At 70.2% G+C, this 56,005-nt stretch carries 52 protein-coding genes (2 of these 52 only partly in view); 18 read left to right on the top strand and 34 right to left on the bottom strand.

Features of this window, described 5'->3' with window-relative positions; all coding sequences use genetic code 11:
• The 6 genes from ACZ4TR_RS02340 to ACZ4TR_RS02365 form a co-directional block, all read left to right on the top strand.
• Nucleotides 1–220: the end of an ABC transporter permease gene (locus ACZ4TR_RS02340; RefSeq protein ID WP_364510539.1), read on the top strand. The gene continues 782 nt to the left of window position 1, outside the view; 220 of the gene's 1,002 nt are visible here — the last part of the coding sequence; the start codon falls outside the window, past its left edge; the stop codon is at nt 218–220.
• Nucleotides 217–1,026, top strand: coding sequence for an ATP-binding cassette domain-containing protein (locus ACZ4TR_RS02345; protein ID WP_465285420.1), 810 nt, complete (start codon nt 217–219; stop codon nt 1,024–1,026). Before ACZ4TR_RS02340 ends, ACZ4TR_RS02345 begins: the two co-directional genes overlap by 4 nt.
• On the top strand, nt 1,023–1,883 hold the full coding sequence (locus ACZ4TR_RS02350) for a PfkB family carbohydrate kinase (RefSeq protein ID WP_465285421.1): 861 nt from the start codon (nt 1,023–1,025) through the stop codon (nt 1,881–1,883). Before ACZ4TR_RS02345 ends, ACZ4TR_RS02350 begins: the two co-directional genes overlap by 4 nt.
• A complete protein-coding gene (locus ACZ4TR_RS02355) occupies nt 1,880–2,515 on the top strand; it encodes a nucleoside/nucleotide kinase family protein (protein WP_465285422.1) in 636 nt (211 codons plus the stop codon). The genes ACZ4TR_RS02350 and ACZ4TR_RS02355 overlap by 4 nt, the downstream gene beginning before the upstream one ends.
• Before the next feature lie 2 nt (nt 2,516–2,517).
• Nucleotides 2,518–3,258: an SDR family oxidoreductase gene (locus tag ACZ4TR_RS02360; RefSeq protein ID WP_465285423.1), complete on the top strand. Its 741-nt coding sequence runs from the start codon at nt 2,518–2,520 to the stop codon at nt 3,256–3,258.
• A 176-nt stretch (nt 3,259–3,434) separates the two neighbouring features.
• The gene (locus ACZ4TR_RS02365; protein ID WP_465285424.1) at nt 3,435–3,848 is read left to right on the top strand and encodes a VOC family protein; all 414 of its coding nucleotides are present in this window, start codon (nt 3,435–3,437) and stop codon (nt 3,846–3,848) included.
• Between the two features lies 1 nt (nt 3,849).
• Here ACZ4TR_RS02365 and ACZ4TR_RS02370 read toward each other — a convergent pair whose 3' ends face one another.
• From ACZ4TR_RS02370 to ACZ4TR_RS02385, 4 genes are all read right to left on the bottom strand, one after another.
• The gene (locus ACZ4TR_RS02370; protein WP_465285425.1) at nt 3,850–4,518 is read right to left on the bottom strand and encodes a DedA family protein; all 669 of its coding nucleotides are present in this window, start codon (nt 4,516–4,518) and stop codon (nt 3,850–3,852) included.
• Nucleotides 4,519–4,649: 131 nt separating this feature from the next.
• Nucleotides 4,650–5,471, bottom strand: a complete 822-nt coding sequence (locus ACZ4TR_RS02375; protein ID WP_284749868.1) for a YceI family protein — start codon at nt 5,469–5,471, stop codon at nt 4,650–4,652.
• Nucleotides 5,468–8,080 (bottom strand): MFS transporter, encoded by a 2,613-nt coding sequence (locus tag ACZ4TR_RS02380; RefSeq protein WP_364510558.1) that lies wholly within the window; start codon nt 8,078–8,080, stop codon nt 5,468–5,470. The genes ACZ4TR_RS02375 and ACZ4TR_RS02380 overlap by 4 nt, the downstream gene beginning before the upstream one ends.
• Complete coding sequence (locus ACZ4TR_RS02385) at nt 8,077–8,607, bottom strand: MarR family winged helix-turn-helix transcriptional regulator (RefSeq protein ID WP_364510561.1); 531 nt, start codon at nt 8,605–8,607, stop codon at nt 8,077–8,079. Before ACZ4TR_RS02385 ends, ACZ4TR_RS02380 begins: the two co-directional genes overlap by 4 nt.
• Before the next feature lie 188 nt (nt 8,608–8,795).
• Between ACZ4TR_RS02385 and ACZ4TR_RS02390 the strand changes: the two genes are divergently transcribed.
• Both ACZ4TR_RS02390 and ACZ4TR_RS02395 read left to right on the top strand, forming a co-directional pair.
• Nucleotides 8,796–9,221 (top strand): PPOX class F420-dependent oxidoreductase, encoded by a 426-nt coding sequence (locus ACZ4TR_RS02390; RefSeq protein ID WP_465285426.1) that lies wholly within the window; start codon nt 8,796–8,798, stop codon nt 9,219–9,221.
• A gap of 88 nt (nt 9,222–9,309) precedes the next feature.
• Complete coding sequence (locus ACZ4TR_RS02395; RefSeq protein WP_465285427.1) at nt 9,310–10,701, top strand: FAD-binding oxidoreductase; 1,392 nt, start codon at nt 9,310–9,312, stop codon at nt 10,699–10,701.
• Between the two features lie 122 nt (nt 10,702–10,823).
• On the opposite strand, the gene ACZ4TR_RS02400 is transcribed toward ACZ4TR_RS02395, so the two are convergent.
• The 4 genes from ACZ4TR_RS02400 to ACZ4TR_RS02415 all read right to left on the bottom strand — a co-directional run bounded on the left by ACZ4TR_RS02400 (nt 10,824) and on the right by ACZ4TR_RS02415 (nt 13,831).
• Nucleotides 10,824–11,531, bottom strand: coding sequence for a DedA family protein (locus ACZ4TR_RS02400; protein ID WP_364510570.1), 708 nt, complete (start codon nt 11,529–11,531; stop codon nt 10,824–10,826).
• Between the two features lie 45 nt (nt 11,532–11,576).
• Nucleotides 11,577–11,987 (bottom strand): hypothetical protein, encoded by a 411-nt coding sequence (locus tag ACZ4TR_RS02405; RefSeq protein WP_465285428.1) that lies wholly within the window; start codon nt 11,985–11,987, stop codon nt 11,577–11,579.
• 25 nt (nt 11,988–12,012) lie between these two features.
• Nucleotides 12,013–13,164 (bottom strand): N-acetylglucosamine-6-phosphate deacetylase, encoded by a 1,152-nt coding sequence (gene nagA, locus ACZ4TR_RS02410; RefSeq protein ID WP_364510821.1) that lies wholly within the window; start codon nt 13,162–13,164, stop codon nt 12,013–12,015.
• Between the two features lie 91 nt (nt 13,165–13,255).
• Nucleotides 13,256–13,831 carry a SigE family RNA polymerase sigma factor gene (locus tag ACZ4TR_RS02415; protein WP_465286267.1) on the bottom strand — a complete coding sequence of 192 codons (576 nt, stop codon included), beginning with the start codon at nt 13,829–13,831 and terminating at the stop codon, nt 13,256–13,258.
• A 209-nt stretch (nt 13,832–14,040) separates the two neighbouring features.
• On the opposite strand from ACZ4TR_RS02415, the gene ACZ4TR_RS02420 reads away from it, so the two are divergent.
• Nucleotides 14,041–14,325, top strand: coding sequence for a YciI family protein (locus ACZ4TR_RS02420; RefSeq protein ID WP_465286268.1), 285 nt, complete (start codon nt 14,041–14,043; stop codon nt 14,323–14,325).
• Here ACZ4TR_RS02420 and ACZ4TR_RS02425 read toward each other — a convergent pair.
• The 6 genes from ACZ4TR_RS02425 to ACZ4TR_RS02450 all read right to left on the bottom strand — a co-directional run bounded on the left by ACZ4TR_RS02425 (nt 14,320) and on the right by ACZ4TR_RS02450 (nt 20,219).
• Nucleotides 14,320–15,258 carry a PDR/VanB family oxidoreductase gene (locus tag ACZ4TR_RS02425; RefSeq protein ID WP_465285429.1) on the bottom strand — a complete coding sequence of 313 codons (939 nt, stop codon included), beginning with the start codon at nt 15,256–15,258 and terminating at the stop codon, nt 14,320–14,322. The genes ACZ4TR_RS02420 and ACZ4TR_RS02425 overlap by 6 nt on opposite strands.
• 119 nt (nt 15,259–15,377) lie before the next feature.
• Nucleotides 15,378–16,244: a metal-dependent hydrolase gene (locus ACZ4TR_RS02430; protein ID WP_465285430.1), complete on the bottom strand. Its 867-nt coding sequence runs from the start codon at nt 16,242–16,244 to the stop codon at nt 15,378–15,380.
• Nucleotides 16,241–17,713 carry a flavin-containing monooxygenase gene (locus ACZ4TR_RS02435; protein WP_465285431.1) on the bottom strand — a complete coding sequence of 491 codons (1,473 nt, stop codon included), beginning with the start codon at nt 17,711–17,713 and terminating at the stop codon, nt 16,241–16,243. The genes ACZ4TR_RS02430 and ACZ4TR_RS02435 overlap by 4 nt, the downstream gene beginning before the upstream one ends.
• 81 nt (nt 17,714–17,794) lie before the next feature.
• Nucleotides 17,795–18,268 (bottom strand): pyridoxamine 5'-phosphate oxidase family protein, encoded by a 474-nt coding sequence (locus ACZ4TR_RS02440; protein ID WP_465285432.1) that lies wholly within the window; start codon nt 18,266–18,268, stop codon nt 17,795–17,797.
• A gap of 2 nt (nt 18,269–18,270) precedes the next feature.
• A complete protein-coding gene (locus ACZ4TR_RS02445) occupies nt 18,271–19,182 on the bottom strand; it encodes an SDR family oxidoreductase (RefSeq protein WP_465286269.1) in 912 nt (303 codons plus the stop codon).
• A gap of 131 nt (nt 19,183–19,313) precedes the next feature.
• Nucleotides 19,314–20,219 (bottom strand): aldo/keto reductase, encoded by a 906-nt coding sequence (locus tag ACZ4TR_RS02450; RefSeq protein ID WP_465285433.1) that lies wholly within the window; start codon nt 20,217–20,219, stop codon nt 19,314–19,316.
• A gap of 63 nt (nt 20,220–20,282) precedes the next feature.
• On the opposite strand from ACZ4TR_RS02450, the gene ACZ4TR_RS02455 reads away from it, so the two are divergent.
• Both ACZ4TR_RS02455 and fbaA read left to right on the top strand, forming a co-directional pair.
• Complete coding sequence (locus ACZ4TR_RS02455; RefSeq protein WP_465285435.1) at nt 20,283–21,107, top strand: LLM class F420-dependent oxidoreductase; 825 nt, start codon at nt 20,283–20,285, stop codon at nt 21,105–21,107.
• A 154-nt stretch (nt 21,108–21,261) separates the two neighbouring features.
• The gene (gene fbaA, locus ACZ4TR_RS02460; protein WP_364510592.1) at nt 21,262–22,293 is read left to right on the top strand and encodes a class II fructose-bisphosphate aldolase; all 1,032 of its coding nucleotides are present in this window, start codon (nt 21,262–21,264) and stop codon (nt 22,291–22,293) included.
• A gap of 75 nt (nt 22,294–22,368) precedes the next feature.
• On the opposite strand, the gene ACZ4TR_RS02465 is transcribed toward fbaA, so the two are convergent.
• Complete coding sequence (locus ACZ4TR_RS02465) at nt 22,369–23,556, bottom strand: hypothetical protein (RefSeq protein WP_465285436.1); 1,188 nt, start codon at nt 23,554–23,556, stop codon at nt 22,369–22,371.
• Nucleotides 23,557–23,853: 297 nt separating this feature from the next.
• Between ACZ4TR_RS02465 and ACZ4TR_RS02470 the strand changes: the two genes are divergently transcribed.
• Entirely contained in the window at nt 23,854–24,264 is a 411-nt protein-coding gene (locus ACZ4TR_RS02470) for a DUF3151 domain-containing protein (protein WP_364510597.1), read from the top strand.
• A 71-nt stretch (nt 24,265–24,335) separates the two neighbouring features.
• On the opposite strand, the gene ACZ4TR_RS02475 is transcribed toward ACZ4TR_RS02470, so the two are convergent.
• A complete protein-coding gene (locus ACZ4TR_RS02475; protein WP_465285437.1) occupies nt 24,336–25,559 on the bottom strand; it encodes an alpha/beta fold hydrolase in 1,224 nt (407 codons plus the stop codon).
• 89 nt (nt 25,560–25,648) lie between these two features.
• Here ACZ4TR_RS02475 and ACZ4TR_RS02480 point away from each other — a divergent pair, with 89 nt between their 5' ends.
• Nucleotides 25,649–26,293 carry a TetR/AcrR family transcriptional regulator gene (locus ACZ4TR_RS02480; RefSeq protein ID WP_465285438.1) on the top strand — a complete coding sequence of 215 codons (645 nt, stop codon included), beginning with the start codon at nt 25,649–25,651 and terminating at the stop codon, nt 26,291–26,293.
• Nucleotides 26,294–26,298: 5 nt separating this feature from the next.
• On the opposite strand, the gene ACZ4TR_RS02485 is transcribed toward ACZ4TR_RS02480, so the two are convergent.
• The 4 genes from ACZ4TR_RS02485 to ACZ4TR_RS02500 all read right to left on the bottom strand — a co-directional run bounded on the left by ACZ4TR_RS02485 (nt 26,299) and on the right by ACZ4TR_RS02500 (nt 30,878).
• Nucleotides 26,299–27,465: a GGDEF domain-containing protein gene (locus ACZ4TR_RS02485; protein ID WP_465285439.1), complete on the bottom strand. Its 1,167-nt coding sequence runs from the start codon at nt 27,463–27,465 to the stop codon at nt 26,299–26,301.
• Nucleotides 27,466–27,783: 318 nt separating this feature from the next.
• Nucleotides 27,784–29,043, bottom strand: coding sequence for an MFS transporter (locus ACZ4TR_RS02490; RefSeq protein ID WP_364510606.1), 1,260 nt, complete (start codon nt 29,041–29,043; stop codon nt 27,784–27,786).
• Between the two features lie 317 nt (nt 29,044–29,360).
• Nucleotides 29,361–30,506, bottom strand: coding sequence for an LLM class flavin-dependent oxidoreductase (locus tag ACZ4TR_RS02495; protein ID WP_465285440.1), 1,146 nt, complete (start codon nt 30,504–30,506; stop codon nt 29,361–29,363).
• Nucleotides 30,507–30,587: 81 nt separating this feature from the next.
• A complete protein-coding gene (locus tag ACZ4TR_RS02500; RefSeq protein ID WP_465285441.1) occupies nt 30,588–30,878 on the bottom strand; it encodes a hypothetical protein in 291 nt (96 codons plus the stop codon).
• Between the two features lie 185 nt (nt 30,879–31,063).
• Here ACZ4TR_RS02500 and ACZ4TR_RS02505 point away from each other — a divergent pair, with 185 nt between their 5' ends.
• Entirely contained in the window at nt 31,064–32,941 is a 1,878-nt protein-coding gene (locus ACZ4TR_RS02505; protein ID WP_465285442.1) for an FAD/NAD(P)-binding protein, read from the top strand.
• Here ACZ4TR_RS02505 and ACZ4TR_RS02510 read toward each other — a convergent pair.
• From ACZ4TR_RS02510 to ACZ4TR_RS02545, 8 genes are all read right to left on the bottom strand, one after another.
• Entirely contained in the window at nt 32,925–34,031 is a 1,107-nt protein-coding gene (locus ACZ4TR_RS02510) for a glycosyltransferase (protein WP_465285443.1), read from the bottom strand. The two genes, ACZ4TR_RS02505 and ACZ4TR_RS02510, sit on opposite strands and share 17 nt — an antisense overlap.
• Nucleotides 34,032–34,048: 17 nt before the next feature.
• The gene (locus ACZ4TR_RS02515) at nt 34,049–34,942 is read right to left on the bottom strand and encodes a glycosyl hydrolase family 18 protein (protein ID WP_465285444.1); all 894 of its coding nucleotides are present in this window, start codon (nt 34,940–34,942) and stop codon (nt 34,049–34,051) included.
• Between the two features lie 69 nt (nt 34,943–35,011).
• Nucleotides 35,012–36,574: a dipeptide ABC transporter ATP-binding protein gene (locus ACZ4TR_RS02520; protein WP_465285445.1), complete on the bottom strand. Its 1,563-nt coding sequence runs from the start codon at nt 36,572–36,574 to the stop codon at nt 35,012–35,014.
• Entirely contained in the window at nt 36,571–37,344 is a 774-nt protein-coding gene (locus tag ACZ4TR_RS02525; protein ID WP_465286270.1) for an ABC transporter permease, read from the bottom strand. The genes ACZ4TR_RS02520 and ACZ4TR_RS02525 overlap by 4 nt, the downstream gene beginning before the upstream one ends.
• Before the next feature lie 49 nt (nt 37,345–37,393).
• A complete protein-coding gene (locus ACZ4TR_RS02530) occupies nt 37,394–38,347 on the bottom strand; it encodes an ABC transporter permease (protein WP_465286271.1) in 954 nt (317 codons plus the stop codon).
• On the bottom strand, nt 38,344–39,954 hold the full coding sequence (locus ACZ4TR_RS02535) for an ABC transporter substrate-binding protein (protein WP_465285446.1): 1,611 nt from the start codon (nt 39,952–39,954) through the stop codon (nt 38,344–38,346). The genes ACZ4TR_RS02530 and ACZ4TR_RS02535 overlap by 4 nt, the downstream gene beginning before the upstream one ends.
• 188 nt (nt 39,955–40,142) lie before the next feature.
• A complete protein-coding gene (locus ACZ4TR_RS02540; RefSeq protein ID WP_465285447.1) occupies nt 40,143–40,781 on the bottom strand; it encodes an HNH endonuclease family protein in 639 nt (212 codons plus the stop codon).
• Between the two features lie 140 nt (nt 40,782–40,921).
• Nucleotides 40,922–41,602, bottom strand: coding sequence for a hypothetical protein (locus ACZ4TR_RS02545; protein WP_465285448.1), 681 nt, complete (start codon nt 41,600–41,602; stop codon nt 40,922–40,924).
• Nucleotides 41,603–41,680: 78 nt separating this feature from the next.
• Here ACZ4TR_RS02545 and ACZ4TR_RS02550 point away from each other — a divergent pair, with 78 nt between their 5' ends.
• On the top strand, nt 41,681–42,967 hold the full coding sequence (locus ACZ4TR_RS02550) for an adenylosuccinate synthase (protein WP_364510634.1): 1,287 nt from the start codon (nt 41,681–41,683) through the stop codon (nt 42,965–42,967).
• Here ACZ4TR_RS02550 and ACZ4TR_RS02555 read toward each other — a convergent pair.
• Together ACZ4TR_RS02555 and ACZ4TR_RS02560 are read right to left on the bottom strand one after the other, a co-directional pair.
• Nucleotides 42,964–43,461, bottom strand: coding sequence for an OsmC family protein (locus ACZ4TR_RS02555; protein WP_465285449.1), 498 nt, complete (start codon nt 43,459–43,461; stop codon nt 42,964–42,966). The genes ACZ4TR_RS02550 and ACZ4TR_RS02555 overlap by 4 nt on opposite strands.
• Before the next feature lie 135 nt (nt 43,462–43,596).
• Entirely contained in the window at nt 43,597–46,545 is a 2,949-nt protein-coding gene (locus ACZ4TR_RS02560) for an AfsR/SARP family transcriptional regulator (protein ID WP_465285450.1), read from the bottom strand.
• 208 nt (nt 46,546–46,753) lie between these two features.
• Between ACZ4TR_RS02560 and ACZ4TR_RS02565 the strand changes: the two genes are divergently transcribed.
• Nucleotides 46,754–47,653 (top strand): TIGR03564 family F420-dependent LLM class oxidoreductase, encoded by a 900-nt coding sequence (locus ACZ4TR_RS02565; RefSeq protein WP_465285451.1) that lies wholly within the window; start codon nt 46,754–46,756, stop codon nt 47,651–47,653.
• Here the strand turns inward: ACZ4TR_RS02565 and ACZ4TR_RS02570 are convergent.
• Entirely contained in the window at nt 47,634–49,268 is a 1,635-nt protein-coding gene (locus tag ACZ4TR_RS02570) for a Na+/H+ antiporter (RefSeq protein WP_465285452.1), read from the bottom strand. The genes ACZ4TR_RS02565 and ACZ4TR_RS02570 overlap by 20 nt on opposite strands.
• A 148-nt stretch (nt 49,269–49,416) precedes the next feature.
• Between ACZ4TR_RS02570 and ACZ4TR_RS02575 the strand changes: the two genes are divergently transcribed.
• Nucleotides 49,417–50,655 carry an MFS transporter gene (locus tag ACZ4TR_RS02575; RefSeq protein WP_465285453.1) on the top strand — a complete coding sequence of 413 codons (1,239 nt, stop codon included), beginning with the start codon at nt 49,417–49,419 and terminating at the stop codon, nt 50,653–50,655.
• Between the two features lie 57 nt (nt 50,656–50,712).
• Here the strand turns inward: ACZ4TR_RS02575 and ACZ4TR_RS02580 are convergent, their stop codons facing one another.
• From ACZ4TR_RS02580 to ACZ4TR_RS02590, 3 genes are all read right to left on the bottom strand, one after another.
• Complete coding sequence (locus ACZ4TR_RS02580; protein ID WP_465285454.1) at nt 50,713–52,254, bottom strand: amino acid permease; 1,542 nt, start codon at nt 52,252–52,254, stop codon at nt 50,713–50,715.
• 70 nt (nt 52,255–52,324) lie between these two features.
• Nucleotides 52,325–53,263: a serine hydrolase domain-containing protein gene (locus ACZ4TR_RS02585; RefSeq protein ID WP_465285456.1), complete on the bottom strand. Its 939-nt coding sequence runs from the start codon at nt 53,261–53,263 to the stop codon at nt 52,325–52,327.
• A 40-nt stretch (nt 53,264–53,303) separates the two neighbouring features.
• Nucleotides 53,304–54,455, bottom strand: a complete 1,152-nt coding sequence (locus ACZ4TR_RS02590; protein ID WP_465285457.1) for a glycerophosphodiester phosphodiesterase — start codon at nt 54,453–54,455, stop codon at nt 53,304–53,306.
• 301 nt (nt 54,456–54,756) lie between these two features.
• Between ACZ4TR_RS02590 and purD the strand changes: the two genes are divergently transcribed.
• Nucleotides 54,757–56,005, top strand: partial view of a phosphoribosylamine--glycine ligase gene (purD, locus tag ACZ4TR_RS02595; RefSeq protein ID WP_465285458.1) — the 5' portion only. The gene runs 26 nt beyond the window's last position; only the first 1,249 of its 1,275 coding nucleotides appear in the window; its start codon is at nt 54,757–54,759; its stop codon lies off the right edge, out of view.

Consider the following 56,005-nt stretch of genomic DNA (forward strand, 5'->3'; position numbering starts at 1 on the left):
CCTCGACTCGATCACCGCCGTCGTCCTCGGCGGGACGAGCCTCTTCGGCGGCCGCGGCTCGGTGCTCGGGACGCTGATGGGCGCGCTGGTCGTGGCGGTGCTGCGGTCGGGCCTCACGCAGATGAACGTCGACGGCAACTACCAGGACCTCGCCACCGGGGCCCTGCTGATCGCCGCCGTCGTGGTGGACCGGATCGCGAGGAGGCAGCAGCAGTCATGACCGAACCGATCCTGCAGGCCCGTGGCCTGGTGAAACGCTACGGCCGCGTCACCGCGATCGACGGCGCCGACTTCGACCTGCTGCCCGGCGAGGTGCTCGCCGTGGTCGGCGACAACGGCGCCGGGAAGTCGTCGCTCATCAAAACCCTGTCCGGGGCGGTGATCCCGGACGAAGGGGAGATCAAAGTGGACGGCAAGACCGTCCACTTCAAGTCCCCTTTGGACGCTCGCCACTACGGGATCGAGACGGTGTACCAGGACCTCGCCGTCGCGCCCGCGCTCGACATCGCGTCGAACATGTTCCTGGGCCGGGAAAAGCGGCTCAAGGGACCGTTCGGGCTGTTCCGCAAGCTCGACACCGCGACCATGCGGTCGGAGGCGCAGCGGATCCTCGACGAGCTGGGCATCAACATCAAGTCGATCTCCCAGCCGGTCGAGACGCTCTCCGGTGGCCAGCGCCAGGGTGTCGCCGTGGCCCGCGCGGCCGCGTTCGGCACCAAGGCCGTGATCATGGACGAGCCCACCGCCGCGCTCGGCGTCGCCGAGTCCGGCAAGGTGCTCGACCTGATCGGCCGGATCCGCGACCGCGGCCTGCCGGTGGTGCTGATCAGCCACAACATGCCGCACGTGTTCGACATCGCCGACCGTATCCACGTGCACCGCCTCGGCAAGCGCGTCGCGGTCGTCTCGCCGAAGACGCACTCGATGAACCAGGTCGTCGGCCTGCTCACGGGGGCGTTGCGGCTCAACGAGAACGGCGAGATCGAAGAGGCGGCAGCCGCGACCCACGTGGCCGGCCTGAAATGAAGGTGCTGCTGGCGGGCTTGTGCACCGTGGACGTCGTCCAGCGGGTCGAGGAGCTTCCGGCACCGGGCGAGAAGGTGCAGTCATTGCGGGTGGACGTCGCGGCCGGGGGGCCCGCGACGAACGCCGCGGTGACGGCCGCCGCGCTCGGCGCCGAGGCGACCCTGCTGACCGTCCTCGGTGTACACCCGCTGGCGGCCCTCGCCCGCGCCGACCTCGAAACCTGCGGCGTCCAGGTGGTCGACCTGGCCCCCGAACGCACCGACCCGCCTCCCGTGAGCGCGGTGTCGGTCCGCGACCGCGACGGCGAGCGCACCGTCGTCTCCCGCAACGCCCAAGACCGCACTTTCCTAGAGAAAGCTCCGTTTTTTGGGGCAGAGGAGGCTGGTGGGGCTGATGTGGTGCTGCTGGACGGGCATCTTCCGGAACTTGCGCTGGCCGTGGCGAAGGCGGCGAAAGCGCAGGGGGTGCCGGTCGTGCTCGACGCCGGGAGCTGGAAACCCGTGCTCGACGAACTCCTCCCGCTGGTCGACGTCGCCGCCTGCTCCGCCCACTTCCGGGCGCCGGAGCCGGGGCTGCACGAGCGCGGCGTCCCGACCGTCATCACCACCGCGGGGCCCGCCCCGGTGCGGTGGTCCACTGCGGACGGCGGCTCGGGTGAGGTGCCTGTCGCGGACGTGGAAGCGCGAGACACACTAGGTGCGGGAGACGTCTGGCACGGCGCGCTCGCCGTGGCCATGACGCGCGAACGGACGGTGACGGACCGGATCCGCTTCGCCAACGAGGTGGCCGCCGAACGGGTGCGGCAGGTGGGACCGCGGTCGTGGACGACCGCGATCGCAGGAAGGAACAGGACATGACGGCGTTCGACGACCTGCTGGCCCGGGCCGAGGGCCTGACCGTGCGCGGGCAGCGCAACGTGCTGGGCATCATCGGCGCGCCCGCGTCCGGCAAGACCACGCTGGCCTGGGCGCTGGCCAACGCGCTCGGTTCGCGGGCCGCGGTGGTCGGCATGGACGGCTTCCACCTCGCGCAGGTCGAGCTGCGCCGGCTGGAGCGAACCGAGCGCAAGGGCGCGCCGGACACGTTCGACGCGGCCGGCTACTTCCACATGATCAAGCGGCTCGCCGAAGGCCGCGAGACGGTGTACGCGCCGGAGTTCCGCCGCGAGATCGAGGAGCCGATCGCCGGGGCCGTCGCGGTGCCGCCGGAGGTCCAGCTGGTGATCACCGAGGGTAACTACCTTCTGTTGCCGGACGACCCGTGGAGCGGCATCCGGCCGCTGCTCACGGAGGCCTGGTTCCTCGCGCCGGACGAGCCCGAGCGGATCGAACGGCTGGTGTCGCGCCACCGCCGCTACGGCCGATCGCTGGTCGAGGCCCGGCGGCGCGCGCTCGGCTCGGACCAGCGCAACGCCGACCTCATCTCGCAGACGCGCGACCGCGCGGACCTGGTGCTCGAGAACCTGCCGCTGGCCAACTTCACGATCTGACGATGACGCTCATCGTCACCGGCGGCAGCCGGGGGATCGGCGCGGCGATCTGCGCGCTGGCGGCTCGGCGCGGGCACGACGTCGTGGTCAACTTCTCGGGCGATCCCGGGCCGGCCGAGGAGGTCGCCTCGCTGGTTCGTTCGCACGGCCGTGCCGCCATGACGGTCCGCGCGGACGTCGCGAGCGAGGACGACGTCCGCGCGCTGTTCGACGCGGCCGCCGAGCTGGGGTCGGTGAAAGCGCTGGTCAACAACGCCGCGATCGTCGGCAACACGCCCGGGCGGCTCGACTCCTACGCCGTCGAGGTCGTCCGGCGCACGCTCGACGTCAACGTCACCGGGGTGTTCCTGTGCTGCCGCGAGGCGGTCCGCCGGATGTCGACGCGGTACGGCGGCGACGGCGGCGCGATCGTCAACATCTCCTCGACGGCCGCGCGCACGGGCTCGGCCGGGGAGTGGGTGCACTACGCGGCGTCGAAGGCCGCCGTCGACACGTTGACGTTCGGGCTCGCCCAGGAGGTCGCGGGCGAGGGCGTGCGGGTCAACGCGGTCGCGCCCGGGATGATCCACACCGGCCTGCACGAAGCCGCCGGCCTGCCGGACCGGATGGCGAAGTACGCGCCGCAGATCCCGATGGGCCGCGCCGGGCAGCCGGCCGAAATCGCCGAGGCGGTGCTGTTCCTGCTGTCGCCGGCGTCGTCGTTCACCACGGGCGCGGTGCTCGACGTCGGTGGCGGCCGGTGACCGTCCGAATACCTACCGGTATACCTGAATGACTTTCGGTAACCGGCGTCCGCCTGCTGAGACGCCCGGAGACGGCGAGATCACGATCGGACGGGGAACTTGGTCACCCTCGTTTCGGCCGGCGAACGCTGTGCAACTCTGGGGAGCCGCCACGCGAAAGGACGGCTTCCCAAGCCATGGCAAAACTCATGTCCGTGCACCACCTCGCGCTCACCGTGACCGATGTGGACCGCAGCGTGCCCTGGTACGTCCGCGTCCTCGACCTCGAGGAGGTCACCCGGCGCGAAGAGCCGGACACGGGACTGCGCAAGGTCGTGCTCCGGTCCGCCGGGGACGAGTTCTCCGTGGTGCTGGTCCAGCACGCGGACACCGGAAGACGCGGGTTCGACGAACGCAGAACCGGGCTCGACCACGTCGCGTTCCGCGTGCGCTCGGCCGCCGAACTGACCGAATGGGAGTGCCGGCTCGCCGAGTTCGGTGTCTCGTACCTGCCGGCCGCGCCTTCGCGGACGTTCGAAGGCTCGAAGGTCGTGGTGTTCCGCGACCCGGACGGCATCCAGCTCGAAATCTGGGCCGACCCGGAGCTGTGAGTCAGGCGCGGGCGTCGTCCGTCTCTTCGACGGGGCGCCGCATCTCCTGGCGGTAGCGCAGCACGCCGTACCCGGTCCCGACGACGAAGAACGCGATGCTGATCCACAGTGCCGCCGTCTTCAGCCACGGCAGCGCATCCAGCAGGCCGGCGCCGTAGTAGCCGAGCAGCACCAGGGTCGGCACCCACAGCAGGCCGCCCAGGGCCGTCGCCGCCATGAACCGGCGCGGGTCCATCCGGGCGGCTCCCGCGATCAGCGGGGCCAGCGTGCGGATCCACGGGATCCACCGGGCCGCCACGATCGCGAAGAAGCCCCGCTTGTCCAGGAACCGCTGCGCGCGGTCGAGGGCCTGTCGGTTCAGCACCTTGCCGTCGCGGCGCGCGATGAACTTGGTACCGCCGGTCCGGCCGATGTAGTAGCCGATCTGGTTCCCGAGCACGGCGACGATCAGCGCGGCCCCCGAGAGGAACCACGCGTTCGCGTCCGAACCGTGCTGGGCCAGCACCACGCCGGCCCCGAACAGCAGCGAGTCGCCGGGCAGGAACAGCCCGATGATCAGCGCGCATTCGACCAGCACGAAGCTCAGCACGATGACCCAGACGAGCAGCGGGCCGGCGGTGTCCAGCCAGCTCACGCCGACGCCCGCGGCCTCGATGCTCACGACTTTCACACCGGAAGCCTACGTGGCCGAGGTGAACACCCCGCGGCGAACGGTCGAATCCGGCTGTCCGGAATATTCAGTTCTACGAACGGTGAAGGCCCCCTCACCAGCGGTGAGAGGGCCTTCGGCAAACCGGGAACTCAGAACTGCGGCAGCGACTCGCCCTGGACCGCTTCGACGTCCAGCTCGATCTTCACCGTCGTGCCGACCGCGGCGACGCCGGCCCGGACCATCGCGCTGTAGTTGATCGCGAAGTCGTTCCGGTGCAGCGTCGTCTCGGCGTGGAACGCCACGCGCACGCCGCCCCACGGGTCCGGGCCCCAGCCGCCGTAGGTCAGCTCCAGCTCGATCTCGCGGCGCTCGCCGTGCAGCGTCAGGTCACCCAGCAGCGTCCACGAGTCCACGCCGCGCTGGCGCATCCCGGTGCTCGCGAACGTGATCACCGGGTGGACGTCGACGTCGAGGAAGTCCGGCGACCGCAGGTGGTCGTCGCGCATCCGGATGTTCGTGTCGATGCTCGCCGCCTTGATCTCGGCGTGCACGGACGACCGCTCGGCCGGGCGGCCGATCTCGATCCGGCCGGACACGTCCGGGAACCGCGCCTTGATGCTGGCGATGCCCAGGTGCCGGGCGGTCGCGACCACCGACGAGTGCATCGGGTCGATCACCCACGGCCCGGCGGGCGGCAGGTCGATCGCCTCGGCGACCGGGGCCAGCACGACGTCGCCGAGCGAACCCGAGCCGTCCGAAGCGACCTGCGCCATCCGGGCGACCGGCGTGTACCCGGCCGCCGTGACAACCGCGGTGTAGGTGCCCGGCGCGAGCGCGTCGGTGACCACGTCGCCGCGGACGTCGGCCGCCTGCCGGGCCACCTGCCGCCCGGCCGGGTCGGTCACGGTGAGCACCGCGTGCTCCACCGCCCAGCCCTCGGCCGTGCGGAAGGTGGCGCGCAAGCCGGTCATGACCGGTCGACCAGCTCGTCGAGGGCCTGGTCGTAGCTCAGCCGGACGTCGTGGCCGGCTTCGCCGCCGGTCAGCTCCACCTGGCTGGTCGCCGGCGGGTAGCCGCTCGCGACCACGGTGTACGCGCCCGCGGGCAGGTCGCTCACCAGGTACCGGCCTTCGCCGTCCGTCCGGGCCACGGCCGCGACGTTGCCTTCGGCGTCGAGCACGGTGATCCGCGCGTCCGGGACGACCCGGTCGCCCTCGGTGCGCGCGACCCCGCTCAGCTGCACCGAGCTGGACAGCTCGACGTCGTGGCGCAGCACGCCGCTGTCCGGCACGGTCAGCGTCACCGCGACGGGCCGGTGACCCGCGCCGCTGGCGACCAGGGTGTAGGCCCCGGCGCCGACCCCGACGAAGGCGTAGGTGCCGTCCGTGGTCGTGATGAACGCGCCGTTGACCTCGCCGCGGCTGTCGGTCAGCGTCACCGTGACGTTCGCCAGCGGGGAGCCGGTGGCGGCCGCCCGCACGGTCCCGGTCAGCTCGCCGGACCCGGTGAGCGTGACGTCGACCGTCGCCGGCCCGTTGCCGATCACGACGCTGGAGGCCTGCGGCTGGTGGCCGTGGGCCGACACGATGAGGACGTACGCGCCCGGACCCTGGCTCGGGACCGAGTAGCTGCCGTCCGGGGCGCCGGTGGCCCGTGCGACCTGGCGGCCGCGCTGGTCGATCAGGGTCAGCGCCGCGCCCGAGACGTGGCTGCCGTCCTGACGGCGCACGTGCCCGACGACCGGCACGCCACCCGTACCGACCGGGGCGTCCAGCTCCGAGTCGGCGATCGAGTTCGTGATCGGCATCGGCAGCGCGCCCGACACGGCCTGGTAGTCGCCGTGCCCGTTGGTGCTCAACGCGTGCTTCCCGCCGCCGACCAGGGCCGGCTCCCGGTCGAGCGGCTTGACCGGCTCGACGATCTCGGTGGGCTCGTCGGTGAAGTCGTGCTCGTGCTCGTCCGCCTCGAGCAGCGCCTCGCCGCCCTCCATGGCCGCCGCGGCCGGGGCCGCGTTGGTCAGCGGGATCTCCTTCATGAACAGCAGCACCACCGTGGCCAGCAGCGCCACCGCGCCCGCGATGTAGAACACCGTGGTGATCGACTCGGTGAAGCCGACCAGGATCGGCGTCTTGATCGCGTCCGGCAGCGTCTGGATCACGCTCGTGTTCTCGGACAGGTTGCCGATGCCCGCGCCGGCACCGGCCGGCAGCTGACCGCCGAACGCCTTCGTGATGTTCGGCATCAGGGTGTTGAACAGGACCGTCAGGAAGATCGCGACACCCGCGGTACCACCGATCTGGCGGAAGAACGTCGCCGACGCGGTCGAGACGCCCATGTCGCTGCGCGGGCCCGCGTTCTGCACCGCGATGATCAGCGTCTGCATGCACTGGCCGAGGCCGAGGCCGATGATGGCGGCCGCGACCAGCGGGTGCCACAGCGGCGAGTCGTACTCGACCTGCGCGAAGAAGAACGCGCCACCGGCGATCAGGATGGTGCCGATGATCGGGAAGATCTTGTAGCGCCCGGTCTTCCCGGTGAGCCGGCCCGAGACGATCGAGCTGGTCATGATGCCCGCCATCAGCGGCAGCATCAGCAGCCCGGACTCGGTCGGTGTGTAGCCCTGCACGACCTGCATGAACTGCGGGATCATCGTGATCGCGCCGAACATCGCGACACCGACGATGACACCGCCGATGATCGCCACGGTGAACGTCGAGTTCTTGAACAGCCGCAGCGGGATCAGCGCGGCGTCCTTCATCCACCGTTCGATCGCGATGAACGCGATCACGCCGACACCACCGACGACGTAGCAGAGGATCGCCTTGCCGTCTCCCCAGCCCCACTTCTGGCCCTGCTCGGCGACGACCAGGAACGGCACCACCGCGACGACGAGTGCGAGCGCGCCCCACCAGTCGATCTTGTGCTCGTGGCGTTCGTGCGGGACGTTCAGCACCCGGGCGACGACGAACAGCGCGAGGATGCCGATCGGGACGTTGATCAGGAAGACCCAGCGCCACCCGTGGATGTCGTAGCCGAAGATGCTGCCGGCGTGCTCGATGCCGGCGAAGAAGCCGCCCAGCACCGGGCCCAGCACGGTGGACAGGCCGAACACGGCGAGGATGTAGCCCTGGTACTTCGCCCGTTCCCGTGGCGGCACGATGTCGCCGAGGATCGTCATGGCCAGCGACATCAGGCCACCGGCGCCGAGGCCCTGCACCGCGCGGAACGCGGCCAGCTCGTACATGGACTGCGAGAAGGCCGAGGCCAGCGAGCCGATCACGAAGATCGTGATCGCGGCCAGGTAGAACGGCTTGCGGCCGTAGATGTCGGAGAGCTTGCCGTAGATCGGCGTGACGATCGTCGAGGTGATCAGGTACGCCGTGGTCGCCCAGGCCTGCAGGTCGAAGCCGTGCAGGTCGTTGGCGATCTTGACGATCGACGTGCCGACGATCGTCTGGTCGAGCGCGGCGAGGAACATGCCGCACATCAGGCCGCTCAGGATCGTGACGATCTGGCGGTGGCTCAGCCGGGGTGGTTGACCCACCTCGGGCAGGGCCGGCGTTTCGGTGGTGGAACTCATGCGTTGGCCCCCTTGGCCGGTGCACCGGCGGACGCGTTCGCGTCGGCCAGTTGTGGAGAGTGGTTCTCGATACCTGTGTTGAGTCGGCCGAACAGCTTGTTCAGGGTCTGGATCTCCCCTTCGGTCCAGTCCCCGAGTACGTCGGCCAGCCATTGGTTGCGCTGCTTGCGGTTCTCTTCGAACACCCGCATGCCCTCGCTGGTCGGCGCGAGCAGGCAGGCCCGGCCGTCTTCGGGGTCCGCCTGGCGCTCGACCAGGCCGTGCTGGACGAGGGAGCTCGACTGCCTGCTGATCGTGGAGATCTCGGAGTGGAGCGACTCGGCGAGCCGGCTGGTGCGCTGCGGGCCCTCGTGGATGAGGGTGAAGAGGATCGCGTAGGCCGCCCGCTCGATGCCGTCCGGTCCCTGCTTGGACACCTGGGACTTCGCCTTGTTGATCAGGCGGACCAGGCGGACGAGCTCGTGCCCGAGCTGGTCGGCGAGGTCCAGTTCGGCCTTGGGCCGGATGGCGGAGCTGTTCGGTGCCATGAGGAATCCTTCAACGGCGTTGGTTGGCGGCTGCAACTAGTTGCCTCAGGCAAGGATGTGCCTTCACTAGCGGTTATGCAAGCGGAGCTGTGGTCGATGTGTCGGAACACACTTTAGTTGCCGTATGCAAGCAGATTTCCTCCGGGCTGCTCCTGGAACAACGGAGCCGGGGACCGGTTGGAAGAGGTATGACCGACGACACAGCGTTGAAGGACTTCCTGGGTGCGCACCGCCACGGCGTCCTGGCCACGATCCGCCGCGACGGACGGCCCCAGCTGTCCACGATCACGCACCTGTATGACCCCGAAACGGCGACGATAACCGCGTCGATCACCGAAACCCGGGCCAAGACGAAGAACATGCGCCGCGACCCGCGGGTGACCTACCACGTGGGCAGCGAGGATGGCTGGAGCTACGTCGTCGCCGAGGGACGCGCTTCGCTCACGCCGCCGGCCGCGTCCCGGGACGACGAGACCGTCGAGGCGCTCGTCGACTACTACCGCCGCGCGGCGGGCGAGCATCCCGACTGGGACGAGTACCGCGCCGCGATGGTCAGCGACCAGCGGGTCCTGCTGCGGGTGCACGTCGACAAGCTGCTGGGCGTGGTGCGCTGAGGCTGACGGTCCGCGCTGCGCTGCGCTGAACCGGCGGTTTTGAAATAGAAGTTCCGCAGTGCGGACTGAGCGGGCTTACGATGAGGCCATGAGCGACGAAGCTTTGGTCACCCGGCTCCGCGACCTGCTCGGCAAGAGCGCCGTGCTCACCGACTCCGACGTCACCGCGTCGTACGCGCGCGACATGATGCCGCTGGCGCCCTCCGGCCGGCCGCTCGCCGTCGTGCTGCCCGCGAACGTCGAGGAGGTGCAGGCCGTCGTCAAGGCGTGCGCCGAAGCGAAGGTGCCGATCGTGCCGCGCGGGGCGGGCAGCGGCCTGTCCGGCGCCGCGAACGCCATCGACGGCTGCGTCATGCTGGCGCTGACCAAGCTGGACCAGATCGTCGAGATCGACCCGGGCAACCGGCTCGCCGTGGTGCAGCCGGGTGTGGTCAACCTGGACTTCCGCAACGCCGTCGAGAAGCACGGGCTGTTCTACCCGCCGGACCCCTCCAGCTACGACTGGTGCACGATCGGCGGCAACCTCTCGACCAACGCCGGCGGCCTCTGCTGCGTGAAGTACGGCGTGACGACGGACTCGGTGCTGGGCCTGGAAGTCGTCCTGGCCGACGGGTCCCTGCTCAAGACCGGACGGCGGACGGTCAAGGGCGTCGCCGGGTACGACCTGGCCCGCCTGTTCGTCGGCAGCGAAGGCACGCTCGGCGTCATCACGCAGGCGACGGTCCAGCTCAAGCCCCTGCCCCAGGCCCCGGCGACGCTCGTCGCGGGCTTCACGACGACCGAAGCCGCCGGGGAGGCCGTCGCCCGGATCGTGCGCGAAGGGCTCGTGCCGTCCCTGCTGGAGATCATGGACGCGTCGTCGATCAAGGCGTCCGAGACGTATTTGAAGACCGACCTCGGCGCGGGCTCGGACTGCCAGGCGCTGCTGCTGGGCCAGTCGGACGCGGGCGGCGAGGTGGCCCGCCGCGAGCTGGCGGCGATCGAGCAGATCTGCACGGACTGCGGCGCGGACCTCGCGTACACGACCGAAGACCTCGAAGAGGGCCGGATGCTGCTGCAGGCCCGCCGGGTGGTGCTGACGGCCCTGGAGACGTACGGGCAGTGGCTGACGGACGACGTGTGCGTCCCGCGCACGCGCATCGCCGAGCTGATCCAGGGCTGCGAGAAGATCAGCTCCGAGGTGGGGCTGCGGATCGCCGTGGTCGGCCACGCGGGCGACGGCAACATGCACCCGACGATCGTCTACCAGCCCGACGACGCGGACGAGTTCGCCCGGGCCAAGCGCGCGTTCGACGCGATCCTCGAGGTCGGGTTGTCGCTCGGCGGCACGGTGACCGGTGAGCACGGGATCGGGAAGATCAAGCGCGAGTGGCTGGCGCGGGAGATCGGGCCGGTGGGAATCCGGGTGCACCGGCAGATCAAGGCGGCGCTGGACCCGGAGAACCTGTTCAACCCGGGCTCGATGTTCTCGATGAGCTGACCTGCACCTGACCTGCGCCGACAGGGGTCCCCTCCCGGGGGACCCCTGTTTTCACGTTACCGCGGGGGCACGACAAAAAGGGCCCCACCGCCGACCGGTGGGGCCCTCTCGTCCGGAAAGGATCAGTCCCGCACCCGCGGGATCCGCTGCGTGACCTCGGGGTCGGTCTCGGCGACCGGCCCGGCCTTCTTCTCGCGGCGGGCCTTCAGGTACTCGAGCAGGATCGGCACCACCGACACCAGCACGATCAGCACGAAGATCGCGTCGACGTTGTTCGCGATGAACGACACGCCGCCGAGCAGCGACCCCAGCACCGTGATGCCCGCGGCCCACAGGATGCCGCCGATCACCGTGTACGTGAAGTAGCGCTTCGGGTCCATGCGGCCGATGCCCGCGATCCACGTGATGAACGTCCGGACGAACGGCACGAACCGGGCCAGCACGACCGCCTTGGGGCCGTGCTTCTCCAGGAACTCGTGCGTCTTGTGGACGTACTCCTGTTTGAAGATCTTCGAGTCCGGCCGGTTGAACAGCTTGGGCCCCGCGAAGTAGCCGATGTAGTAACCGACCACGTTGCCGAGCAGGGCCGCGACCGTGACCAGCACGCAGACCAGCCACAACGGCGCGTCGAGGGTGCCGTTCGCGATGAACAGGCCGGCCGTGAACAGCAGGGAGTCACCGGGCAGCACCGGGAAGACACTGCTCTCGATGAAGATGATGAGGCAGAGCACCGCGATGACCGGCGTGGTCAGGCCGCTCAGCAGGTGCTGCGGGTCGAGCCATGACGGCAGCAGGGACATCGTGTTGACCGTGCTCTGGGCGAGAATCACCCCAAAAACGGTACAGGGTCACCCTGAGTCGTTACTGAGACCCGGTCAGACCAGCGTGAGCAGGCCCACCACGGACCCCGCGGCGAGGCCCAGCAGCACCGCCAGCAGCAAGATCCAGTACGCGGGGAGCTGCGCGCCCTGCCGAGGTGGTTCCGGGGGACGCGGGGTGTACGCCGTGGGTGCCTCGGCCACCGGGTCGAGCGCCGCCCGCTCGCGCTCCAGCGAGTCGGCGCTCGCGCCGGACAGCAGCCCGTACGCCGACGGCAGCTCGTTGATCGCGCTGGTCGGGACCGCGTCCGTCCCCGGTTCCGGCGGCGAAGACGGCGAAGCCTGCGAAGGCGCCGCCGACGGCGGAGGCGACGAAGGCGCAGCCGGTGGTGAGGCCTGCGGGGCGAAGACGGCTTGCGCGCGAAGGGCGTCCGCCAGCAGCTGCTCGGGGTCCTTCGGCTCGCTCATCTCCGCCCGTCTCGCTCGCAGGATCTCAGGTACTCAAGGTAGCCGTACCCACCTCGGCGACCCATTCACCCCGGCGCAGCACCTTCGCGGGCCGCAGGTCCTGGTCGAGGACGACGATGTCGGCCACGTACCCCGTGCACAGCATCCCGGTGCGGTCGGCGATGCCGAGCAGCTCGGCGGGTCGTTGCGACGTCGCGTGCACCGCGTCGAGGATGCCGAGTTTCGCACCCTGGACGAGATTGCGGAAGGCGGTGTCCATCGTCAGGGTGCTGCCGGCGAGCGAGCCGTTGTCGGCCAGGGTGGCGACGCCGTCGTGGACGTCGACCTCGAGGCGGCCCAGCGTGTAGCGGCCGTCGGCGGCGTCGGTGGCCGACATCGCGTCGGTGATCAGCACCGTCCGGTTGCGGCCCGCGTGCTTCGCGGCCAGCCGCACCACCGTCGGGTGCAGGTGCACCAGGTCGCAGATGAGCTCGATCGTGATGCGCTCGTCATCGAGCAGTGCCCCGACCGGGCCGGGTTCGCGGTGGTGGAGCGGGCGCATGCCGTTGAACAGGTGGGTCGCGACGGTCGCGCCCGCGTCGATGGCCGGCAGCAGCTGCTCCTCGACGCCGTCGGTGTGCCCGATGGCGGCGATGACGCCCGATTCGGCCAGCTGCCGGACGGCCTTGACGCCGCCGTGGAGCTCGGGGGCGATGGTGACCATCCGGATCGCGCCCTGGCCGGCGCGCAGGAGCTTGTCCACCGTGCCGGTGTCCGGCTCGAGCAGCGTCTCCGGGTCGTGCGCCCCGCAGCGGGCCTTCGAGATGAACGGGCCCTCCAGGTGGATGCCCGCGACCTCGCCGTCCTGGACGATCTCACGCAGCGCGGCGACCTGCTCACGCAGGATGTCCACCGGGTCGGACACCAGGCTGGCGAGCATGGTCGTGGTGCCGTGACGGCGGTGCGCGCGCACCGCCGTCAGGAGTTCCTCGGGATCGAGGGAGGTGAACGAAGCACCTCCCCCGCCGTGGCAGTGGGTGTCGACGAACCCGGGCACGACCAGTGCCCCGCCGACGTCGACGTGCTCGCCCGACGGCGGGGTCCCGGAACCCACGCCGGCGATCCGCCCGTCGGAGACGGCTACCCAGCCGTCATCGAGTACACGGTCCGGGGCAGCGACCCGGCCGCCCATGATCACGAAATCTCCGGCGCCTCTCACGCACCCCAGCATATATTGGTCTGGACCAAGCATGGTGATACGACTCAGTGATCGGAATGGTCCACCCGGGTCACTGTGGGGCCTGCATGGCCTTCTGGAGTGCCTCGAGCGCCCGGCTGGCGGTCGACTTAACGGTACCCTTGGAAATGCCTGCGGCCTCAGAGATTTCGGCCTCGCTCAGCCCGCCGTAGTAACGCAGCACCAGCACTTCGCGCTGGCGGGGCGGCAGCTTGGACAGCGCGCTGACCACGGCCTGGTGCTCGCTGGAGAGCATCGCGAGGCTCTCGGCGGACCGCGCGTTGACCGCGTGCGGCGGCACGTACTCGCGGGCGGTCTTGCGCCGGCGCAGCACGCTGCGCGACCCGTTGACCACGGCGGTGCGCAGGTAGCCGACGGCGGCCGCGGCGTCCCGGAGCCGGCTCCAGTTGCGGTGCAGGCCGGTGAAGGCCTCCTGGACGACGTCTTCCGCCGTCGCGGGCTCGTCCACCAGCAGAATCGCCAGCCGGACCAGCCGCATGCGGTGCTGGCGGTAGAGGTCTTCGAGGGTCAGCGGTGCCGGCGCCTGCGCCGGGGCCGCCGGACCATCCATGACCCGCAGGTGGCCGAGGGTTGCCTCGACGCTGCGTTCAGCATTGCCCTCGAGCATGAACCCCTGCCTGTCCTCGACCCCGGTTTGCACGGTGTGTCGCGTCAGCAGGCTCACGGTATTCACAGCGCTCACACAGGTACTGACGCACGCCCAGCCTATCGGGTCGGGTTCCCGGTGCCACACAGCCACAGATCGGATGCTGGGACACGGTGACGACCCGGGTAGCGTCGGTCCCGACCCGCCCCCGCCCGACCCCGGAGATCCACATGGCCTGGTACCTCGTCGAAATCACCTACGTCCAGGAGAAGATGCCGGAGGTCCGGCCCCGGCACCGCGAGTTCCTGGGCAAGCTGGCCGCTGAGGGGCGCGTCGCGGTCGCCGGGCCGCTCGGCGACGGTTCCGGCGGCATCACGCTGTACCAGGCCGACGACGAAGCGCACCTGAAGGCGACGATCGACCAGGACCCGTACTTCCTGGAAGGCGTCGTCGCGGAGCGGACGATCCGGGAGTTCAAGCCGGTCATCGGCGCCTGGGTCCCCCAGGAGTCATAGGTCGAGCACGGTGGTGGCGCGGTCGACGCAGATCCGCATCGACCCGCCGCCGGCCGCCGGCACCGCACACGTCCCGCAGAAGCCCTGGCGGCACGAATACGGCGTACCGGGCCGCGCCTCCAGGAGGACGTCGAGGGCGGTTCGCCCCGCCGGGACGTCCAGGACCTGTCCTGACCTGCGGAGAATCAGCTGGAACGGCTCGCCGTCGACGATCGGCGGTGGAGCGAACCGCTCGAAGTGGACCGCTTTCGCGCCGGTCAGCGCCAGGTCGACGCGGACACCGGTGATCATCGGCACCGGGCCGCAGCAGTACACCGAGGCGCCGTCCGGGACGTCTTCGAGGAGCTCGGCGCCGGACGCGGGAACGCCGTACTCCGTGTCCGGGCGGATCCGGACGCGGTCGTCGTCCGGCAGTTCGTCCAGGAACGGCATCGACGCGCGGCTGCGGCCGGTGTAGACGAGCCGCCAGTCCGCTTGGGCAGCGGTCGCGCGGTGGACCATCGGCAGGATCGGCGTGATCCCGATGCCGCCCGCGACGAACAGGAACGGCCCGTCGCCGACGAACGGGAACGCGGACCGCGGACCGCGCACCGTGACCCGCGTGCCCGGCGTGAGGGCGTGGACCTCGGCCGACGCGACGCCGACCTTCCGCACGGCAATGCGGTAATGGTCCTTTTCGGACGGATCGCCGCACAGCGAGTACTGCCTCACGAGCCCACTCGGCAACACGAGGTCGATGTGCGCGCCCGGCCGCCAGCCCGGCAGCGGCCCGCCGTTCGCCAGGCGCAGGCTCACGACGTCCTCGGCTTCGTGTTCGACGCCTTCGACCACCAACGGCAGGTTCCGGTCCACCGCGCGCACGGGAGGCCGCCGTTTCCCGCTGAATCGCGACAACCGGCGGTAAACACCCACGACACCGACCAAAGCGGACATCAGGTGGTCGGTCCGGTCACTGCCGTCGAGCCGGGTGGGCCGGCCCAGACCCGCACTTTCACGTGAAAGTGCGGGTCCCAGGTGGGCACTTTCACGTGAAAGTGCCGGTTCCGGAGCCGTCACCGAGGTGCGTCCGCCGCCCGGGCGGCCGGGGAACTCGCCAGGTACGCCACCGCCTGCTCGGTGCTCCCGGTTTCCGTCGGGTGGTACGACTTCCGGAAGTACGGCCGGATTTCCCGCAGCAGCTGACGCCCGGTCGGCAGCAACCCCCGCTTGGCGGCCCGGCGGTATCCCCGCAGCGACGCCCTGCCCGGGCGCGTCGGATCGTTATGCATCAGATATCGCGTGCCGCGGAAGAACACCCACGCCAGCACCGGCGTCACCGCCGCCATGCTGCGCACGCGACGCGTGTAGCGCCCGTCCAGGTGCATGAACAGGTCGAACGCGACGGCCCGGTGCTCGACCTCTTCGGCGCCGTGCCAGCGCAGCAGGTCGAGCATCACCGGGTCGGCGCCCGCGCGCCCCAGAGGCGCGTCGAGCACCCACTGGCCGAGGAACGCCGTGTAGTGCTCGATCGCGGCGACGATCCCGAGCCGTTCGATCAGCCACTCCTCGGCGGCCCGGCCGGTCAGGGCGCGGTCGCCGAGCAGCTTGCGGAACAGCCACTCCATCTGCGCGACGAACGGCCGCACGCGCAGGCCCGCGGCCTCGAGGTGCGCCGCCGCGCCGTCGTGCGCCTCGGCGTGCACCGCCTCCTGGCCGATGAAGCCGAGGACGTCGGCCTTGAGCCGCTCGTCGCGGATCAGCGGGACCGCCTGCTTGAACACCTCGACGAACCAGCGTTCGCCTTCGGGCAGCGCCAGGTGCAGGACGTTGATGGTGTGCGTGGCCTGCGGCTCGCCGGGGATCCAGTGCATCGGCAGCGCGGCCCAGTCGAACTCGACGTCCCGGGCGTGCAGGACGAGCTGCTCGTCCTGCGAAGTCACGACGCGCGGCCGGACAGCTCGTAGTCGGCCGGGTCGACCTTCCGCGTCTCCAGCCAGTAGCGCCAGGTGAAGCCGGGCCAGATCGTCCGGTTCACACCCTTGGCGTCGAGGTACCAGCTCTTGCAGCCGCCCTGCGTCCAGACGCCCTTGACCAGCTTGTCCTGGATGTCCTGCTGGAACTTGTCCTGCACGCCCGGCCGGACGTCGAGGGCGGCGGCGTCGCGGGAGTCGGCGAGCTTGATGGCGTCGACGACGTACCGCGACTGCGACTCGATCATGAACACCACGGAGTTGTGGCCGAGCGCGGTGTTCGGGCCGAGCAGGAAGAAGAGGTTCGGGAAGCCGGAGACGGTGATGCCCTTGTGCGTCCGCATCCCTTCGACCGCCCACTCCTTGGCGAGGTCGCGGCCGTCGACGCCGGTGATGTCGAGGTACTCCAGCGCGTCGGTGACCTTGAAGCCGGTGCCGTAGATGATCGCGTCGACCTCGTGCTCGACCCCGGCGGAGTCGACGATCGAGTGCGCCTTGACCTCCTTGATCCCGGCCGTGTTCACCTCGACGTTCGGCCGGCTCAGCGCCGGGTAGTAGTCGTTGGAGATCAGGACGCGCTTGCAGCCCATGGTGTAGTCCGGCGTGACCTTCTTGCGCAGCGCGGGGTCCTTGATGCCCTTCGCGATGTTGCGCTTCGCGATCAGCTCGCCGGCCTTCATGATCGCCGGGTGGCCGTTGAAGCCGATGGCCCGCGCTTCGAGCAGCCAGTACAGCGCGTTGCGGTAGAGGCGCTGGGTGCCGGGCACGCGCTTGAACAGCGTCCGTGCCCACGACGGCATCGCGTGGTCGGGCTTCGGCATGATCCACGGCGGCGTCCGCTGGAACAGCGTCAGCTCGGCGACGTCGGGGGCGATCTTCGGGACGAACTGGACCGCGCTGGCACCGGTGCCGACGACGGCGACCTTCTTGCCGCGCAGGTCGTATTCGTGGTTCCACTGCGCGGAGTGCCAGGTCTGGCCCTTGAACTCCGTGATCCCGGGCAGCTCGGGGACCTGCGGGATGTGCAGGCCGCCGACACCGGAGACGAGGAACTGCGTGACGAACTCGCGGCCGTCCTCGGTCGTCGCGGTCCAGCGGCGCGCGCGCTCGTCCCAGTGGGCGCCCGTGAGCTCGACGCCGAACCGGATCTTCTCGCGCAGCCGGTACTTGTCCGCGACGCCCTTGAGGTACTCGAAGATCTCCGGCTGCGCCGAGAACGACCGCGACCAGTCCGGGTTCTGCTCGTACGAGAACGAGTACATGTGCGACTGCACGTCGCACGCGCACCCGGGGTAGGAGTTGTCGCGCCAGGTGCCCCCCACCTCGCCGGCCTTCTCCAGGATCACGTAGTCCCGGATGCCGGCCTTTTCGAGCTGGATCGCCTGGCCGAGCCCGGAGAACCCGGTGCCCACGATCACGACCTTGAACCGCTCGGACATCTGTCGGCCTCCGCTGCTTCGAGGATTCTGCCGAGATGACGTTACCTCAAGTAACAGTTACTTGGAAGTACTCCCTACTGGTTAGTACGTCCCGCCGAGCTTGGTGTGGTCCCAGCTGACGATCTTCGTCGGGCGGAAGACCAGCCCGACACGCTTGGGGGCCTGACCTGCAATGAAGGCCTTGAGCTCGTCCGGTGCGGGGTCGCCCGGCTTGGCGCCCGCGTACCGCTGCATGAGTGTGATCCCCATCCGGGTGACTTCGGCGGTGTCCTCGATGATCTCGACGTCGGCCTCGAGCGAGATGCCGCGCAGCTTCTCGTAGCTGTCGCCGTCCTCGATGAGGACCGTCGCCTCGGGCAGGCGCCGGAAGTTCTTCGCCTTCTGCGAGGTCCCGTACGTCCACGTCGCGACGCCGTCCTCGTGCGGGTAGTACCAGAGCGGCGCGAGGTGCGGGCGGCCGTTCGGGCCGACGCTGGCGACGTTGATGACCTTCTGCTCGGCGAAGTACGCGCGCACTTCGTCCTCGGTCATCCGGATCTGGTCCCGACGCGACATGGTCACCCCTTGGTGGCGGCCCGGCCGCCGTGGCCGGTGACCGCCGACTCGAACGCGCCGCGGGCCTCGATGTCGGCCAGCGCGGCCTTGTCCGCCGAAGGTACCCGGCTGCGGGAGCCGATTTCGATGATCGGCGGGAGGAACGCGCGGAGCAGCTTGAGGCCGCCGACCCAGCGCGGCACGTGGATGGTGCGGGCGCGCTTGAGGATGCCCGCTTCGAGGTCGTCCAGCGCCGTGTCGAGCGGGTAGGTCTTGCCGATCAGGCCGGGCATCGACGCGCGGAGCTTGCCGAACACCGGGTGTGCGTCGGCGCTTTCGACCAGGTCGGTGCGGATCCACGTCGGGTGCGCGACACCGACCTTGACGCCCAGGTGCGCGACCTCGGCGCGGAGGCTGTTGGAGAACGCCTCGACGCCGGCCTTCGCGGCGGAGTAGTTCGCCATGCCCGGCGCGTGCGTGATCGCGGCGAGGCTCGAGATGGCCAGCAGGTAGCCCTTGCGCTCGATGACGTGCGGGAGCGTGACGCGGAACGTGCGCCAGACGCCGAGCAGGTCGACCTCGATGACCTTCTCGAACGCGGCCCGGTCGACCGAGCGGACGAAGCCCGCGGTCGCGATGCCGGCGTTCGCGATGACGATGTCGATGCCGCCGAAGTGCTCGACAACGCCCTTCGTCGCCTGCTCGAGCGCGTCCCAGCTGGTGACGTCGGCTTCCCAGGACTTCGCGTTGGCGCCGATGCGGTCGGCGACCTTCTTCTGTTCGTCGGCCTCGAGGCCGACGAGGGCCACCTTCGCACCGCGTGCGGCGAGGCGCTCGGCCAGCCCGGCCCCGATGCCGCGGGCGGCCCCGGTGATCAGGACGACCTTGCCGTCGACCTTCTTGGTGCCGCTCAGCAGCGAAAACGGGTTGGCCACGGTGCCCTCCTGGACGTCGCACGTCGCTATCTGGAGGGCACCGTACCCCACCTTACCCGCAGTAAGCTACCCAGGAGTAGGCGCCACTTTCGTCGGGAAAGTTGCGTCGTCAGGGCCTCGGGACGCATCTTTCATAGGGAAAGTGACGCTACTTCTTCTGGAGTCAGCTCGAGGGTCACCGAGGCGATCAGGTCGGTGAGCTGCTCGGGCGTCCGGGCGCTGGCGATCGGCGCGGCGACCGTCGGCTGCTGCCGCAGCCACGCGAGCGAGACCGTGGCGACGGAGACGCCGTGTGCCTCGGCGACCTTGTCCAGCGCGGCGAGGACGCGCTCGCCGCCGGCGTCCAAATAGGACGAAGCACGGGCGGCGCGCGGGCTGTCGACCGTGGCCTCCTTCGTGCGGTACTTGCCGGTGAGGAAACCCTTGGCGAGGGCGAAGTACGGCAGCGTGGCTAGGCCTTCGCGCTCGACGAGCGGCGCGAGGTCGCGCTCGTAGTCCCGCTCGACCAGGTTGTAGTGCGGCTGCAGCACGGCGTACCGGGCCAGGCCGTTCTTGTCCGAAATGGACAGTGCTTCGGCGAGGCGCTCGGCGCTGTAGTTGGACGCGCCGAGGTAGCGGACCTTGCCCGCGCGGACCAGCGCGTCGAAGGCCGTCAGCGTCTCTTCGAGCGGGGTGTCCGGGTCGTCCCGGTGTGCGTAGTAGAGGTCGATGTGGTCGGTCTTGAGACGGCGCAGCGAGTCCTCGGCCGCGGCCTGGATGTTCTTCGCCGAGAGGCCGGGCCGGCCGTCCCACATGCCGACCTTGGTGGCGACGACGACGTCGTCCCGGTTGCCGCGCGCGGCGAGCCAGTTGCCGAGGATTTCCTCGGAGCCGCCGCCCCCGCCGTAGAGGTCCGCGGAGTCCACGAAGTTGCCCCCGGCCGCGGTGTAGGCGTCGAGCACGGCGAAGGACTGCGGCTCGTCCGCCGTCCAGCCGAAGACGTTGCCGCCGAGGTTGAGGCCGTACACGTCGAGGTCGGTGTTGCCCAGCTTGGTCATACCTTCGACGTTAGTTCGCGGATCCCGGGAGGAAAATCGCCGTCCCACGCGTTGGAGTGTTCCATGGCTATCGAACTGGGCAAGCTCGGAATCTGGCGGTACCACGCGAACGTCGACGCGAAGTTCGCGGCGGAGGCGGAGAAGCTCGGCTACGGCGCGATCTGGCTGGGCGGCTCACCCAGCGGCGACGACCTCGCGTCGGTGGACGGCCTCCTGGAAGCGACGGACTCGCTGGTCATCGCGACCGGCATCGTGAACATCTGGCAGGACGACCCGGCGTCGATCGCGAAGGTGTACGAGCGCATCGCGGCGAAGTACCCGGACCGCTTCCTGCTGGGCGTCGGCGCGGGTCACCGCGAAGCGACGAAGGAGTACAAGAAGCCGTACGCGGCGCTGGTCGAGTACCTGGACGGCCTGGACGAGGCGGGCGTCCCGGCCGGCGGGCGCGCACTGGCGGCGCTGGGTCCGAAGGTGGTGGCGTTGTCGGGCGAGCGCACGGCCGGCGCGCACCCGTACCTGACGACGCCGGAGCACACCCGCAGCACGCGCGAGATCCTCGGCGCGGGCAAGCTGCTGGCCCCGGAGCACAAGGTGGTCCTCTCGACCGACCCCGCCGAGGCCCGCGCGATCGGCCGCAACACCGTCAAGTACTACCTCGGGCTGTCGAACTACGTCGCCAACCTGCGCAAACTCGGCTTCACCGACGCCGATCTGGAAGGTGAGGGCAGTGACCGCCTGATCGACGAGCTGGCCCTGCACGGCGACGCGGCGACGGTGGCGCGCGGGCTGTCGGCCCACTGGGAGGCGGGGGCGGACCAGGTGATCGTCCAGGTGCTCAACGAGGACCCGTGGCCGGCCTACCGCGCGCTGGCTTCCGAACTGCTGTGATCTCCGTCCGGCCGCCGGTTCGCCCGGCGGCCGGACGTACCGCCTTCTGAACCGATTCGACGTGCGGAGAAGTTTCTGTGCGGGGACCGGTGTGCGCCGGCGGTACACCTCGTACGATGCGGTCGGGACCCATCCCTGCCAAGGAGGAATACCGATGCCCATCGCCACCCCCGAGGTCTACGCGGAGATGCTCGACCGGGCCAAGGCGAACGAGTTCGCCTACCCGGCCATCAACGTGACCTCGTCCGAGACCGTGAACGCCGCCATCCGCGGGTTCGCCGAGGCGGAGAGCGACGGGATCATCCAGTTCTCCACCGGCGGTGCCGAGTTCGCGTCGGGCCAGAAGGTCAAGGACATGGTGACCGGCGCGGCCGCGCTCGCGGAGTTCGCGCAGGTCGTGGCGGCGAAGTACGACGTCAACGTCGCGCTGCACACCGACCACTGCCCGAAGGACAAGCTGGACGGCTTCGTCCGCCCGCTGATCGAGATCTCGGCGGAGCGCGTCAAGAACGGCCAGAACCCGCTGTTCCAGTCCCACATGTGGGACGGCTCGGCGATCGACCTCGACGAGAACCTCGAGATCGCCGCGGAGCTGCTCGCCAAGACGGCGGCCGCGAAGATCATCCTCGAGGTCGAGATCGGCGTCGTCGGCGGCGAAGAGGACGGCGTCGAGGCGGAGATCAACGAGAAGCTGTACACCGCCGAGGGCGACTTCCTGAAGACGATCGACGCGCTGGGCGCGGGCGAGAAGGGCCGCTACCTGCTGGCGGCGACGTTCGGCAACGTCCACGGCGTGTACAAGCCGGGCAACGTGAAGCTGCGCCCGGACGTCCTGAAGGGCGGCCAGGAGGCGGCGGCGAAGAAGCTCGGCCTGGACGCCGGCGCGAAGCCGTTCGAGCTGGTCTTCCACGGCGGCTCTGGTTCACTCCCGGAGGAGATCCGCGAGGCGGTGTCGTACGGCGTGGTGAAGATGAACGTCGACACGGACACGCAGTACGCGTTCACGCGCCCGATCGTGGACCACTTCTTCAAGAACTACGACGGAGTGCTCAAGATCGACGGCGAGGTCGGCAACAAGAAGGTCTACGACCCGCGGTCGTACCTGAAGGCCGCTGAGGCCGGGATGGCTCAGCGTGTGGTCGAGGCCTGCCAGGCTCTCGGCTCGGCCGGCACGAAGGTCAAGTAAGCCTAGGACCAAAGCCTCTGAAGGCCACCATGAGGGAACTAGATGCCCTCATGGTGGCCTTCAGCGCGTCTGGGGTCAGGAAACCGGGGTGACGCTTCGGCGTGCGGCGAGTCGCCGGGTCAGCGGGCCCGCCGCCGCCCAGAGGGCGAAGACCCCGCCCAGCACCACCGCCGCCGTCCAGTAAGCCACCGGCGGGGCCGACTCCGTGTGCGCGTCACCCAGCACCCACGGCCGGAACTGGGACTGCACCCACAACGCCCCGTACCCGAACGCCGTCACCAGCAACGCCCCCACGCCGGCCGTCAACAGCCCGTGATCACGTCCGATCGCGAACGCCAGGTCCACTGCCAGCCCCACGAAAAGCAGGTAGAACGGGATCGTCGACGCCGGGAAACCCATCCCGACCAGCAGCGGCCACATCACGCCGCGGTAGGCGATGTACGCGATCGCCACCGCCGAAGCCGCCCAGCGGAACCCCAAGGTCTTCCGGGCCAGGACCAGGATCAGCGCCATCACGCCGATGCCCCACAGCGGGTACACCCACTCCGGGATCGGCATCGTGAAGTGCATGACCGCGGTCCGGTCGACCGGGTGCCCGATCTGGTTGGCCGCGAAGTCCAGCAGCGACGGCTCGGCCTCCGGCGCGCCGCGCTCCCACGCGCGCAGTCCCAGGATCCCGTACTCCTGCTGGCCGTTCGGGAAGAACGTGTTCTCCAGGAAGAACGCCCACAAGGCGAGCAGCACGCCCGTCCGGAACCGGCCCGGCGGCGAGAGCCGCAGCCAGCCCAGGAGCACGCCCGCCTGCATGATGCCCGTGCCGAGGTAGAGCATCATGTGCGACGGGCTCCACGCGGTCAGGTCGAGGCCGTTGACGCGGTGGTTGATGACGTCCAGCGGCGCCGCGATCAAGAACGTCAGCAGCCCGACCTGCATCAGGCGCAGCGACGTCTTGTCGGCGCCAAGGCCGGTGTAGCTGTGGATCGCCACCAGCACGACGATGATCACCGTGCCCACGGTGTTGATCAGGTGCGGCGGCGCCAGGTCGTCGCGCAGCCACATGAAGTGCCACGACATGTCCCACGAAGAGCCGACCAGCTTGAACGCGAACGCCGCCAGCCACATCCCGTAGCAGAACCGGAGCACCCAGTCCGGCGTCGGCTGCCCGGGGGCGCCGCGGTGCCAGTGCCGCGTGAAGAACAGCTTCGTCTTGCCGACGGGGCTGCGCGGGATCACGTCCACGGGGACGTCGACTGCCTTGGCCATGTCGGACATCATGGCCGGTCATGGTCACGAGCGGAGCAAGACCGTGGCGAAAGACGCGAAAATCGGGGATTCCCCCGACCTTCTTCCCCGCCACCACCGGCAACGGAGACGCTTCGCCCCGCTGTCACCCTTAAGGGTGGACGACTTGCTTTCGGTGTGCGTGGCTTGGCAGGGTGTGCCGCCATGATGCCGAAACGAGTTGTGGCCGCCGTCCTGGTCGGCGCTCTGATCCTGGCCGGCGGCGGGGTTCTCGCGGGCCTGTTCTTCTGACCGGCGGGCGTGGGCAGAATGGGCGGCATGACGCACAACCTGCTCGGCCCCGAGCCGACGCTGCTGCCCGAGCACACCGCCGCCCAGGCCGCGCTCGACGCCGGAACTGACCCGGCCGCCGTCGCCGCCGAACACCCCGACTACAGCGAGGCGTGGGCTTCGCTGGCCGAGAAGGCCTTCGAGGCGGGCGAGACCGTCGCCGCGTACGCGTACGCCCGCACCGGCTACCACCGGGGCCTCGACCAGCTGCGCCGCGCGGGCTGGAAGGGCTTCGGTCCGGTGCCGTGGTCCCACCGTCCCAACCAGGGGTTCCTGCGCGCCCTCGCCGTGCTGGGGAAGGCCGCCGGGAAGATCGGCGAGACCGAGGAGTACGACCGCTGCCGGACGTTCCTCGCCGACTCCGACCCCGCCGCGTCCGAGGCCACCGGCCTGAAGTGACCCAAGTCCGTGAATGTCGCATTGAGGGACTTCAAGTCCCTCAATGCGACATTCACGGCTTTCGGTGACCGTTAGAACAGGCCGCAGTTGCTCACGGCCGGGAGGCCGGCGAAGCGGGCCTCGAGCCACGCGAACGCCTCCGGGTACGCCCGCACCGCGCCGAGCACGTGCGTCGGCACCAGCGACGTGCTGAACCGCACCTGCACGCCCTTGCCGCACCACGTCCGGCCCAGGTCACGGTCCTGCGCGTAGGGCACGATGTCATCGAGGGCGCTGTGGACGATCAGCACCGGCGCCGTCGGCTTCAACGTCCCGATCTTCTGCTCGGCCACCCGCGTCCGGTACGGCTCCTCGCCGAGGTACGCGGTGAGCGAGCGGCCGTCGTTCGTCAGCGTCGACGACTGCGTGAACGCGTGCGCGGCGATCGCCTCCACCGTGCACTCGGTGCGGACCTGCTCGAACAGCTGCTTGCCGCGCGCGTTGAGCAGCGCCGGGATGTTCAGCTCCGGGTACGCGTAGTTCATGCTCACCAGCGCGAAGCCGAGGAAGCCGACCGCGTAGTGGCCGTCGAGGTTCTTGGCCACCTCGCCGAGGTCCGCCGGCACCGCGCCCGCGTACGCGCCCTTCAGCTTCAGCTCCGGCGCGTAGCCCGGCTGCAGCTCCGCCGCCGCGGCCGACGCGCCGCCGCCCTGGGAGTAGCCCGCGATCGCGACCGGGCCGTCGTCCGGCAGCCCGGCCTCCGGCAGCCGCTGCGCCGCGCGGATCGCGTCGAGCACCGCGTGCCCTTCGGAAGCGCGGTTGACGTAGGTGTGGTCGCCCGGCGTCCCGAGTCCCTCGTAGTCGGTCACGACGACGCCGTAACCCCGCGCCAGCAGCCCGGCGATGAACGGCCCCTCGTACTCGAAGCCGGCGGCAAGCGCTTTCGACGGCGCGCAGTCGTCGCCCTCGCCCTGCGTGCCGACGGCGTAGGAGACGATCGGGCGCACGCCCGATCCGTGCCAGGCGGACCTGGGCGTCAGCACGGTCCCGGTGACCGCGATCGGCGAACCGTGGGTGTCGGTGCTGCGGTACATGATCCGCTCGACGCCGGCGTCGGCCTTGATCAGCTTGACCGGGTCGATGTAGAACGTCGACGCCTCGTGCCGGATGACGTCGCCGTCGCGGCCGGCCGGCAGGGGCGAAGGCGGGTCGTAGAACGACGTGGCGGAGGCCTGCGGCGGGCCGAGTGCCACCAGCGCCAGGACGGAAACCGTGGCGACCACCGCGGAGAGGGCGCGGCGAGGGAAGATACGCATGCTTGCTCCTCGTTGAGCAGGACTAGTGCGCGGGGAGACACCTTTTTAGACAGAGGTGTCGGAAAAAGAATCACGTGAGGTGGACCACCATGTCAAGCCCGGCGCCGCGCGGACGGCCGCGCAAGCTCCCGGTCGGGGAGCAGCGCGCCCGCGTGCTGAACGCCACGGCGAAGGTCGTGGCGCAGCACGGGATGCAGGGCGCGACGATCGAGCAGATCGCGCGCGAGGCCGGCGTCTCGCGCCAGTCCGTCTACGAGCAGTTCGGCCAGCGGGAGACGCTGTTCGCCGAGGTCGTGGCCGCAACCGAGGAGCGCGCGTTCGCGGCGATCGCGGGCCCGACGGTGACCGATCCGCAGCCCGGCCTGCGGGCCTGGGCGCGCGCCAACTACGCCAACATGGTCACCTTCGTCGCCGACAGTCCGGAGGCCTACGGCGTGCTCCGCGCGGCCGAGCGCGCGGGCGACCCCGCTCTCACCCGGTTGAGGGAGAGATTGGCCGTCGTCTACGCCGACGCGAGCCGCAGGCGGTGGGCCGAGCACGGCATCGACTCCGGCCGTGCGGACCGCGCGCTCGTCACGCTCTTCTTCGCGATGACCGAATCACTGGTGCAGGCGACCTGGGACGGCGAGCCGCCGGACCAGGAGGCCCTGATCGACCTGCTCACCGAATTCACGGTAGGCGGAGTCGCTCGCCTCCAAACGAAGGCGAGCGACGTCATCGACCGGCTGCGGTAAGGGCGCTAAGCCGCGGTCAACGCGACTTCGGGGGACCCCACCACCCGGTTCCGCCCGCCGTGCTTGGCCGCGTACACGGCCGCGTCGGCGCACGCCATCACTTCCTCGATCGACGACCCGTCGAGCGGGTAGGCGGCGACGCCGATGGACGCCGTCTGCCGTTCGATGTCGACGGCGGCGCCTTCGTTGGTCCTCGTGCTGATGATCAGCTCGCTGACCCGTTGCCGGATCCGTTCCGCCGTGACGATCGCGTCTGCCTTGGACGTCGAGGGCAGCAACGCGACGAACTCCTCGCCGCCGAACCGGCCGACCAGGTCGTGCGCCCGGGTCTCCTGCTTGACCACGGCGGCCACCGCCTTGAGCACGTCGTCCCCCGCGAGGTGCCCGTAGGTGTCGTTGATCCGCTTGAAGTGGTCGAGGTCGATCATCATGGCGCCGAAGCTGCCGTTGTCCCGCTCGGCGCGGGAGATCTCCCGCTGGGCGCCGTCCTGCCACGTGGTGGCGTTGAGCAGCTGCGTCTTCTGGTCGGTGGTGGCGAGCTCCTCGAGCCGCTTGATCAGCACGGACCGCTGCAGCACGTACAGCGGCAGGATGACCAGCACGGACAGCAGCGGCTCGGTCGTCAGGACCATCACGAGCAGGCCGCCGACGCACAGGGTGGCCAGCTCCAGCAGGTTGTCGTCCATGTTCCCCAGGCAACCCTCGACGGTCGCCTTCTCCGGTGCGGCCAGGTACAGGCCGAGCCCGGTGAGCGCGGTGTTCGTGGTGAAGAAGGCGATGGCGGCGAGCGCCACGGCGGTCATGCCGTGCCCGTGGAGCAGTTCCGCGACGAGGCCGGCGGCGAAGCCCGAGAGGATCATCGTCGTCGCGTTGGCCGCGACGCGGTGGAACTCGCCCGGCCGGAAGCCGGACCAGCTGCGGAACGCGAGGTAGATGTAGAGCACGGTGCCGAGCACGGCGACCAGCTGGGGCGGCACGAGCAGCCCGGCGGGCAGCAGCCAGACCGACGTCATGTTGACGTGCGGCCCGTTGCTCAGGATCCGGCGCTGGCGCTCGATGCGCCTGCTGACTTCGGTCTGGGCCACCGCGAGGCCGGTGAGCAGCGCGAACGTCCCCACGTTCGCGAGCGTGACCGGAATCGACAACGTGGCGGCCGTGGTCCAGGCGAGCATGACGGCGATCGCGGTGAGGGTGACCGCGACCCAGGCGCGTGGCCTCGACCACAGCGCCCAGGCCGCAACACCACGACCCGAGGCTTGTCCAGACCGTTCCCCCGATGTGACCATTTTTCCCCCAGCCCCTTGCGCAGGTGATCAGTGACAATCTACTCACGGACAGTTTCAGACCGTTTGCCAGCTGTCCACAAGGGCTTTCGGTGTGTACTTTTTCTTTGACACCGGAACGAGAGGTGGCCAGCGATGCGCGGCAAAGATCAGTGACCGCACAGCGCACCGCAAGGTCGCGCAGGTCAGGCCCACGCGCGGGGCATGTCAAGCATGTTCGGCGCGTGCGGCTTCTTTGCCGTGCCCTCTTCCGGGCTCCAGCGATAACGATCGTGCCCACAGCGCCGCCAGCGGCAGGGTGAGCACGATCCCGGCGATGCCGAAGATCCCGACCGTGCCGTGCGGGCTCAGCTGATCCGCGAGCACGCCCCCGATCAGCGGGCTGATGCCCATCATCGTGGTCAGCCCGGTGTTGGACAGGCCCATCACCTGCGCGCGCTGCGCGTCGGGCACGGCCAGCGTCAGTGACGCGGTCGCCTGCAGCAGGCAGACCGTGCCGAGGCCGCCGGACACGATGAACAGCACGATCGACGCGACCGGCCCGGGGTTGAGGAAGCAGAACACCAGCGGGACGGCGCAGAACCCCGAGAGCGGGCCGATCAGCTTCGGCCGCACCCCGGCGGGCACCCAGCGCGTGTAGACGAACGTCGCGATGACGCTGCCGATCGGGTCGGCCGCGAGCAGCAGGCCGATCGCTTCGGGGCCGCCGCCGGCCGCGGACACGTACGGCGCGGCGATGCCTTCGTAGACCGGCAGGAGTCCCATCAGCCAGGTGAACAGCACGAGGGTGCGCAGCGGCGAGCTCGCGAACGCCGTCCGGCTGCCGCCGCCGAGCGTCGCGAAGAAGGACTTGCGCTCCTCGCCGCTCGCCGCGGCCGGCCGGGCCCGCACGCCGAGGCGGATGAACAGGGCCGAGAGCACGAAGGTGGCGGCGTCGATGGCCAGGGCCACGTGCGGGTCGAGGGCGATCAGCAGCGCGCCGCCGCCGGCGAACCCGAGCAGCTGCGCACTCTGCACGGTCATGCTCCGGATGCCCATCCCGACGACGAACCGGTCGCCTTCGAGCACCTGCGGCAGGAGGGCCAGCTGGGACGCCTTGAACGGCGGGTTGACCAGGGACACCCCGCCGACCAGCACGCACATCAGCCAGAACGGCACGCCGGGCAGGGCGACGAGCAGGATCAGCGCGGCGCGCAGCAGGTCGACGAGCACCATCACGGTGCGGCGGGGGAACCGGTCGGCGAAGCCGGTCAGGAAGACGCCGCCCAGCAGCGAGGGGGCGTAGGTCAGCGCGTACGTGAGGCCGGTCAGCGTGGCCGAGTTGGTCCCGGTGAAGACCAGGATGGACAGCGCGACTCTGGCCAGCTGGTCGCCGGCGATCGACAGCAGTTCCCCGAACCACAGCGCGCGGAACTCGGCGATTCCGAACACCTCGCGGAACGTGACGCGATCCCGCGGAGCTGCCATGCGCTTTCTCCCGACCTCTTGTGCAGACCGTGCCCTTCGCATAACCGCTGGTGACGAAGACGGCTATCGGTCATGAGGTAGTCACGGTACGTGAGTTACCTCAGCCAGTGTCCCGTGACTGTTGGTAAATCTCTAGGTTCTTTCGCCGGTATCCAAGGTGTCACGGAGCTTTCCTGAACGGGTCAGACGATAGCCCGCAGTGTCTGGCCGGTCGCCCAGGAGTCACCAATGGATCATTCCGTACCCGATGGCCGGAGGGCCAGAGGCAAAAGTAGCCACCTCGCGTTCGCGAGGTGGCTACTTGGGGGAAGGGAGACTCAGCCGTCGACGGCCAGGGCGTCCTCCGCGGGGGTCCGCGTCGTGCCGGACGCGCGCTCGGCGTCCCGCTTGGCCACCTCTTCCCGGACGATGGGGATGACGTACCGGCCGAAGTCGATCGTGTCGCCGAGCATGTCGTAGCCCCGCGCCGACAGGATCTCGACGCCGAGGTCGTAGTAGTCCAGCAGCGCCTGCGCGACCGTCTCCGGTGTGCCGACCAGCGCGTTCGAGTTGCCCGCGCCACCCGTCGCGGCCGCCGTCGGGGTCCACAGCGCGCGGTCGAAGCGTTCGCCCCGCGCCGCGACCGACAGCAGCCGCTGGGAGCCCGTGTTCTCCGGCTCGGTGAGCTTGTGCCGGCGAGTCAGAGGCCGGCCGCCCTTCGTGCGGTCCTTGATCGCGCCCACCGTCGCGTGGGCCTTCTCCCAGGCCAGCTCCTCGGTCGGCGCGATGATCGGCCGGAACGCGACCTGGATCCGCGGCACGTCCGTGCGGCCGGCCGCTTTCGCGGCGGCTTTGACGGACTCGATCTGCTCCGCGGTCTGGGCCAGCGGCTCGCCCCAGAGGCAGTAGATGTCCGCTTCGGCCCCTCCGGCGGCGTACGCGGTGGGCGACGAGCCGCCGAAGGAGACGCCCGGCCGCGGCTTCTGCACGGGCTTGACGTCGCTGACGTAGTCCTTGAAGCGGTAGTACTCGCCCTCGAAGCCGAAGGGCTCGTCCGACGTCCAGGCCTTCTTGATGATCTGGATCGCTTCGCGCGTGCGCCCGTAGCGCTGGTCCTTCGTGAGGTAGTCGCCTTCGCGCTGCTGCTCGTGGTCGTTGCCGCCGGTGATGAAGTGCACGGTCAGGCGGCCGTCGGAGATCTGGTCGAGCGTCGCGAACGTCTTCGCCGCGAACGTCGGGTACGAGACGTTCGGGCGGTGCGCGAGCAGGATCTGCAGCTTCTCGAGCTTCGTGGCGACGTACGCGGCCGCCTGCGCGGGGTCCGGCGAGCCGGACCCGTACGCGAACAGCACCCGGTCCCAGCCGAAGTCCTCGTGCGCGCGGGCCAGGCGCAGCGTGTACTCCTTGTCGAACACCCCGCCCGAGCGGGCGTGCGTCTCCGACCCGTCGTGCGTGCCTCCGATGCCCAGGAACTCCACCGGCATTCCGTCACCTTCTTTCGCGTCGCTACCGCCAGAGCTACGCCCGGCGCGCGGTGCGCGGCAACGAAGTCCGCAGGGTGGAACTCAGGCCCGGTTCCGCTCGATCACCTCGATCGACGCGCGAACCTGCTCGAAGGTGGGCGGGGCCGCCCGGTTGAACACGACGGTCAGGGACCGGCGCGGGACCACCACGAACTCGACGTCGATCCCGGCCGCCTCCGAAGCGGCCTCGACGACGTCTCGCCAGTGCTTCGGGTCGATCCCCTCCGGATCGGCCCATTCGTGCGCGAAGATCGCCCAGTTGCCCCTGAGCAGGGTGCCGACCACGTCCTGCGCGGTGTGGACGCGGCGCGGCGGACTGATCTCGTCAGTCACGTCTTCGCAGGTGCGGTCTACTCGCGAAGGCCCGGGCGCCTGGGTGGACGAAGGACAAATCCGCTCCTATCACCGGTGTGCCCCGGGGATTCGGCGCCGGTCGCCGGAGTGTTTGGTCTTATTCCCGGAATTCCGGAGTATGGGAAGGACGCCCTGGTCGGGAGCCCCGGCGTAGCTTCGGCTTCATGGCCGAGCGCGCGCCGTTCACCCTCGCTGTCGTGGGCGCCGGACCCCGGGGGGTCGGCGTCCTCGAACGGCTCGGCGCGAACTCCGGGCTGCTGCGCGACCGCCGGCTCGAGGTGCACCTGATCGACCCGTTCCCGCCGGGACCCGGCCGGGTGTGGCGCTACGACCAGTCGCCGCTGCTGCGGATGAACTCCATGCCCGAGGACGTCACGATGTTCACCGACGACTCGGTGAAGATGGCGGGCCCGGTGCGACCGGGGCCGACGCTGCTGGAGTGGGCGCGGAAGGTGCGTGACGGCGCGCTCGACGCCGAAGTGCCCGCCGACGTCGTCGCCGAGCTGACCGCGCTCGACAGCTTCGACTTCCCGACCCGGCGGCTGCAGAGCGCCTACCTGACCTGGGTCTACCGCAAGATCGTCGGCGATCTCCCCGAAGGCATCGACGTCGTCGAGCACGCCGCGCGGGCCGTCGGCGTCGACGGGCTTGCCGTCAGCCTGTCCGACGGGACGACGGTGCGCGCGGACGCCGTCGTGTTCACCGTCGGGCACCTCGACGCGGAACCGGACGACCGGGAGCGCGAGCTCGTCACCTTCGCCGCACGTCACGGCCTCGCCTACTACCCGGCCGGCTACACCGCCGACGTCGACTACTCCGGCATCGCACCGGGCGAAACCGTGCTGGTCCGCGGGTTCGGGCTGGCGTTCGTCGACCTGATGCTGCTGCTGACCGAGGGCCGCGGCGGCCGCTTCGAGGAGCTGCCGTGCGGTGGCCTGCGCTACCACCCCAGCGGCACCGAGCCGGTGCTGCACGTCGGCTCACGGCGCGGAGTGCCCTACCACGCGAAGATCGGCTACCGGCCGCGCGGAAAACCGTTGCGGCTGCCCAGGTTCTTCGACGCCTACGCCATGGACGGCCTTCCCGGGGAAGCGCTCGACTTCCGCGTGGACGTGTGGCCGCTGATCGCCAAGGAACTGGCCTGGGGCTATTACCACGAGCTGTTCACCGGCCACCCGGACCGCGTGCGCATGGACTTCGCCGTGTTCGCCGACGCCTTCGCCGACCTGCCCTGGGATTCACCGGGAATGCGGGACCTCGTCACGCGAGCGGTGCCCGCCGAGGCCGACCGGCTCGACCTCGACCGCCTCGACCGGCCCCTGCACGGCCGCGAGTTCGGCTCGGCGGAGGAGTTCGGCAAGGAACTGCGGGAGTACGTCGAAGCCGACCTCGCGCGCCGGGCCGACCAGGAGTTCAGCGCCGACCTCGGCGCGTTCACGGCGCTGCTCTCGGTGTACGGCCAGCTGCCCGTGCTCGTCCAAAAAGGACGGCTGGACGCATCATCGCAAGTGTCCGATATGGACGGCTGGTTCCACGGGTTCTTCTCGTACTACGCCAGCGGGCCGCCGCCGCGCCGGCTGGAGGAACTGCTGGCCCTGCACGAAGCCGGCGTGGTTTCCTTCGCCGGCGCGGAAATGCAGGTGACGGCCGACCGCGGCACGTTCGTCGCGACCAGCACCAGCTACCCGGGAACGGTTTCGGCGCGGACCCTCGTCGAAGCACGGCTGCCGGGCCCGAGCGTCACGCGCGCGGCGGACGGCCTGCTCCGGCAGCTGCGCGACACGGGCGAACTGGCCGAGGAAACGGTCACGGACCCGGTGACCGGCGCGTTGCTGCCCTCGGGCCGGATCCACACGCGCGTGTCGGACTCCCGCCTCCTCGACGGCACCGGCCGCCCGCACCCGCACCGCTTCGCCGTGGGCCCGCACACGAGCGCCCGCTCGGCGGCGGCGTTCACCCGGCCCCGGACGAACGCGGCGAGCTTCCGCCAGAACGACGCCGTCGCCCGCGAGATCCTGGCGCTGGTCAGCCCGCCCAGCTGACGATTTCCGCCAGGACCTGTTCTGGCGGCGGCATCTCCGCGATTTCGGCTGCGATGTCCCGCGCGATCTCGCGGGGCTTCGGATCGGTGAGCAACTCGCGCGCCGACGTCTCGATCGCGGGGATCCGGATCGCGTCCCCCACCAGCGACTTCGCGACGCCCAGCATCGAGAGCGTGTCCGCGTTCGCGAACTGGTCGGCGCCCTGCGGCAGGATCAGCTGGGGCAGCCCGGCCGCGAGCGACGCGAGCACCGTGCCCGTGCCGCCGTGGTGGACCACCAAACCCGCGTGCTTCAGCACCTCGGCCTGCGGTACGAACCCCGTGGCCCGGACCCGGTCCGGCAGCGCACCGAGCAGCGCGGGATTGCCGGGGCCGAGCGCCACCAGCACGTCCACGTCCAGGCGGGACAACGCGCGGATCGCACCCCGCAGGACGTCCGTCGCGCCGTAGACCACCGTGCCCAGTGTCAGGTACGCGAAGCCGTCTTCCGGCAGCGGCGGCAGCGGGACGTCGGGGTCGTACGGTGTCGGGCGCATCCGGAACACCGTCGGCACGGACGCGGTGCCCGGGTCGCGGAGGCTGTCCGGCCAGACGTCGACGCAGGCGTCGCCGAAGAGCGCGTCCGAGGGGAGCGTGCCCCACAGCGGCCGCAGCCGCTCGGCCGCGACGGCCAGGAGCTCCGGCGGCATCGACCGCCCGATCACGACCGACACGGCGGGGATGCCCGCGCGGCGCGCCGCCACCCCGGCGCCGACGTCGCTCATCTCGTAGACGACCAGGTCCGGACGCAGTTCGGGGAGCAGCGGCGTCAGGTCGTCGAGCAAGGACCGCGGCAGCAGCTCGGCGAACATCGTGATGCCGACGTCCAGGAAGCCGGCGTCTTCGCCGTGCCGCTTCTTCGCTTCGGCCTCCGCCTCGCCGATGCCGATCCCGGCGCGGTGGACCTCGAAACCGAGGTCACGCACTTTGGGCACGAAGGCCTCGCCGGTGCCGAAGACGACGTCGTGGCCGGCTTCGGCCGCCGCGTTCGCCAGCGGCAGCAAGGGAAACAGGTGGCCGTACGCGGGGCGGCACGTGAAGAGGATCCGCACCGCCCCGAGCGTACTCGTCAGCCCTTCACGACCGGGGCGATTTGCTGCGCCCACTGCTGCGGCGCCGACGTTCCGCCGGGCAGGGAGTTGAAGTACTCCCAGCCGTCGATCCCGCCGAAGTCCGCGTACTTGCTCTTGAGGCTCCGCACGGTCGACTGCAGTGTCGACATGTCCACGTATCCACTGCAGTTGGCCGGGTTGGTGACGGTCCCGGCGACGACCTTGCTCGCGGGGACGACGCCGCGGCGCACGATGTTGTCGTACCCGGATGTGCTGCTCAAAGATCCCCAGCCGCAGTAGAACTGCGTGTTGAACCAGGAGATCTGGCTGCCGCGGTCGCGGTAGAGCGTGTCGTAGTTGAGGCCGGAGAGCCCGCCGCCGCCGCTGAGTTCGGTGGCGACCGGGGCGAGGGTGATCAGGAACGAACTGCCGAAGTCGGCTCGAAGCGCGTCGATGAGCTTGTTCAGCGCGCCGTTGGACATGTGCTCTTCGATGTCGAGGTCGATGCCGGAGAGCGAGTACGTGCGGATCAGGTTCCGCAGCAGCGGGTAATACGTGTCGAACTGTGTTTCGAGCCGCTGGAAGCTGCCCGCCGCGGCCCCGCCGACGAACGCGAGCACGTGCACGCCCTGGCTGCGCAGGGTCGCGAGGTCCTGCCACATCCGCGTGAACTTGCTCGCGTTCGGCGGATCGTCGTTGAGGTGCACGACGCTGCCGGTGTCGAGGTGGATGGCTCCGACGACGACGTCCGTGGCCCCGGCGTCGCGCAGCGGGAGCGGCGAGACGTAGGTGGAGCCGTTGTAGATGGTCTGGTAGTAGACGACGACCCTGCGCCCGGCGGCGGCCGAAGCCGGCACCGCACCCGAAATCATCAGCACCAAGGCCACGAAGGCCACGCCGATCCTCCGCATGGTCCAGACCATACGTCGCGATGGGTGGTTGGGGAAACACCCACCGTCGAACCTGTCCGCTTTCCTGTCTCAGCCGACTTCCTGCACCGAACGTCCGGGGATCGCCGCCAGTAGTTCCTTCGTGTATTCGGAGCGCGGCTCGTGCAGTACCCGAGCGGCCGGGCCCAGCTCCACCAGAGCGCCGTCCCGCAGCACGCCCACCTGGTCCGCGAGCTGCCGGACCACCGCCAAGTCGTGGGAGATGAACAGGTACGACAGCCCCAGCTCCGACTGCAGGTCCGCCAGCAGCCGCAGGATCTGGGCCTGCACCGAGACGTCCAGCGCCGACACGGGTTCGTCGCACACCACCAGGTCCGGCCGCAACGCCAGCGCCCGCGCGATCGCCACCCGCTGCCGCTGGCCGCCGGACAGCTCCGACGGCTTCCGGCGCGCCACCGACGCGGGCAGCGCCACCTGGTCGAGCAGCTCCGGGACCCGCGTGCGGGGCAGCTTGAACGCCCGCAGCGGCTCCGCCACCACGTCCTCGATGGAGAACTTCGGGTTCAGCGAGGCGTACGGGTTCTGGTAGACGATCTGCATCCGCCGCCGCAGCCGGCGCAGTTCGTCGCCGCCCAGCGCGGTGATGTCCTGGCCGTCGAACTCCACCGAACCGGCGGACGGCGTCTCCAGCCGCAGCACCATCCGCGCCGTCGTCGACTTGCCCGAGCCGGACTCGCCGACCAGCGCCAGGGTCTGGCCGCGCGGGATGTCGAAGGAAACGCCGTCGACCGCGCGGATCCCGCCGTCGAACGTCTTCGCGAGGTCCCGCACCGACACCAGCGGCTCGGCGGCCGGTGCGGGCGGCCGCACGGTGCTCGTCATGCTCGGCGCCGCCGCGAGCAGCTGCTGGGTGTAGGGGTGCGCCGGCGCGCTGACGACGGACGAACCCTCTTCGACCACCGAGCCCTGCGAGAGCACCACGATCCGCGACGCGCGGTCGGCCGCGACGCCGAGGTCGTGCGTGATCAGCAGGATCGCCGTGCCGGAGTCCGCGGCCAGCGACGTCAGGTGGTCGAGGATCCGGCGCTGCACGGTGACGTCCAGCGCCGACGTCGGCTCGTCCGCGATGATCAGCTTCGGCCGCCCGGCCAGCGCCGCCGCGATCAGCACGCGCTGCCGGAGTCCGCCCGAGAGCTGGTGCGGGTACTGCCGCGCCCTTCGCGCCGGGTCAGGGACGCCGGCGCGTTCGAGGAGTTCGATCGCCTGGACACCCGCGGATCGGCGGTCCGCGAGACCGTGGATCCGCAGCACCTCGGCGACCTGCTCGCCGATCCGGTGCACGGGGTTCAGCGACACCGCCGGGTCCTGCGGCACCAGGGCGATCTCGCGGCCCCGCACCGAGCGCCACTGCCGGGACGACAGGGAAAGGAGGTTCCGGCCGTCGAAGGTGATCGCACCGCCGTCGATCCGGCCGCCGCGCGGCAGCAGCCCGATCGCCGCGTGCGCGGTCGTCGACTTGCCCGAACCGGACTCGCCGACGACGGCGACCACCTCGCCGGCGCCGACGTCGAACCCGACGTCGCGCACGGCGGGCACCAGGCCGCTCCGCGTCCGGTACGACACGGCCAGGTCCTCGGTCCGCAGCAGGGTCATCGGTCTCCTCCGTCCAGGGCGCGGGACAGCCGGTTCGCGGCGAGGACCACCGCCGCGACCGTCAGTCCCGGGAACGTCGTCATCCACCAGGCCGTGGCCAGGAAGCTGCGCCCGCCCGCGACGAGCGAGCCCCACTCCGGCGTCGGCGGCGTCGCGCCGAAGCCGAGGAAGCTCAGTGCCGACACCTCGAGCACGGCCGTGCCGAGGGTGAGCGTCGCCAGCGCGAGCACCGGGCCCGCCGCGTTCGGCAGGACGTGCCGCAGCAGCACCCCGGACCAGCGCACTCCGCTCGCGCGCGCCGCTTCGACGAACACGCCGTTTCGCACGCGAAGCACCTCCGCTCGCATGACCCGCGCGAAGGACGCGAGGTTCGCGATGCCGACGGCGATCGCGACGTTCGTCGTGCCGAAGCCCAGCGCCGTGACCAGGGCCAGCGACAGCAGGATCGGGGGGACGGCGAGGAAGACGTCGACGATCCGCATGATCACGGTGTCCGCCCAGCCGCCGCGGAACCCGGCCAGCAGGCCGAGCGCCGAGCCCGCGACCAGCGCCACGAGCACCGCGATCGCAGTCGCCCGCAGGGAGAGCGACGCGCCGTGGATCACGCGGGCGTAGCCGTCCCGGCCGGTTTCGTCGGTGCCGAACAGGTGGTGCGGCGACGGCCCCTGCAGCCGCTCCGCCGGGACGCCGGTGATCGGGTCGTACCCGGTCAGCAGGCCCGGCACGAAGGCCGCGAGCAGCACGAACGCCAGAACGGCCACCGGGAGCAAGAGCGCGGGCGACACTTTCACGTGAAAGTGCCGCTTCGGAAGAGCCAGGTCAACCACGGGCCACCTCCGGCGTGCGGGCGATGCGCGGGTCGAGCAGCGGGTACAGCAGGTCGACGATCAGGTTGAGCACCACGAACACCAGCGCGGCCAGCACGATCACCGCCTGCACCACCGGGACGTCCTGCGCGGTGACGGCGGCCGCGGTGATCCGGCCGACGCCGTCGCGGGAGAACACCGTCTCGGTGATCACCGAACCCGCGACGAGGTTGCCCGCCACGACGCCGGCGACAGTGAGCGTCGGCACGGCGGCGTTGCGCAGGAGGTGTCCGAAGTGGACTCGCCAGCGGCTCGCGCCCTTCGCCGCGGCGATCTGTGCGTACGGCTCTTCCTGCTGGGTCGCCAGGCTCTTGGCCAGCACCTGCCCGATGATCGCACCGGTCGGCAGCGCGAGGGTGACCGCGGGCAGGATGATCGTCTCGAAGCCCTGCGTGCCCAGCGCCGGCAGCAGCCGCAGCCGGAACGAGAAGAACTGGATCAGCAGCAGCCCGACCCAGAACGGCGGCAGCGAGATCGCCAGCGACGGAAGGGAGAGCAGCGCCTGCCGCAGCCAGCGGAACCGCGTGAACGTGCCCAGGAACGCCGAGCCGCCGCCGAAGACCACCGCGAACACGAGTGCCAGCCCGGTTACCGCGAGCGTCGGCGGCAACGCCGTGACGACCATGTGCGTCGCGTCGTCGCCGGTCGCGACGCTGCGCCCGAAGTCGCCGTGCAGGGCCGAGACCAGCCGTTTCAGGTACTGGACCGGCAGCGGCGAGTCGAGGCCGTACTCCGCGCGGGCGGCGGCGAGCTGCTCGGGCGTCGCCGACGAACCGGCCTCCCCGCTGGCGAGCTTCGCCGAGACAGCGTCGCCCGGCAGGAGGTAGAGGATCAGGAACGACAGCGTGAACGCCGCCCACAGCACGAACACCGCCTGCCCGGCGCGACGGAGCAGGTAGTTCCTCACGACAGCCACGCGTCGAAGAGCTGCAGCCGCGACGACGCTTCGAAGTCGACGGCGTGCGCCTGCGAGCTCAGCGCGACGACCTGGGTCAGCTCGAACACCGGGATCGCGTAGGCGTGGTCGATGATGAGCTTCTGCACCTCGTCGGCCGACGGCTTGCGCTTGGCCTTGTCCACAGTGGACGACTGGGCGTCGAGCGCGACGTCGAGGGGGTTGCCCGGCGTCAGCTTGCTGCGGTTGCCGGCCTTGGTGGAGAACTGGCCGCGCAGGATGTCCGGGTCGGCGCGGGTGACGTTGTACCAGAGGAAGTCGTAGTTGCCGCCGAGCTGGATCTGCGTGGTCTCGGCCGTGGTGTGCTGCTCGATCCGCAGGTCGAAGCCGATCTTGCGGAGCTGCTGCTGGACCAGCTCGAGTACGCTGCGGTTCTGGTTGAACACCGGCGAAAACACGACGGACGCGCTCAGTTTCTGCCCGTCCTTGACGCGGATTCCGTCGGGGCCGGGCACCCAGCCGGCGCCGGCGAGCAGCGCGGCCGCGCCCTTCTGGTCGTAAGCCAATTGCTGCGAGAGGTCTTCGTACAGCGGTGTCGCCGAGCCGAGGATGCTGGTGGCGGGCCGGTAGCTCGCCGTCAGGACGGTGTTCACGACCTCGGTGCGGTCGACGCCCTTGAGCACGGCTTGGCGCACCTTCTCGTCGGTGAGCACGCCGCGGGTGGTGTTGGCGTGCAGGTTGAACACGACGCCGGGGTTGGGCCGGATGTTCTCGCTGAAGCCGTTGCCCTTGAACTGCGGCTCGTCGACCGGCTGGATGTCGGTCGCCGCGTCGAGCTGGCCGGAGGCGAGGCTGCCGGTGCGGACGCCGGGCTCGGGGACGATCTTGTAGTCGATCTTGTCGAGGTAGGCCTCGCCCCGGTGCTTGAACAGCGAGGAGCCCCACGCGTAGCCCTTGCGCTTGGCCAGGACGATCTCCTGGTTCTGCTTCAGGCTTTCGAAGACGAACGGCCCGGAGCCGATCAGGCCGGTGCCCTGGCAGCGCTGCTCGGGCGTCTTCTTGAACGCCGCGGGCGCGAGGACGCCGAGCGACATCGTCGAGCTGGCCTGGAGGAACTGGGCGCTGGGCGCGGAGAACTCGATCCGCACGGTCTGCGGGTCGACCACCGTCGAAGCCTGGTAGGCGGCGAGGTAGCCGTAACCGAGCTGGGCTTTCGTGCCGAGGGCTTTGATGCCGTCGAAGCTCGTCTTGACCGCGGCGGCGTCGACCGGGCTGCCGTCGGAGAACGTCGCGCCGGCGCGCAGGTGGAAGGTGAACGCCGTCGAATCGGCACTGACCTCCCACTTCTCGGCCAGCCACGGCTTGATCTCGCCGCTCTTCGGGTCCTGGTCGGTGAGCGAGTCGACCAGCTGGCGCGCGACGTTGATGGACGCGTTCGTCGCGGTCTGCTGCGGGTCGATGCAGTCCGGCGCCGACGAGATGCCGAGGCGCAGCGTGCCGCCGGCCTTCGGCGGGCCCGCGTCGGCGGCTGGTTCGGTGCCGGCGGCGGAGCAGGCGGTCAGCAGGACGGGCAGGGCGAGCAGGGCCGCGGCGTTGCGGGCGCGGAAGAGTGGGGACACCGGACGGCCTCCAGCGGGGAGCGGTTGCGTCTTCGATGAGCGACGCTAACCACGCGCTGAAGGCCGTCCCACAGAGCGAACCGCGGTCCCATTCCCTGGCACCGCAACAACTCCCCCTTGACAGCCGTGAATGTCGCATTGAGGGACTCAGAGTCCCTCAATGCGACATTCACGGCTTTGGAGCCAGGTCAGCAGCGGCCGAGCATGTCCGTCAACGCCGACTTTTCGGCGGAGTTGATCGTCAGCTTGAACTTGGACTTCACCGCGACCCACATCTTCGCGTAGGTGCACCAGTAGCTGGTGAGCGGCGGCTTCCACTGGTCGGGCGACTTGTCGCCCTTCTCCTGGTTGACGTTGTCCGTCACGGCGATCAGCTGCGGGTCGGTGAGGTCGTTCGCGTACGCCTGCCGCTGCGCGGTCGTCCACGACGAAGCGCCGGTGCGCCACGCGTCGGCCAGCGGGACGACGTGGTCGATGTCCACATCGGACGCCGCGGTCCAGGTCTCGCCGTCGTACGGGCTCTTCCAGCTGCCGGACGTCGCCGCGCAGTCCGACCCGGTGACGACGTTCGTGCCGTCGCGCTTGAGCACCAGCTCGCGGGTGTTGCAGCTGTTGCCCTGGTCGATCCAGTGCGGGAACTTGTCGCGGCTGTAGCCGGTCTGGGACCCGTCGGCCTTGACGGTCAGCGCGGCCAGCTCCGACTTCGCCGTCGTGGTCGACGGGATGCCCGGCGGGGTGGCGTCGGCGACGCTGACCAGCGTGCCGGAGAGCACCGCGGTGGCGGCGAGGACAGTCAAGGAATGACGAACAGCACGCCTGGTTGGCATATTGCTGCCTCCATGTCAGATGTGGGGACAGCTAACCCTGATACACCCGGGTGACGAGTGCAACACGTATAGGTGACATGTTGCTGCCCGTTGGTGAACGCTGCGTTGCGGTGCGTGCACTCAAGGGTGAAAGCCCCAGGTCAGGCCGGGCTGCGCACCAGACGAAGGTCCTGGGTGTGCCGGTACCAGGTCCACTTGTTCACCGCGCGCTCGTGGACGACGTCGTCGCTGACCGGCCGCGTCGGGATGCAGCCGATCTGGAACGCGCGCGCGTAGAGCGTCGTCGGCCGCTTGAAGATCGTCCCCTTCACGACGCGGACGGCCAGGCCCGGGCCGCCCGGGTCCGGCGTCACCTCGATCGACGACGCCGGCCCGCGCAACGCCACCTGTTCGTCGGCGTAGGCCACGCCGCGGACGAGCCGCAGCACCCCGCGGCCGACGAGCACGCCGCCGACGTCGTCGCGGATCAGCGGCACCGGGTCGACCTCCCCGCGCAGGGCGAGCGCGAGGGCCTGCAGCGGTGTCTTCGGGAGGTTCCAGAGCGCGGCGACGGACGAGTCCGGCGAAGACGGCACGAACCCGACCGACACGCCGGAGAGCGCCTCCTTGCGGAGCAGCCGCAAGACCACAGCCGCCAGGTCCGCGTCGGCGCCCGACACGACCAGGTGATCGTATTCGCCCAGCAAGGGGTCGATTTCCGCCTTGCCGGGACGGCTGGACACGCGGACCGACTCGACGTCGTCGACCTCTTCGAAGCCCGCCGCGCCGTCGCCACAGGCCACCACTAGTCCGCGCACCCGCAGGACCTCCGTTACAGTCATGCACCGGCATTTCGTCAGCGCCACCGGTGTCCGTCCGGGACACTAAACCTCACGTCCTCGAACACCTTGGAGTGTCACATGCCGGCCATCGTGCTCATCGGTGCCCAATGGGGAGACGAAGGCAAGGGCAAGGCCACCGACCTGATGGGTGACCGTGTCCAGTGGGTCGTCCGTTACCAGGGTGGCAACAACGCCGGTCACACGGTCGTCCTGCCGAACGGCGAGAACTTCGCCCTGCACCTCATCCCGTCCGGCATCCTCACCCCCGGCGTGACGAACGTCATCGGCAACGGCGTGGTCGTCGACCCAGGTGTGCTGCTGGAAGAGCTGTCCGGACTGGAAGCGCGGGACGTCGACACGTCCAAGCTGCTGATCTCCGCCGACGCTCACCTGATCATGCCGTACCACGTGGCGATCGACAAAGTCACCGAGCGCTACCTCGGCAGCCGCAAGATCGGCACCACCGGCCGCGGCATCGGCCCGTGCTACCAGGACAAGATCGCCCGCGTCGGCGTCCGCGTGCAGGACCTGCTCGACGAGAAGATCTTCCGCCAGAAGGTCGAAGCCGCGCTGGAGTTCAAGAACCAGGTGCTGGTGAAGGTCTACAACCGCAAGGCGCTCGACGCGGACCAGGTCGCCGACGAGGTGCTGGCCGCGGGCGAGAAGTTCGCGCACCGCATCGCCGACACGCGGCTGCAGCTCAACCAGGCGCTCGAGCGCGGCGAGATCGTGCTGCTCGAGGGCTCACAGGGCACGCTGCTCGACGTCGACCACGGCACCTACCCGTTCGTGACGTCGTCGAACCCGACGTCCGGCGGCGCGAGCGCGGGTTCGGGCATCGGCCCGGGCCGGATCACCACGGTCCTCGGCATCCTCAAGGCGTACACCACGCGCGTCGGCTCGGGTCCGTTCCCGACCGAGCTGCACGACGAGTCCGGCGAATACCTGCGCAAGCAGGGCGGCGAGTTCGGCGTGACGACGGGCCGCTCGCGTCGCACCGGCTGGTTCGACGCGGTGATCGCGCGCTACGCGGTCCGCGTCAACGGCATCACCGACTACTTCCTCACCAAGCTGGACGTCCTGTCCGGGCTGGAGAAGGTGCCGGTGTGCGTCGGCTACGAGGTCGACGGCTTCCGCACGCAGGACATGCCGATGACGCAGACCGACGTCCACCACGCGATCCCGATCTACGAAGAGCACCCGGGCTGGTTCGAGGACATCTCGGCGTGCCGCACGTTCGAGGAGCTCCCGGCGAACGCGCGCGCGTACGTCGAGCGCCTGGAAGAGCTGTCGGGCGCCCGGATCTCGGCGATCGGCGTCGGCCCGGGCCGTGAGCAGACGATCGTCCGCCACGAGTTCGTCTAAGTCAGTTCGGTGCTGACCGGCGTCTCGTTGCGGAAGAGGTCGAGCACCGGGCAGTGTTCGTCGACCTCGCGCTTGAGGTCTTCGTAGCGCTCCCGGCTCGCCGGCCCTTCCAGTTCGACGGACACGCGCACGTCCCCGAAGCCGGGGCGGGTGTTGAAGGAAAAGCCGAAGAAGCCGTGCAGGTCGAGGTCGCCGTCGACGGTGACCTTGACGGAGTCGAGCGGAATGCCGCGCTTCGCCGCCCAGAACTGGTAGGTGATGACCTGGCAGGACCCCAGGGCGGCGAGCGCGAACTCGACGGGGTTGGCGGCCTGGTCGGTCCCGCCGAGCGCGGGCGGCTCGTCGACGGTGAAGCTGTGGTCCCGGACGTTGACGAGGACCTCGGTCCTGGTCCCGGGCTTGAGGGTGTGGGCAACGCTGAAGGAGACGGCGGCGTTGTGCGGGTCCGCGTCAACGGCCTTGCGGGTGCCTTCGATGACGTCGGTCAGCGACATGGGAACTCCTGGAGATCGTGATCGGGATCTCGCCCAGAGTGGGCGATTCCGAAAGCGCTCGCTCGGGTTCTCAAGTCCTGGGAGTAGAGGTGTCCCGAGATGCGGAAGCGCTTGCGACGCCCGGCGAAGCGCGGATCATGGCCGCCGAGGTCCGCTCATCGATTCGGCGAAAGGCTCGGCGGCGGCTTCGGCCAGCCCGTGGTAACCGTGGGTCTTCGCGAGGTGCAGGGCTGAATCGAGGTAGTGGTCACCCTGCGTCCGCGATCCGGCGGCGCGGTGGATGCGGCCGACCCTGATCAGTGCTTCGCATTCGTCGAACCGGGTGCCGGTCCGGCGGGTGAGGTGGAGCGCGTGGTGACCGCTGACCAGCGCGCGCTGGTGGTGACCGCCGGCCAGGAGGCTCACCGCGAGTGCGGCGTGCCCCGCGATTTCGGCGCCGGGCACGCCGGTGCCGCGCGCGAACTCGAGCGCTGTTCCGGCGAGGCGAACGGCTCGCGCGGGATCGCCGGTACCCGCGTGGATGGTGCTGAGCACCGCGAGTGCGTACGCCTCGGTGCACCGATCGCCGGATCTTCGCGCTTGCTTCGCGGCCTCTTCCGCGACGGGCAGCGCGGCGTCGTAGTCGCCTCCTCTCGCGTGAACGCGGGCGAGCAGGACGAGATCGTGCGGACTGTGCGATTCAGCGGCCCGCTCGGCGTGGGCAGTCGCCGCCTCGGCCAGCCGGCCGCGATATTCGTGGAGGACGCCGAGACTTTGCCGACGGAGCCCGCTACCCAGCGGATCGAGAGCGGCCGCCTCCGCGAAGAGAGCGTCGGCCCGGTCGAGATCACCGGTGTCCAGGTGGACGGTGGCCAGGTTTCCCAGCACGCCGGTCACTCCGCGCCGGACCTGCACCGTGCGGTAGAGCGCCAGCGCGGCTTGGAAATGCGCGATGGCGGATGGGAACTCGTAGCGGAGTGCGTGAGTGGCCGCGAGGTTGTTGTGCGCGGCCGCCCGCACGTCCGGCAGGGCGAGGGCTTCGGCGGAGTCGAGGCCGATCTGTGCGAGTTCCGGTGCCTCCGCGAGCCAGTTGGTCATGCAGTGCCCGCGCAGGGCGTCGACGAGCTGCCAGGTCAGCTGGTGGTGCCGGCAGGCGTGAGCGTGGCGGATCGCGGCCACGAGGTTGGGGACTTCGTCGGTCAGCCAAGCCAGGGCGTCTTCCGCGCTGGCGAACGCGCTCCGCTGCGGCTCGGTCCCCGGCAGGCGCAGGACGAAGGGATAAAGGATGTCGGCGGCCGCGGCGGTGCGGGCCAGGTAGTGGTCGAGCAGCGCGTGTGTCGCCGTGTCGCGTTCGTCCTCGAGGCAGTCGATGTGCGCGCGTTCGGTGGCGTAGCGGCGAAGCAGGTCGTGGAGCCGGTAGCGCCCCGGAGCGTGCTCCTGGACGAGGTGCGCCAAGGCCAGCCGCTCGAGGTGCCGGGCCGCCGTCGAAGCCGGGGCGTCGATCAGGGCGGCGGCCGCGGGTACGGTCGTGTCGGGGCCGGGCACCAGGCCGAGCAACCGGAAGGTGCGGCGGGTCGCGGCGTCGAGCGCTTCATACGAGAGGTCGTAAGCGGCGCGGAGAACGCTGGTTTCGCCGTCTGTCGTCAGACTGTCCAGCACACCGTGGTCGCGCAGGTCGGTGAGGTGATCGAGAACCCCGCGGCCGATCCGGTGCCGGATCTGGGCGCCGGTGATGCGCAGGGCGAGGGGCAGCCGCGCACACGTTTCGGCCAGCTCGGCGGTGGCGGCCGGTTCCCGGGCCGCGCGCTCGGGGCCGATCGCGGCCCCGAGGACGGTCACCGCGTCGCCCGGGCCGAGGACATCCAGCGTGAGGCGGTGTGCGCCGTCGAGGGCGACCAGCCCGTCGAGCCGGTTGCGACTGGTCGTCACGACCATGCACCGCGGCGCGGCGGGCAGCAACGGGCGGACGTGCTCGGCATCGGCGGCGTCGTCGAGAACGCAGAGCACGGCCTTGGCCGCCAGCACGGACCGGAACAGTGCGGCGGCTTCGTCGAGGTCGTCCGGGATCTCCCGCGCCGGGACACCCAGGGCCCGCAGGAACCGCCCGAGGACCAGGCTGGGGCGGGCGGAGCGGTGGAGGTCGGCGTAGAGCTGCCCGTCGGGAAAACGGTCGCGGACGCGGTGCGCCCACTGGATCGCCAGATCCGACTTGCCGACCCCCGCCGTCCCGACGATGACGGCGAGCCGGGAACCATCGCCCGCGGGCAGAAGGCGGTCGAGAGCCAGCAGTTCGGCGTGGCGTCCGTGGAACCCGGCCGCGGCGCGGGGAAGCTGCGCGGGACTCACGGATGAGGTGACGGGAACGGCTTGCCGCAGCACGGCCAGCTGGGCCGCACGCAAGTCGGAGCCTGGTTCGGCACCCAGCTCGGCGGCCAGCCGGCTGCGGATCGTGTCGTAGGCGCCGAGGGCTGCCGCCTGTTGTCCCCCGCCGGCCAGTGCGAGCATCAGCAGTGCCCACAGCCGTTCGCGGAGCGGGTAGTCGGCGACCAGCCGGTGTAGCTCGCCGGCCACGTCCGAGCACGCACCCAGGTCGAGACGCGCGCGACAGTGGTGTTCGACGACGGTGAGCCGGGCTTCGGTCAGCCGATGGGCCTCGCCGTCGGTCGCCGCGGTCGCCGGAAGGTTGGCCAGCGGCCGTCCTCGCCACAACGCCAAGGCGCGGCCCAGCGTCTCCGCGGCGACCTTGCCGTCTCCGGCGAGGAGCGCCCGCCGACCTGCCGCGGCGAGGCGTTCGAATCGCTCGAGATCGATCTCGTCCGGCCGGACTTCGATCAGATAGCCCCCGGCCCGGGCATGGATCCGCCCCACGCCGTCCTCCAGCTCGGCAAGCTGCCGGCGCAGCTGGGCGACGTGGGTTCGCAGGTTCGCCATCGCCGAGGGCGGCGCCGCCTCACCCCAGATCACCTCCACCAGCCGGGCCGGCGAGACCACCACGTTGGGCGTCAGCAGGAGCGCGGCGAGAAGAGCCCGTTGCCGCTGCGAGGACAACCGCAGGTGCGCGGTTCCCGACCGGACCTCGACCGGGCCGAGGAGCAGGAACTCCACGGCATCCCTCCCGGTGATCGTGGGGTGACCAGTCGATGTTCCCCGGATGTGCCGATCCTGTACAGCCACCTTGCCACCGTGGACCCACTGGGGGTCCGAGCCGGTGCGCACGGAGGGGCGAGGGGGTCCACCGTGCGCACCGGCTCGGTTGTCGTTCTCAAGTCCTGGGAAGCCGGAAATCGGTGGCGCCGCTCGCTAGCTTGGGTTCATGACCATCGGAGTCACGCTCCCCGCCGGCGATACCGATTCCTCGCCGAACCTCGTCGACGAACTGATCGACCAGACTCGCCAAGCCGCCGATGCCGGCCTGAAGTCCGTCTGGTTCTCGCAGCTTCCGCTCAGCCAGGACGCCGTCACCGTCGCCGCGCTCGCCGGGCGGGAAGTTCCCGGGATCGAGGTCGGGACCTCCGTCGTGCCGACCTATCCGCGGCATCCGCTGCTTGTGGCGAGCGCCGCGCAGACCGCGCAAGCCGCCACCGGCGGCCGGTTCACGCTCGGGATCGGGCTGGGCTCCAAGGGCTTCCTCGGTCCCGTCTACGGCGTCGACTACCCGCCGCCGATCCGGCACCTGCGCGAGTACCTGACTGTCCTCCGAAGCGCTTTCGCAGGGGAGACCGTCGACTTCGAGGGCGAGACCGTGACCGCGAAAGCACCGGGACCGTCCACTGTGGGCGGAGACGTGCCGATCATCGTCGCCGCCATGGGGCCGCAAGCTCTGCGTGTCACCGCTGAGCTCGCCGATGGCACCCTGCCGTTCCTCGCCGGGCCGAGAGCGCTTTCCGAGCTGATCGTGCCGGTCATGGCCGGGAAGCGGATCATCGCCGCCGTCCCGGCCGTCGTCACCGACGAGCCCGATGAAGTGCGGAAAAAAGCCGTCGAGCAGATGTCCTTCTACGGCCAGATTCCTTCGTACCGCAGGATCCTCGACGCGGAAGGAGTCGGCCACGCCGCCGACCTCGCGATCATCGGCGACGAGAAGACCGTCCTCGCCGGGCTCCAGCGCTACTACGACGCCGGCGCCACCGACGTCCTCGTTTCGCAGACCGGCATCCGGTCGAGCGAAGAGCGGCGGCGGACCTGGGAGGTCGTCAGCTCATTCGGTTCGTGAGGGTCGCCGTCACCGACATCTCCTCCAGGTCCAGCTCCCGCAGCACCCGCCGCAGGACCTCGTCGTCGAGCCGGCCCGCGCGGTTCTCCTCGATCATCGCCTTGCGCTGGGTGATCAGGAGTTCGCGCCGGGCCTTCGCGAACTGGGCTTGCGGGCTGCCGGACCGGTCTTCGCCGGACAACGTGATCGCGGCCTTGGCGAAGCGGTAACGCGTGTCGATCAGCCGCTGCAGCCGCTCCTTGAGCCGGTCGACCTTCTCCTGGGGCAGGTCCAGCGAGGCCAGCCGCTCGCGGCCGATCTCGCGCAGCCGCTCGTGCGCCGCCTTCCTCGCGACCTCGCGGGCGGCGAGCTCTTCGGCTTCGTCCCGCGACGCCTCCGCCGGGTCCTCCACCTTCAGCGCGCGGATCAGCGGCGGCAGCGTCAGTCCCTGGATGAGCACCGTCCCGATCGCCACGGTGAACGCGAACAGCTGGATCTCCTCGCGCCCCGGGGTTTCCGCCGGGACGCCGGCCGCGGCGGCGAGCGTCACCACGCCGCGCATGCCGGTCCACGACACCACCGCCAGCGTCCGCCACGACGGCGTCGCGCGGTCGCGGCCGAACAGCCGCACCGTCTGCGGCAGGTACGCGGAGAGGAACACCGCCGGCACGCGCACGAACATCGTCACCGCGAGCACGGCCACCGCGACCAGCACGAGCGTCCCGTTGTCGCGGGCCGCGTGCTGTGCGCCTTCGAGCACGAACGGCAGCTGCAGCCCCATCAACGCGAACACCAGCGCTTCCAGCAGGACGTCGATCGACGCCCAGACGGATCTGTCCTGCATGCGCGTCGCGGGCGACGCGTACAGCGCGCGGTGCCCGAGCAGCAGCCCCGCCGCGACGACGGCGAGCACGCCGGAGCCGCTGAAGTCCTCGCTGAAGGGGTGCAGGTGCTCGGCGGTGACGTACGCGGCGAACGGCACGATGATCCCGAACGCCGACTCCATCAGCGGATCGTCGAGCTGGCGCCGGATCAGCACGACGAGCGCGCCGATCGCCAGGCCGACCGCGATGCCCAGCACGGTGGCGACGCCGAACACGGCGAACCCGTGCCCGGCCGAGCCGGCGGTGCCCGCGACGGCGGCGAGCGCGACCTTGTAGAGCGTCAGTGCGGCGGCGTCGTTGACCAGGCTTTCCCCGGTCAGCACGGTCATCACGCGCCGCGGCAGGCCGAGCTTGCGCCCGATCGCCACCGCCGTGACGGCATCCGGCGGCGCCACGACCGCGCCGAGCACCAGCGCGGAGGCGAACGGCACGTCCGGCAGCAGCAGGCGCACCACCAGCGCGACGACCACGGCCGTGACCGCGACCAGCACCACGCCCAGCGCGACGATCGGCCGCAGGCTGTTCTTGAAGTGCGTCAACGAGCTTTCGAGTGACGTCGAGTAGAGCAACGGCGGCAGCACGACCGTGAGCACCAGCTCCGGCTCCAGCTCGAACCGCGGTACGCCGGGGATCAGTGCGACCCCGAGCGCGACGACCACCACCAGGAGCGGCGCGGACAGGTTGTAGCGCCGGGCGAGCGCGGTCAGGGCCAGCGAGCCCGCGAGCACGCCCATCAGCGTCAGGATCTCCACCAGCGAGATCTTCCCGCAGGTAGAAGCCCTACGCTCGGCTTCCGCTCAATGGAAGTGACCTGGATTACGGCGACGTCGGCGTGCTTAGGTGTGCGCACTACGCACACTTGTGCGGATCATGTGCACCGACGCACAACGGAGGTTCCCCATGTCCCCTGGCGCTCGCTCCTGGGTCGTGCCCCTGGCCTGGACCGCCGTCCTGCTCGACGGGTTCGACCTGGTCGTGCTCGGCTCCGTACTGCCCGTGCTGCTGCGTGACCACGTCTGGGGCCTGACGCCCGGCACCGCGTCGGTCGTCTCGACCGTCGGCCTGGCCGGGATGATGCTGGGCGGGCTGGCGATCGGCACCATCACCGACGTCATCGGCCGCCGGAAGTCACTGATCATCTCCGTGACGCTGTTCTCGCTGTGCACGCTGTTGTGCGCCTTCGCGCCGTCCACGTTCGTCTTCGGCCTGCTGCGGTTCGTCGCCGGGCTCGGCCTCGGCGGCTGCCTGCCGACGGCCATCACGCTGGTCACGGAGTACGCGCGCCACGGCAAGTCGGGCAGCGCGACCACGACCGTCATGACCGGCTACCACGTCGGCGCGGTGCTGACGGCGCTGCTGGGCATCGCGCTGATCTCGCCCCTGGGCTGGCGCGCGATGTTCGTCGCCGGGGCGCTCCCGGCCGTCGTGCTGATCCCGCTGATGCTGAAGTTCCTGCCGGAGTCCGAGACGTTCCAGCAGGTCCGCGAGACCGAGCGGTCGGCCGGGCACGCGGTCGCCGGCCTGTTCCGCGGCGGCCTGCTGCGCGCGACGATCGCGTTCTGGGTGACGTCGTTCATGGGCCTGCTGCTGGTGTACGGCCTGAACACGTGGCTGCCGGAGATCATGCGCCAGGCCGGCTACCCGCTCGGCGCGGCGCTGAGCCTGCTGCTGACGCTGAACGTCGGCGGTATCGCCGGGTTGCTCGTCGCGGGCCGGGTCGCCGACCGCGTGGGCATCCGCCCGTCGGCCATCGCCTGGTTCTGCGCGGGCGCGGTGTTCCTGGCGTTGCTGAGCGTGAAGCTGCCCGCCGTCGGGCTGTACGCGGCGGTGTTCCTGACCGGCTGCTTCGTGTTCAGCGCGCAGGTGCTGGTGTACGCCTACATCGGCCGGATCTACCCGGGCGCGATCCGCGCGACCGGCCTCGGCTGGTCCGCCGGCATCGGCCGGATCGGCGCGATCTCGGGGCCGCTCCTCGGCGGCGCCCTGCTGACGGCCGGAATCGCGTATCCGTGGGGCTTCTACGCGTTCGCGGGCGTCGGTGCCTTGGGCGCGGCGGCGGTCACGGTCGTCCGCCCCGGCCGCGACTCCCCGGCGCAGGAACCCGCGCGCGCGCCGGAATCCCGCCCTGCCACCACTTGACGCCGTGAATGTCGCATTGAGGGACTTGAAGTCCCTCAATGCGACATTCACGGACTTTCAGCCGAGTTCCTTCAGTTCCTTTTCCACCGCGGCGAGCTCCGCCTCCGAACCCTGGACCTTCGGGCCCTTGAACCACTTCCGCGCCGAGACCACCCACCACAGGCCCGCGCCGCCGAGCACGACCAGGAACGCGATCGGCGTGTAGTTGAACGAATCCACCGTCACCGGCGACACCTGCGGCAGCATGAACAGGAAGAAGATCAGCACGACCCACACGGTCGCGATGATGCCCACCGGCTTGCCCCAGCGGCCGAGGTGCCACGGCCCGCGTTCGAACTTGTCACCGAGACGGACGCGCAGGAACACCGGGATCACGTACGCCACGTACAGCCCGACGACGGCGATCGACGTCACCGCCGCGTAGGCCGTCGCGCTCCACAGATACGGCAGCGCCAGGATCAACGCACCACCCGCGCCCAGCCAGACGGCGTTGGTCGGGGTCTGGGTCCGCTTGTTGATCTTGTGCCAGAACTTCGACCCCGGGATCGCGCCGTCGCGGGCGAACGCGTAGATCATCCGCGAGTTCGCCGTCACCGAAGCCATGCCGCAGAACAGCTGGGCGCCGATGCAGATCAGCAGCAGGAACTTGCCGGTGACCGCGCCGGTGGCGTCGATGAAGATCTGCGCGGGCGGGACGCCGGTGGTGGAACCGACCGCGCCGTCGTAGTCCTGGATCGCGAACGTCAGGCCGATCAGCAGGATCCAGCCCGCGACGAGCGAGACGACGATCGACATGACGATGCCGCGCGGACCCGCCGTCGCCGCGCTCTTCGTCTCCTCGGTCATGTGCGCCGAAGCGTCGTAACCGGTCAGCGTGTACTGGGCGAGCAGCAGCCCGAGCAGGAAGACGTAGAACGCCGATCCCCAGCCCGTCTGGTTGACGAAGCCGCCGAAGACGAACGACGCGTCCTGGTGCTTGGCCGGCGCGAACACCAGCACGCCGACGATCACGAGCACGCCGATGAGGTGCCACCACACGCTGACGTTGTTGAGGATCGCCACGATCCGGACGCCGAAGGTGTTCAGCAGGCCGTGCACCACGAGGATGATCGCGAGCAGCAGGATCGTGTGCCCGGGTGTGGCGGTGAAGCCCCACTGCAGGTCGAGGAACGCGTTGAGGAACAGCGCCGCGCCGAAGTCGATGCCCGCGGTGACGGCGATCTGCCCGATGAGGTTGAACCAGCCGGTGAACCACGACCACGCGGGGCCGTTCTTCCGCGCCAGCCGCGCCGCCCAGTAGTACAGCCCGCCCGCGGTCGGGTAGCTGGAGCAGACCTCGGCCATGCCGAGGCCGACCAGGATGACGAACACCCCGACGAGCGGCCAGCCCCAGATCATCGCGGCGGGCCCGCCGGTCTTCATGCCGAAGCCGTAGAGCGTCAGGCAGCCGGAAAGGATCGAGATGATCGTGAACGAGACGGCGAAGTTGGAGAATGCCGACATCGTGCGTTTGAGCTCCTGCGCGTAGCCGAGCTGATGGAGGCGCGCGCTGTCTTCGTCGGCGTGCTCGGGAGTGGTCTGCTGGTCGGAAACGTCCATCGGGCACCTCTTGAAAGGTATGCGGCCAGACCATTGAATTCGCCGAAGGTAGCCCTGGTCCCGAGGGGTGTCAAGCCTTCGTCAAGAACTCGTCCAGCCGCCGCAGCAGGGGCCCGCCACCTCGGTGGTTGTTGGAGATCAGGGTCGCGGTGAGCCCGGTCGACGGCTCGTGCGTGCTCCAGAACGTGACGCCGTGGTCGCCGCCGTCCAGGTGCACCAAGCCGGGCCGGGGCAGCCAGAAGCCGAGCCCGTAGCCGTCCGCGTGCGGGCGCAGCATCCGCTCCACCCACTCGCGCGGCACGAGCCGCCCGGCGAGCAGGGCGGGCCAGAACTTCCGGAAGTCCGGTGCGGTGCTGTAGATCCCGCCGTCGCCGAAGCCGACGACCGGCAGGCTGAACACGTTGGTGCGGCCGTCTTCCAGGTAGCCGGTGGCGGTGCGGGCGGGCAGCGCGTCCGAGCGGAGGAACGCCGTGCCGGTCATGCCCGCGGGCTCGGTCACGCGGGTCCGGACGAGCTCGGCGAAAGGTATACCCGCGATCCGTTCGGCGATCAGGCCGAGGACCGCGAACGCGCCGTTGTGGTAGTGAAACCGTTCTCCGGGCGGGAACTGCTGCGGAAAGCCGTCGAGCGCGGCGAGGTAGTCGGCCGAAGTGACGAGACCGGGCGGGGTCTCGGGAGGGTTTTCGTCGTCGCAGTAGTCGCCGATGCCGGACGTGTGCGTCAGCAGGTGCTCGACGGTCACGCGGTCGTCGATCAGCGGCAGGTCGGCGCCGAGGACTTCGCGGACGCGGGTCTGCAGCGAAAGCCGTCCTTCGGCGACCAACCCGACGACGACGAGCGCGGTCAGGCCCTTGGTACCGCTGGCGATCGCGAACCGCGTGTCGACGGTGTTCTCGACGCCGTAGCCGATGTGGGCGTAGCCGTGCGCCTCGGCGACGAGCGTCTCTTCGCCGCGGGTCACCAGGACCACGCCGGAGAACCCGTCGAATGCCGTGAAGGGCACCTTCATGGACATAGCGTCCGTGAAGGTGCCCTTCACGGCAAAGGGATTACCGGCCCAGGAACGCGTGCAGCGACTCGAGGGCGGTGTCCGGCTGGTCGGCGAAGAAGCCGTCGACACCCGCCTTGAGGAACGCGGCCTCCTCGGTGAAGACGTCACCGTAGGCGTCCGGCTCGGCCGACGAGCGCAGGTTCGCCGGCAGGAACGGGTTCTCGTTCCGGAACGTGTACGGCTGCACCTTCAGGCCGGACTGGTGCGCGTCCGCGACGAGCGCGGTCGGCTTGGTCAGGTTGCCGGCCGCGTCGAGCGGGATGATCTGCGCCTTCTCCGGCCCGAGGTACTTCGCGTACTTCGCGACGTCCTTCAGGCCCTTGGCCGAGACGATGTCCGCGTACGTCCGCTTGTCGCCGCTCGCGACGAAGTCTGCCGGAGCGCCGGTCGCCGACGTCAGCTGCAGCAGCGGCGTCCGGACCTGCTTGTGCAGCGCGATCAGGTTCGACACCTCGAACGACTGGATGATCGCCGGCGCGTCCGGCCGGTCGAGGCCGTTGCGCTTGAGGATCGACACCAGCTTCGGCTCGGTCGGGTTGCCGATCGACTGGAAGAACGTCGAGTGCTTGACCTCGGGGTAGGTGCCGAGCGTCCGGTGCAGCTCCTTGCCGAGCCGCTTGGTCAGGTCGAGCACCTCCTGGTAGGTGGCGATCTGGTAGCGCCCGTTGTACAGCGTGTTGTGCGGCCGGTTCGCCGGGATCCGCTCGACCGCGCGCAGCGTCTTCAGCTCGGCCAGCGTGAAGTCCTGCGTGAACCAGCCGGTCGTACTGACGCCGTCGAGCACGACGGTCTTCTTGCGGTCCGCGAACTCGGGGTGCTTCGCGACGTCGGTGGTCCCGCCGATCTCCGGCTCGTGCCGCGCGACGAGCTGGCCGTCCTTCGTCGGCACGAGGTCGACGTCGACCCAGCTCACGCCCATCCGGTAGGCGAGCTCGTACGAGGCGAGGGTGTGCTCCGGCCGGTACCCGGGCGCGCCGCGGTGTCCGATGATCACGGGGTCATCGTGGCCCCGTCCGTGCGCGGCCGCATCGGCGGACCCCCCGCTTTCGGACGGCACTGTGGACGCGCTCGCCGACCCGACGGCCAGTCCGGTGACGCTCAGCAACGCCAGTCCGGCGAGTGCCAGCACGCCGACACGTTTGCGCTTCATCTCGTGACCTCTTCTCACACAGGGTGTGCCCTGACTACTCGCGCAACCCTCACCGCCGCAAGCATCCGACGGACGTATCCAGGCGAACACCTCGGTAAACGACGCGTGGACTCCTCTTCTCCCCGGGGCTCCGGCGGCGGGCCCGGACGCAGTGAATGACTCATTCCTGGCGTCCGGCGCGGTGAATGAGTCATTCACCGCGTCCGGAGGCGGCCCGAGCGCGGCACCGGCGCCCGACCCCGGCCGGGCCCGGGGGACGGCGAAATGTCCGTCGCGAACCTCGCCGGATACGCTGTGCGGCGTGCGCGTACTGGTAATCGGCTCCGGCGCCCGTGAGCATGCACTCGTCCTCGCGGCGTCCGGCGACCCCACGGTCACCGCCCTGGCCTGCGCGCCCGGCAACGCCGGGACGGCTGCCATGGCCGAGCAGCTCGGCGTCGAGGCGGCCGACCCGGAAGCGGTCGCGACGCTCGCGAAGAACTGGCAGGCCGACCTGGTGGTGGTCGGGCCCGAGGTCCCGCTCGTCGCCGGCGTCGCCGACGCCGTCCGCAAGGCGGGCATCGCCTGCTTCGGCCCGTCGGCCGCGGCGGCCCGCATCGAAGGCTCGAAGGCCTTCGCGAAGGACGTCATGGCCGCGGCGAACGTGCCGACCGCGCGCAGCGAGGTGGTCGACAACCCGGCCCGCCTCGACGCCGCGCTCGCCCGCTTCGGCCCGACCTGGGTGGTCAAGGACGACGGCCTCGCCGCCGGCAAGGGCGTCGTCGTCACGACCGACTACGACGTCGCGCGCAAGCACGCGATCATGCTGCTCGACGGCGGCCACCCGGTGCTCCTGGAGTCCTTTTTGGACGGACCGGAGGCGTCGCTGTTCTGCTTCGTCGACGGCCACACCGTCGTGCCGCTGCTGCCCGCGCAGGACTTCAAGCGCGTCGGCGACGACGACGCCGGCCCGAACACCGGCGGCATGGGCGCGTACGCCCCGCTGCCCTGGGCGCCCGAAAACCTCGTCGACGAGCTGGTCGAGCGGGTCGTCCAGCCGGTCGCCGACGAGCTGGTCAAGCGCGGGGCGCCGTTCTCCGGCCTGCTCTACGCCGGGCTCGCGCTGACGTCCGACGGCCCGCAGGTCATCGAGTTCAACTGCCGCTTCGGTGACCCGGAGACGCAGGTCGTGCTGGCCCTGCTGCGCACTCCGATCGCCGGGCTGATGCACGCCACCGCGACCGGCAAGCTCGCCGAGCACCCGCCGCTGGAGTGGGCCGGCGGCGTGGCGGTCACCGTGGTGATCGCCGCCGACGGCTACCCCGGCAAGCCGCGCACCGGCGACGTCATCGGCGGTGCCGAGCTGGAAGGCGTGCTGCACGCGGGCACCCGCCGCCGCGACGACGGCGCCGTGGTCTCCGCCGGCGGCCGCGTGCTGTCGGTGGTCGGCACCGGCAAGACGCTCAAGTCGGCCCGCAAGCACGCGTACGAGATCGTCGGGAAGGTCCACCTCGCGGGCTCGCACCACCGCACGGACATCGCGCTCAAGGCGGCGAACGGCGAGGTCGGCG

This window comes from Amycolatopsis sp. NPDC028719, assembly GCF_055565395.1.

Excerpts from the sequence above, each read along its gene's own strand:
- ACZ4TR_RS02345 (WP_465285420.1), top strand. The coding sequence starts at position 217 with ATGACCGAACCGATCCTGCAGGCCCGTGGCCTGGTGAAACGCTACGGC.
- ACZ4TR_RS02350 (WP_465285421.1), top strand. The coding sequence starts at position 1,023 with ATGAAGGTGCTGCTGGCGGGCTTGTGCACCGTGGACGTCGTCCAGCGG.
- ACZ4TR_RS02355 (WP_465285422.1), top strand. The coding sequence starts at position 1,880 with ATGACGGCGTTCGACGACCTGCTGGCCCGGGCCGAGGGCCTGACCGTG.
- ACZ4TR_RS02360 (WP_465285423.1), top strand. The coding sequence starts at position 2,518 with ATGACGCTCATCGTCACCGGCGGCAGCCGGGGGATCGGCGCGGCGATC.
- ACZ4TR_RS02365 (WP_465285424.1), top strand. The coding sequence starts at position 3,435 with ATGGCAAAACTCATGTCCGTGCACCACCTCGCGCTCACCGTGACCGAT.
- ACZ4TR_RS02375 (WP_284749868.1), bottom strand. The coding sequence starts at position 5,471 with ATGACCGGCTTGCGCGCCACCTTCCGCACGGCCGAGGGCTGGGCGGTG.
- ACZ4TR_RS02380 (WP_364510558.1), bottom strand. The coding sequence starts at position 8,080 with ATGAGTTCCACCACCGAAACGCCGGCCCTGCCCGAGGTGGGTCAACCA.
- ACZ4TR_RS02385 (WP_364510561.1), bottom strand. The coding sequence starts at position 8,607 with ATGGCACCGAACAGCTCCGCCATCCGGCCCAAGGCCGAACTGGACCTC.
- ACZ4TR_RS02390 (WP_465285426.1), top strand. The coding sequence starts at position 8,796 with ATGACCGACGACACAGCGTTGAAGGACTTCCTGGGTGCGCACCGCCAC.
- ACZ4TR_RS02395 (WP_465285427.1), top strand. The coding sequence starts at position 9,310 with ATGAGCGACGAAGCTTTGGTCACCCGGCTCCGCGACCTGCTCGGCAAG.
- ACZ4TR_RS02405 (WP_465285428.1), bottom strand. The coding sequence starts at position 11,987 with ATGAGCGAGCCGAAGGACCCCGAGCAGCTGCTGGCGGACGCCCTTCGC.
- ACZ4TR_RS02415 (WP_465286267.1), bottom strand. The coding sequence starts at position 13,831 with ATGCTCGAGGGCAATGCTGAACGCAGCGTCGAGGCAACCCTCGGCCAC.
- ACZ4TR_RS02420 (WP_465286268.1), top strand. The coding sequence starts at position 14,041 with ATGGCCTGGTACCTCGTCGAAATCACCTACGTCCAGGAGAAGATGCCG.
- ACZ4TR_RS02425 (WP_465285429.1), bottom strand. The coding sequence starts at position 15,258 with ATGTCCGCTTTGGTCGGTGTCGTGGGTGTTTACCGCCGGTTGTCGCGA.
- ACZ4TR_RS02435 (WP_465285431.1), bottom strand. The coding sequence starts at position 17,713 with ATGTCCGAGCGGTTCAAGGTCGTGATCGTGGGCACCGGGTTCTCCGGG.
- ACZ4TR_RS02440 (WP_465285432.1), bottom strand. The coding sequence starts at position 18,268 with ATGTCGCGTCGGGACCAGATCCGGATGACCGAGGACGAAGTGCGCGCG.
- ACZ4TR_RS02450 (WP_465285433.1), bottom strand. The coding sequence starts at position 20,219 with ATGACCAAGCTGGGCAACACCGACCTCGACGTGTACGGCCTCAACCTC.
- ACZ4TR_RS02455 (WP_465285435.1), top strand. The coding sequence starts at position 20,283 with ATGGCTATCGAACTGGGCAAGCTCGGAATCTGGCGGTACCACGCGAAC.
- fbaA (WP_364510592.1), top strand. The coding sequence starts at position 21,262 with ATGCCCATCGCCACCCCCGAGGTCTACGCGGAGATGCTCGACCGGGCC.
- ACZ4TR_RS02465 (WP_465285436.1), bottom strand. The coding sequence starts at position 23,556 with ATGGCCAAGGCAGTCGACGTCCCCGTGGACGTGATCCCGCGCAGCCCC.
- ACZ4TR_RS02470 (WP_364510597.1), top strand. The coding sequence starts at position 23,854 with ATGACGCACAACCTGCTCGGCCCCGAGCCGACGCTGCTGCCCGAGCAC.
- ACZ4TR_RS02475 (WP_465285437.1), bottom strand. The coding sequence starts at position 25,559 with ATGCGTATCTTCCCTCGCCGCGCCCTCTCCGCGGTGGTCGCCACGGTT.
- ACZ4TR_RS02480 (WP_465285438.1), top strand. The coding sequence starts at position 25,649 with ATGTCAAGCCCGGCGCCGCGCGGACGGCCGCGCAAGCTCCCGGTCGGG.
- ACZ4TR_RS02485 (WP_465285439.1), bottom strand. The coding sequence starts at position 27,465 with ATGCTCGCCTGGACCACGGCCGCCACGTTGTCGATTCCGGTCACGCTC.
- ACZ4TR_RS02490 (WP_364510606.1), bottom strand. The coding sequence starts at position 29,043 with ATGGCAGCTCCGCGGGATCGCGTCACGTTCCGCGAGGTGTTCGGAATC.
- ACZ4TR_RS02495 (WP_465285440.1), bottom strand. The coding sequence starts at position 30,506 with ATGCCGGTGGAGTTCCTGGGCATCGGAGGCACGCACGACGGGTCGGAG.
- ACZ4TR_RS02505 (WP_465285442.1), top strand. The coding sequence starts at position 31,064 with ATGGCCGAGCGCGCGCCGTTCACCCTCGCTGTCGTGGGCGCCGGACCC.
- ACZ4TR_RS02515 (WP_465285444.1), bottom strand. The coding sequence starts at position 34,942 with ATGCGGAGGATCGGCGTGGCCTTCGTGGCCTTGGTGCTGATGATTTCG.
- ACZ4TR_RS02520 (WP_465285445.1), bottom strand. The coding sequence starts at position 36,574 with ATGACCCTGCTGCGGACCGAGGACCTGGCCGTGTCGTACCGGACGCGG.
- ACZ4TR_RS02540 (WP_465285447.1), bottom strand. The coding sequence starts at position 40,781 with ATGCCAACCAGGCGTGCTGTTCGTCATTCCTTGACTGTCCTCGCCGCC.
- ACZ4TR_RS02545 (WP_465285448.1), bottom strand. The coding sequence starts at position 41,602 with ATGACTGTAACGGAGGTCCTGCGGGTGCGCGGACTAGTGGTGGCCTGT.
- ACZ4TR_RS02550 (WP_364510634.1), top strand. The coding sequence starts at position 41,681 with ATGCCGGCCATCGTGCTCATCGGTGCCCAATGGGGAGACGAAGGCAAG.
- ACZ4TR_RS02555 (WP_465285449.1), bottom strand. The coding sequence starts at position 43,461 with ATGTCGCTGACCGACGTCATCGAAGGCACCCGCAAGGCCGTTGACGCG.
- ACZ4TR_RS02565 (WP_465285451.1), top strand. The coding sequence starts at position 46,754 with ATGACCATCGGAGTCACGCTCCCCGCCGGCGATACCGATTCCTCGCCG.
- ACZ4TR_RS02575 (WP_465285453.1), top strand. The coding sequence starts at position 49,417 with ATGTCCCCTGGCGCTCGCTCCTGGGTCGTGCCCCTGGCCTGGACCGCC.
- ACZ4TR_RS02580 (WP_465285454.1), bottom strand. The coding sequence starts at position 52,254 with ATGGACGTTTCCGACCAGCAGACCACTCCCGAGCACGCCGACGAAGAC.
- ACZ4TR_RS02585 (WP_465285456.1), bottom strand. The coding sequence starts at position 53,263 with ATGAAGGTGCCCTTCACGGCATTCGACGGGTTCTCCGGCGTGGTCCTG.
- ACZ4TR_RS02590 (WP_465285457.1), bottom strand. The coding sequence starts at position 54,455 with ATGAAGCGCAAACGTGTCGGCGTGCTGGCACTCGCCGGACTGGCGTTG.